45 protein-coding genes, 1 tRNA gene and 1 pseudogene (1 of these 47 running past the window's edge) are annotated in these 57671 nt (G+C 46.2%); 28 read left to right on the top strand and 19 right to left on the bottom strand.

The annotated features are described in order from the left end of the window. On the bottom strand, positions 1 to 1541 hold the 5' portion of the coding sequence (gene topA / locus GO755_RS30940) for a type I DNA topoisomerase (protein ID WP_157589304.1). Its footprint begins 1111 nt before the window's first position; 1541 of the gene's 2652 nt are visible here — the first part of the coding sequence; the start codon lies at positions 1539 to 1541; its stop codon lies beyond the left edge, outside the window. A gap of 253 nt (positions 1542 to 1794) precedes the next feature. Here topA and GO755_RS30935 point away from each other — a divergent pair, with 253 nt between their 5' ends. Next, entirely contained in the window at positions 1795 to 2703 is a 909-nt protein-coding gene (locus GO755_RS30935) for a DUF4349 domain-containing protein (RefSeq protein ID WP_157589303.1), read from the top strand. 150 nt (positions 2704 to 2853) lie between these two features. Here GO755_RS30935 and GO755_RS30930 read toward each other — a convergent pair whose 3' ends face one another. Beyond that, positions 2854 to 3324, bottom strand: coding sequence for an Lrp/AsnC family transcriptional regulator (locus tag GO755_RS30930; protein WP_157589302.1), 471 nt, complete (start codon positions 3322 to 3324; stop codon positions 2854 to 2856). A 108-nt stretch (positions 3325 to 3432) separates the two neighbouring features. On the opposite strand from GO755_RS30930, the gene GO755_RS30925 reads away from it, so the two are divergent. From GO755_RS30925 to GO755_RS30860, 14 genes and pseudogenes are all read left to right on the top strand, one after another. Beyond that, a complete protein-coding gene (locus tag GO755_RS30925) occupies positions 3433 to 4890 on the top strand; it encodes a CoA-acylating methylmalonate-semialdehyde dehydrogenase (RefSeq protein ID WP_157589301.1) in 1458 nt (485 codons plus the stop codon). 115 nt (positions 4891 to 5005) lie between these two features. Next, entirely contained in the window at positions 5006 to 6352 is a 1347-nt protein-coding gene (locus GO755_RS30920) for an aminotransferase class III-fold pyridoxal phosphate-dependent enzyme (RefSeq protein ID WP_157589300.1), read from the top strand. Positions 6353 to 6454: 102 nt separating this feature from the next. Then, positions 6455 to 7531: a nucleoside hydrolase gene (locus tag GO755_RS30915; RefSeq protein ID WP_157589299.1), complete on the top strand. Its 1077-nt coding sequence runs from the start codon at positions 6455 to 6457 to the stop codon at positions 7529 to 7531. 101 nt (positions 7532 to 7632) lie between these two features. Continuing rightward, positions 7633 to 9144, top strand: a complete 1512-nt coding sequence (locus GO755_RS30910) for an NCS1 family nucleobase:cation symporter-1 (RefSeq protein WP_317165989.1) — start codon at positions 7633 to 7635, stop codon at positions 9142 to 9144. An 89-nt stretch (positions 9145 to 9233) separates the two neighbouring features. Further along, a pseudogene (gene tnpA / locus GO755_RS30905) lies at positions 9234 to 9695 on the top strand (IS200/IS605 family transposase). 191 nt (positions 9696 to 9886) lie between these two features. Next, positions 9887 to 11269, top strand: a complete 1383-nt coding sequence (gene hydA, locus GO755_RS30900; protein WP_157589298.1) for a dihydropyrimidinase — start codon at positions 9887 to 9889, stop codon at positions 11267 to 11269. 136 nt (positions 11270 to 11405) lie between these two features. Next, positions 11406 to 12272: a nitrilase-related carbon-nitrogen hydrolase gene (locus tag GO755_RS30895; RefSeq protein WP_227687154.1), complete on the top strand. Its 867-nt coding sequence runs from the start codon at positions 11406 to 11408 to the stop codon at positions 12270 to 12272. Between the two features lie 91 nt (positions 12273 to 12363). After that, entirely contained in the window at positions 12364 to 13719 is a 1356-nt protein-coding gene (locus GO755_RS30890; protein WP_317165986.1) for an NAD(P)-dependent oxidoreductase, read from the top strand. A 76-nt stretch (positions 13720 to 13795) separates the two neighbouring features. Then, on the top strand, positions 13796 to 15064 hold the full coding sequence (gene preA, locus GO755_RS30885; protein ID WP_157589296.1) for an NAD-dependent dihydropyrimidine dehydrogenase subunit PreA: 1269 nt from the start codon (positions 13796 to 13798) through the stop codon (positions 15062 to 15064). A gap of 17 nt (positions 15065 to 15081) precedes the next feature. After that, positions 15082 to 16437, top strand: coding sequence for a uracil-xanthine permease family protein (locus tag GO755_RS30880; RefSeq protein WP_157589295.1), 1356 nt, complete (start codon positions 15082 to 15084; stop codon positions 16435 to 16437). Between the two features lie 47 nt (positions 16438 to 16484). Next, complete coding sequence (locus GO755_RS30875; protein ID WP_157589294.1) at positions 16485 to 17900, top strand: FAD binding domain-containing protein; 1416 nt, start codon at positions 16485 to 16487, stop codon at positions 17898 to 17900. A gap of 78 nt (positions 17901 to 17978) precedes the next feature. Next, positions 17979 to 20294 carry a xanthine dehydrogenase molybdopterin binding subunit gene (locus GO755_RS30870; RefSeq protein ID WP_157589293.1) on the top strand — a complete coding sequence of 772 codons (2316 nt, stop codon included), beginning with the start codon at positions 17979 to 17981 and terminating at the stop codon, positions 20292 to 20294. Further along, complete coding sequence (locus GO755_RS30865; protein ID WP_227687152.1) at positions 20251 to 21246, top strand: XdhC family protein; 996 nt, start codon at positions 20251 to 20253, stop codon at positions 21244 to 21246. The genes GO755_RS30870 and GO755_RS30865 overlap by 44 nt, the downstream gene beginning before the upstream one ends. Positions 21247 to 21292: 46 nt before the next feature. Then, positions 21293 to 21778 carry a GNAT family N-acetyltransferase gene (locus GO755_RS30860; protein WP_157589292.1) on the top strand — a complete coding sequence of 162 codons (486 nt, stop codon included), beginning with the start codon at positions 21293 to 21295 and terminating at the stop codon, positions 21776 to 21778. A 98-nt stretch (positions 21779 to 21876) separates the two neighbouring features. Here GO755_RS30860 and GO755_RS30855 read toward each other — a convergent pair whose 3' ends face one another. Beyond that, positions 21877 to 23748, bottom strand: coding sequence for a M61 family metallopeptidase (locus GO755_RS30855; protein ID WP_157589291.1), 1872 nt, complete (start codon positions 23746 to 23748; stop codon positions 21877 to 21879). Between the two features lie 196 nt (positions 23749 to 23944). Between GO755_RS30855 and GO755_RS30850 the strand changes: the two genes are divergently transcribed. The 3 genes from GO755_RS30850 to GO755_RS30840 all read left to right on the top strand — a co-directional run bounded on the left by GO755_RS30850 (position 23945) and on the right by GO755_RS30840 (position 30026). Then, positions 23945 to 27016 carry a tetratricopeptide repeat protein gene (locus GO755_RS30850; RefSeq protein WP_157589290.1) on the top strand — a complete coding sequence of 1024 codons (3072 nt, stop codon included), beginning with the start codon at positions 23945 to 23947 and terminating at the stop codon, positions 27014 to 27016. 131 nt (positions 27017 to 27147) lie between these two features. Continuing rightward, on the top strand, positions 27148 to 28836 hold the full coding sequence (locus tag GO755_RS30845; protein ID WP_157589289.1) for a TonB-dependent receptor: 1689 nt from the start codon (positions 27148 to 27150) through the stop codon (positions 28834 to 28836). A 20-nt stretch (positions 28837 to 28856) separates the two neighbouring features. Continuing rightward, positions 28857 to 30026, top strand: coding sequence for an HU domain-containing protein (locus GO755_RS30840; protein ID WP_157589288.1), 1170 nt, complete (start codon positions 28857 to 28859; stop codon positions 30024 to 30026). Positions 30027 to 30237: 211 nt separating this feature from the next. Here GO755_RS30840 and GO755_RS30835 read toward each other — a convergent pair whose 3' ends face one another. The 5 genes from GO755_RS30835 to GO755_RS30815 all read right to left on the bottom strand — a co-directional run bounded on the left by GO755_RS30835 (position 30238) and on the right by GO755_RS30815 (position 35903). Then, entirely contained in the window at positions 30238 to 31101 is an 864-nt protein-coding gene (locus GO755_RS30835) for a sigma-70 family RNA polymerase sigma factor (protein ID WP_009282104.1), read from the bottom strand. Between the two features lie 75 nt (positions 31102 to 31176). Continuing rightward, positions 31177 to 33303, bottom strand: coding sequence for a polyribonucleotide nucleotidyltransferase (locus GO755_RS30830; protein WP_157589287.1), 2127 nt, complete (start codon positions 33301 to 33303; stop codon positions 31177 to 31179). 192 nt (positions 33304 to 33495) lie between these two features. Continuing rightward, positions 33496 to 33771 carry a 30S ribosomal protein S15 gene (rpsO, locus tag GO755_RS30825; protein ID WP_157589286.1) on the bottom strand — a complete coding sequence of 92 codons (276 nt, stop codon included), beginning with the start codon at positions 33769 to 33771 and terminating at the stop codon, positions 33496 to 33498. A gap of 106 nt (positions 33772 to 33877) precedes the next feature. Further along, positions 33878 to 35398, bottom strand: a complete 1521-nt coding sequence (locus GO755_RS30820; RefSeq protein WP_157589285.1) for an LptF/LptG family permease — start codon at positions 35396 to 35398, stop codon at positions 33878 to 33880. A 112-nt stretch (positions 35399 to 35510) separates the two neighbouring features. Beyond that, on the bottom strand, positions 35511 to 35903 hold the full coding sequence (locus tag GO755_RS30815; protein WP_157589284.1) for an START-like domain-containing protein: 393 nt from the start codon (positions 35901 to 35903) through the stop codon (positions 35511 to 35513). A gap of 109 nt (positions 35904 to 36012) precedes the next feature. On the opposite strand from GO755_RS30815, the gene GO755_RS30810 reads away from it, so the two are divergent. Beyond that, positions 36013 to 36086 (top strand) — tRNA-Met (locus GO755_RS30810). Positions 36087 to 36413: 327 nt separating this feature from the next. Here the strand turns inward: GO755_RS30810 and GO755_RS30805 are convergent. Next, positions 36414 to 38246, bottom strand: coding sequence for a sensor histidine kinase (locus tag GO755_RS30805; RefSeq protein WP_157589283.1), 1833 nt, complete (start codon positions 38244 to 38246; stop codon positions 36414 to 36416). Positions 38247 to 38337: 91 nt separating this feature from the next. Then, complete coding sequence (locus GO755_RS30800) at positions 38338 to 39093, bottom strand: response regulator transcription factor (protein ID WP_157589282.1); 756 nt, start codon at positions 39091 to 39093, stop codon at positions 38338 to 38340. A 258-nt stretch (positions 39094 to 39351) separates the two neighbouring features. On the opposite strand from GO755_RS30800, the gene GO755_RS30795 reads away from it, so the two are divergent. The 4 genes from GO755_RS30795 to GO755_RS30780 all read left to right on the top strand — a co-directional run bounded on the left by GO755_RS30795 (position 39352) and on the right by GO755_RS30780 (position 44940). Beyond that, positions 39352 to 40869 carry a type IV secretory system conjugative DNA transfer family protein gene (locus GO755_RS30795; RefSeq protein WP_157589281.1) on the top strand — a complete coding sequence of 506 codons (1518 nt, stop codon included), beginning with the start codon at positions 39352 to 39354 and terminating at the stop codon, positions 40867 to 40869. 23 nt (positions 40870 to 40892) lie between these two features. Beyond that, the gene (locus GO755_RS30790; RefSeq protein ID WP_157589280.1) at positions 40893 to 41654 is read left to right on the top strand and encodes a hypothetical protein; all 762 of its coding nucleotides are present in this window, start codon (positions 40893 to 40895) and stop codon (positions 41652 to 41654) included. Between the two features lie 171 nt (positions 41655 to 41825). Then, the gene (gene mobF, locus GO755_RS30785; RefSeq protein WP_227687150.1) at positions 41826 to 44561 is read left to right on the top strand and encodes a MobF family relaxase; all 2736 of its coding nucleotides are present in this window, start codon (positions 41826 to 41828) and stop codon (positions 44559 to 44561) included. Beyond that, on the top strand, positions 44545 to 44940 hold the full coding sequence (locus GO755_RS30780) for a hypothetical protein (RefSeq protein WP_157589279.1): 396 nt from the start codon (positions 44545 to 44547) through the stop codon (positions 44938 to 44940). Before mobF ends, GO755_RS30780 begins: the two co-directional genes overlap by 17 nt. A 63-nt stretch (positions 44941 to 45003) precedes the next feature. On the opposite strand, the gene GO755_RS30775 is transcribed toward GO755_RS30780, so the two are convergent. Then, on the bottom strand, positions 45004 to 45237 hold the full coding sequence (locus tag GO755_RS30775) for a hypothetical protein (protein WP_157589278.1): 234 nt from the start codon (positions 45235 to 45237) through the stop codon (positions 45004 to 45006). Between the two features lie 833 nt (positions 45238 to 46070). Between GO755_RS30775 and GO755_RS30770 the strand changes: the two genes are divergently transcribed. Beyond that, complete coding sequence (locus tag GO755_RS30770; RefSeq protein WP_198174991.1) at positions 46071 to 46511, top strand: hypothetical protein; 441 nt, start codon at positions 46071 to 46073, stop codon at positions 46509 to 46511. A gap of 71 nt (positions 46512 to 46582) precedes the next feature. Next, on the top strand, positions 46583 to 47113 hold the full coding sequence (locus tag GO755_RS30765) for a hypothetical protein (protein ID WP_157589276.1): 531 nt from the start codon (positions 46583 to 46585) through the stop codon (positions 47111 to 47113). 484 nt (positions 47114 to 47597) lie between these two features. On the opposite strand, the gene GO755_RS30760 is transcribed toward GO755_RS30765, so the two are convergent. Next, complete coding sequence (locus GO755_RS30760; protein WP_227687149.1) at positions 47598 to 47948, bottom strand: zincin-like metallopeptidase domain-containing protein; 351 nt, start codon at positions 47946 to 47948, stop codon at positions 47598 to 47600. A gap of 86 nt (positions 47949 to 48034) precedes the next feature. Continuing rightward, complete coding sequence (locus GO755_RS30755) at positions 48035 to 48199, bottom strand: hypothetical protein (protein WP_157589275.1); 165 nt, start codon at positions 48197 to 48199, stop codon at positions 48035 to 48037. Between the two features lie 79 nt (positions 48200 to 48278). On the opposite strand from GO755_RS30755, the gene GO755_RS30750 reads away from it, so the two are divergent. Further along, on the top strand, positions 48279 to 49469 hold the full coding sequence (locus GO755_RS30750) for an alpha/beta hydrolase family protein (protein WP_157589274.1): 1191 nt from the start codon (positions 48279 to 48281) through the stop codon (positions 49467 to 49469). 1 nt (position 49470) lies between these two features. Beyond that, entirely contained in the window at positions 49471 to 50328 is an 858-nt protein-coding gene (locus GO755_RS30745) for a type IX secretion system membrane protein PorP/SprF (protein WP_157589273.1), read from the top strand. A gap of 296 nt (positions 50329 to 50624) precedes the next feature. Here the strand turns inward: GO755_RS30745 and GO755_RS30740 are convergent, their stop codons facing one another. The 4 genes from GO755_RS30740 to GO755_RS30725 all read right to left on the bottom strand — a co-directional run bounded on the left by GO755_RS30740 (position 50625) and on the right by GO755_RS30725 (position 53283). Then, the gene (locus GO755_RS30740) at positions 50625 to 51389 is read right to left on the bottom strand and encodes an ArdC family protein (RefSeq protein WP_227687148.1); all 765 of its coding nucleotides are present in this window, start codon (positions 51387 to 51389) and stop codon (positions 50625 to 50627) included. A 226-nt stretch (positions 51390 to 51615) separates the two neighbouring features. Next, a complete protein-coding gene (locus GO755_RS30735; RefSeq protein WP_157589271.1) occupies positions 51616 to 52089 on the bottom strand; it encodes a JAB domain-containing protein in 474 nt (157 codons plus the stop codon). 11 nt (positions 52090 to 52100) lie between these two features. Next, entirely contained in the window at positions 52101 to 53012 is a 912-nt protein-coding gene (locus GO755_RS30730; protein WP_157589270.1) for a toprim domain-containing protein, read from the bottom strand. Positions 53013 to 53088: 76 nt separating this feature from the next. Beyond that, positions 53089 to 53283 (bottom strand): helix-turn-helix domain-containing protein, encoded by a 195-nt coding sequence (locus GO755_RS30725; protein WP_157589269.1) that lies wholly within the window; start codon positions 53281 to 53283, stop codon positions 53089 to 53091. 423 nt (positions 53284 to 53706) lie between these two features. Between GO755_RS30725 and GO755_RS30720 the strand changes: the two genes are divergently transcribed. Beyond that, a complete protein-coding gene (locus tag GO755_RS30720) occupies positions 53707 to 53946 on the top strand; it encodes a helix-turn-helix transcriptional regulator (RefSeq protein ID WP_227687146.1) in 240 nt (79 codons plus the stop codon). A 5-nt stretch (positions 53947 to 53951) separates the two neighbouring features. Here the strand turns inward: GO755_RS30720 and GO755_RS30715 are convergent, their stop codons facing one another. Then, positions 53952 to 55217 carry a tyrosine-type recombinase/integrase gene (locus GO755_RS30715; protein ID WP_198174990.1) on the bottom strand — a complete coding sequence of 422 codons (1266 nt, stop codon included), beginning with the start codon at positions 55215 to 55217 and terminating at the stop codon, positions 53952 to 53954. A 579-nt stretch (positions 55218 to 55796) separates the two neighbouring features. Then, on the bottom strand, positions 55797 to 57671 hold a 1875-nt coding region (locus GO755_RS30710), incomplete at its 5' end, for a T9SS type A sorting domain-containing protein (RefSeq protein ID WP_227687144.1).

Raw genomic sequence — 57671 nt, 5'->3', positions numbered from 1 at the left:
CCGGGCTTATCCTGCTTGATGACGTAGCCTCGGTTAATAATGGTCGAAATGGTAGGTGCGTACGTCGATGGGCGACCAATGCCCATTTCTTCCAGTTTTTTCACTAGCGAGGCTTCAGCATAGCGAGGCTGCGGACGCGTGAATTTCTCGGTCGCCTTCATCTGACCAAGATTCAGACCTTGCCCAATGGTCAGTGGCGGAAGCATTCCTTTCGCGTCTTCGTCGTCCTCATCATCTTTCGATTCGAGATAAACGCGCAGAAAGCCGTCGAATTTAATCACTTCACCCTGTGCAATGAGTTCATTTGGAAACTGTTGTGCCTGGGTAGCTGGTGGTGTATCGACAAACGGGCTGTCATCAACATGAGCCTGAACGGTGGTTGTAGCCCCATTCGCGAATCGAATTCCAATCGTAACCGTTGTCCGTTCGAGTTGCGCATCGGCCATTTGCGAGGCAATGGCCCGTTTCCAGATCAGCTCGTACAAACGTTTCTGGTCACGATCCGCGCCAGCACTACGATCGTTGAAATTCGTGGGACGGATGGCTTCGTGGGCCTCTTGTGCCGATTCGTTTTTAGTCTTGAATTGCCGCGTCTGTATATATTTCTGGCCAAACTCAGACCCGATTTCGGCAACTGCTTTATCAATCGCTTCGGTCGAAAGATTCGTCGAGTCTGTCCGCATGTACGAAATCTTACCGGCTTCATACAGGTTTTGCGCAATCCGCATGGTACGGTCGACCGAGTAGCTCAATTTGCGCGACGCTTCCTGTTGCAGAGTCGAGGTCGTAAACGGCGGTGCAGGCGATTTCTTGGCGGGCTTAACTTCCAGGTTCTTGATCGTAAACGTCGCCCCGACACAAGCCTCCAGAAACGCTCTCGCCTGACCAGCAGTTGCAAAGTTCTTCGGTAGTTCGGCGTTCAGGATTTTATTACCATCCACAATGAACTGCGCCGTGACCTTAAACGACGATTTGGCCGAGTGTTTGTCAATTTCCCGCTCGCGTTCCACCACAAGTCGCAGGGCAACTGATTGCACGCGCCCTGCCGACAAACCGGTACTCCCACCCTTAATCTTGCGCCAGAGCACCGGTGACAGTTCATAACCAACCAGTCGGTCGAGTACGCGTCGGGCCTGCTGGGCATTTACCAGATCAACGTCAATGGTGCGGGGCGATTTAATGGCATTCTGAATCGCATTCTTGGTAATTTCCCGGAATACAATCCGTTTGGTATTGTCTCGCAGGCCAAGGGCTTCTTTAAGGTGCCACGAAATAGCTTCTCCTTCGCGGTCATCATCCGTTGCCAGCCACACTTCATCAGCGGCCTTCGCAAGCGACTTCAATTCACTGACTAGTTTCTTTTTATCGGGCGAAATTTCGTAAGATGGCTGAAATCCATTGGTCACATCTACGGCTAGCCCATCTTTGGGCAAATCGCGTACATGACCAAAACTTGACTTCACTGTAAAGTCCTTACCAAGATAGCCTTCAATGGTTTTCGCCTTCGCTGGCGACTCCACTATGACTAAGTTTTTCGACATAATCGATGTTCAGGTTGATACTGTCTCCGCTGCCTTTTGACACGAATTGCCTACGTGGCCCGGGCCAAATATAGACGCAAAAGCACTGACTTATGCAAATACATAAGTTATATACGGCAAACGAAAGACCGGAGATTGGTTATATTTAAACAACAACATGTACTAACACATCGTTCGGTTCAGTCCGACGAAATCCCTATAAATGAGCAAATAAGGCGTATTTTGGACCAAATTAAAAAACGGATAAATTCGTGTGCAAATCCGCTTCGACCTGCATCTTATGGGTATGAATTATTTTTTGACGCTCCTAGTGCTCCTGACAGTTACGGGCTGCCAGTCGAAGCCGGAACACAATATGGCCGAGACCGTAGCCCCCCGTAGCATGGCTACATTTAAAGCTCCATCTCCCGAGCAGGATGAGCAGGCAACAGATGAGGAACAGGCGCCAGAGCCACCCACACCGTCTCCCAAAGCACAACCGGAGCCGTCAATGGGAGTCAACCGAAAAATTATCCGAAATGCTCAGGTGCGTATTCGGGTAACTGATTTTAAAGTATCGGGGCAGACCATCGAGCAGGTTGTTCGGCAGTCTGGCGGGCAGGTTACCAGCTCGAACGAAACCAAAACGGATACGGGTATCGAAAATGCCCTCGTCATTCGAGTTCCTGCCGCTCGCTTCGATGCCTTACTGGCGTTGCTTCTGAAAGAGTCGATTTTTACAGACACGAAAACCATAACCTCAGAAGATGTGACACGCCATTATGTCGATGTAGAAGCCCGGATTCGGAGCAAAAAAGCGGTTGAAGAAACCTATCTAAAAATTCTGAAACAGGCTCGTACAGTTGGCGATGTATTAAAGGTAGAAGAACAGTTAGGGCAACTTCGCGAGGAACGTGAAGTACAGGAAGCCGAACTGCGTCAACTTAAAGACGAAGTTGCGCTTAGCACCATTAATCTGAGCTATTACCAGCAAACCGAAGTGGCTCTTAATCCAGAGGAGCCTTTTTATGCTCAAATCTGGCGCAACCTGACCGATGGTTTTCAATTAATAGGCGATGTACTGGTTGGTGTATTTTATTTCCTGCCTATCGGACTTGTTGTAACTGCCGTTGTCTGGCTGTTTTTGCGCTGGCGTCGGAAACGGCGAAACGCGGTGAAATGATTTTTTCTGACAGGATTTACAGGATAAATCAGGATTTATTTCACTTATTGTTTATACCTGCAATCAACTTAAGCCAGCTTCGACAGGATAAAATAGGATACAAGAGAAAGGAAAATCCTGTTTTATCCTGTAAATCCTGTCAGAAAAAATCTATTTCAGTAGGTTCAAATCAGGTTGCGCGTATTTATAGACTTTAAAATATAGTGTCGTTTTGGTTTGGTAGACGCCCTCAATTGTCGATATCTCATTGACGAATTCGACTAAGTGATTGTTACTCTGGCACATCACATCAACTTCCAGGTCGTAGTCTCCCGATGTACTGGCCAAGAAACTGACTTCAGGTTTTCTCGAAATCTCCTGTGCTACAGACTCCTTCAGCGTAGCCGGGCGAATGTATACGGCAATGTGGGCATACGCCCGAAAGCCTACCTTTTCTGGGTCAACCCGACCCACAATGCTAATTATCCCTTCTTCTACTAAGCGGTTCAGCCGGGTTCGGGCGGTGCCAACAGACACGTTCAACTGCTCGGCAATTTCTGTAAAAGACATTCGCCCATCTTTCTGAAGACAAGAGAGGACGGCAAAGTCTAAATCATCCAGCGTAGTCTGGTCCTTTTCCATTACTGTGATTTTGCTGGGTGAAAATACTATAAATAGTTGACTCGTATCTAAATAATTTTTAGTTTGCACTTCTCTTTTCTGCAAAATATGCAGCCCTACAACAAAACCATGAAGTACACCCCAATTCGAAATTATATAAACGGGCAATTTGTCGAGGCATCGACCGATCGAACGCTAGCGGTTATTTCGCCAGTAGATGGCACCTTGCTATCGACCGTGCCCCTATCGACCGCTGCCGATCTGGATACTGCTGTACAAGCTGCCAAAGCCGCCTTTCCAGCCTGGAGCCGAACGACCATCAAAGAAAGGGTTCAAGTCTTTTTTCGCTACAAAGCCCTACTAGAAAAGAACCTTAAAGAACTTGCTTTATTAGTACAGGAAGAAAACGGAAAAACCTACGATGAAGCTGTTGCCGAAATCGAAAAAGGAGCCGAACTAGCTGAATTTGCCTGCTCATTACCCCAAATCGTAACGGGTGAGATACTGGAAGTAAGTCGTGGAGTTGAGTGTCGGACTGAGCATGTTCCTTTGGGAGTGGTCGCCAGTATTGTTCCGTTCAACTTTCCAAGTATGGTACCCAACTGGACAATACCCAATGCGATTGCGCTCGGTAATTGCATGATTATCAAACCATCGGAGAAAGTACCGCTTAGTGTAGGACGGCTAGCAGAGTTGCTACAGGAAGCTGGCTTGCCCGCAGGCGTCTTTAATATCGTTCAGGGTGATCGTGAGGTAGTTGAAGCCATTTGCGACCATCCGGGTATCGAAGCGGTTTCGTTTGTTGGCTCTACGAAGATTGCCAAAGCCGTTTATAAACGAGCAACCAGTAATTACAAACGTTGCCTGGCACTGGGTGGGGCTAAAAATCACCTCATCGTGCTCCCAGACGCCATTCCGGGTATGACTGCCCAAAACATCACGGCCTCTATGGCCGGTTGCGCTGGTCAACGTTGTATGGCCGCTTCGGCAATGGTAGCCGTTGGACCGGTGGATCATATTATTGCAAAACTTTGCGAAGAGGCACAAAAAATGATTCCGGGCAAAAACCTCGGCTCGGTGATCAACCGGGAATCTAAAGATCGGATTGAACGATACATTACTGAAGCGGAAAGTCAGGGAGCAAAAGTGCTGGTCGATGGACGAAATCCGACCGTCTTAGGGAAAGAAAAAGGCACCTATGTTGGCCCAACGGTCATTGATTATGTAACGCCCGATATGGCCATTGCGAAGGAAGAAATTTTCGGTCCGGTTATCAGCATCATGCGCACCAAGACCGTCGATGAAGCGCTGGCGATTGAGAACGCGAATCCCTATGGCAATGCTGCATCTGTATTTACGCAGAATGGTGGCATGGCGCGTTACGTGATCGACAAAGCCAGCGCTGGCATGGTGGGCGTCAATGTGGGCGTTCCCGTTCCGCGAGAACCGTTTTCGTTTGGCGGCTGGAATGATAGCCGCTTTGGCGTGGGCGATATCACTGGAAAAAGCTCCATCGAATTCTGGACAAAACTGAAGAAAAGTACCACAAAGTGGAACCCCGAAGCGGGGATAAATTGGATGAGTTGATTTTATTGTTCAAGGTTTCAGGTTCAAAGTTTCATGTTAGATGGCTCTCGAAACTGGAACATTGAACTTGAAACCTTGAACATGAAACCTTTATAAAAACTTGAAACAATAAGTCATGCTTGACACAGCAACGTTTTCCGAAACGCAGGAAGTCCTTCAGGACAGCTTTGATTACACCGTGTTTGCGTGGAGCAAACAGAAAAACATTTCGCCGATTGCGGTGAAATATGCGAAAGGCGTTTACCTCTACGATTACGATGACAAACGCTACATCGACTTTTCATCGGGGTTGATGAACGTTAACATTGGGCATGGTAATCAGCGCATTACGGAAGCTGTTGTCCGACAAATGCAGGAAGTGAGCTATGTAACGCCCTACTGCGTGACCAAGGTTCGGGGTGAGTTGGGCAAAAAACTGGCCGAAATCTGTCCAGGCGATTTAAACAAAGCTTTCTTTACTCTCTGTGGAGCGACTTCTATTGAAGCAGCTATTAAACTGGCCCGTTTGTATACCGGACGGCATAAAATCCTGAGTCGGTATCAGTCCTATCATGGAGCTACTTATGGTACTCTATCGGCCGGTGGCGATCCTCGTAAACTCCCCGACGATTCGCAGCAGGCCCCCAATTTTATCCATATCGACATCCCTTATCGTTACCGATGGAATCACGACGAGGCAAGTATGTTGACCGATTCCGTAGCGCATTTAGAGCGAATCATTGGCTATGAAGGACCGGGGAATATTGCTGCCATTCTGCTTGAGGGCGAGTCGGGTACGTCGGGATGTTTGCAATATCCAGATGGTTATTTGGGAGCCGTCCGGGAAATCTGTAACAAGCATGGCATCCTGTTAATCATCGACGAGGTAATGAGCGGTTTTGGTCGAACCGGCAAGTGGTTTGGCTTTGAAAATCACGGCATTGTGCCCGATATGGTGACAATGGCCAAAGGCATCACCAGTGGATATATTCCCTTTGGCTGTTTGATGGTTACCGATCAGATTGCTTCCCGCTACGATGACACCGTGCTTGCTACAGGCATGACCTACGCGGCTCACCCGGTTGGTTGTGCAGCTGCGCTGGAGAATCTGAAAATTTACGAGGACGATAACCTTATCGAGAATGCGGCCGAGATGGGCAAATACGTTGAAGCTCAGGCTGAATTAATGAAGCAGAAGCATCCAAGTATCGGCGATTTCAGAACAAGGGGCTTACTAGGGTGCTTTGAGCTGGTCAAAAATCGGACGACGAAAGAGCCGATGGCTCCGTTCAATGCCAAGCCGGAAGAAATGGCTGTTATGAGTAAAGTGGCTGCCAAAATTAAGGAGTTGGGTATGTATACGTTTGTGCGCTGGAGCTACATTTTTGTTGCCCCTCCCTTATGTGTTACGAAGGAGCAAATCGATGAAGGATTAGCGATAATTAGCGAAGCTATAAAAATTGCGGATGAGTATGTAGCATAAAAAAGTGGTTTGGGCACGGTTTTCGCGGCTTTTTTCTACTAGTTACGTGGAGTATCGCCAAGGCGCGGATACATCGTAATTCAACCACTACTCAACAACAGTATGCTCACATCTAGACGAAAGTTTATTCGGGTGCTTTCTTTGGGAACAGCTTCGGCTTTGCATCCTGCTACAGCGTTTTTACCCTTCGGAACAACAGTTTCGCCCTTCGGGAAAAAGCCTCTCAAGGCAGATTCAGCCAAACGAATTATTCTCGACAGTGATACCGCAACCGATGATGCTTTAGCTATTCTGATGGCGGTGACGTCGCCCAAATTAAAGGTTGAAGCCATCACGATTACAGTCGGTAATGTTGGCTTTGAGCAGCAAACGAAAAATGCGCTGTACACGATTCAGGTGGCGGGCAAGAAAGGGCAAATCCCTGTTTATCAAGGTTCTTCCCGACCACTTGTTCGGGAGATTCATGGAAGCGCTACCTATGTACACGGCAGCGATGGCATGAGCGATTCATTTTTCCCCGATCCGGAACAGAAGCCTGAGACAGAACACGCCGTCGATGCCATGATCCGATTGGTCGAGAAGTATCCGAATGAGATAACGATTGTTGCCATTGGACCGCTGACTAACATTGCCTTAGCACTTCTGCGGAAGCCATCCATTGCGAAACAGGTTAAAGAGCTGTATTTCATGGGTGGGTTCTACAAGTTTTATGGCAATGTCAATCCGTTAGCGACCTACAATGCCTGGGTTGATCCCGAAGCAGCCCGGATTGTATTTCAGTCAGGAATTCCGATCAGAACGGTCGGGTTTGATGTGAGCGTGAAGAGTTCGGTATTTACCGATGAAGATTATGATAACGTGGCAAAGCTGGGGACTAAACACTCCGATTTTTTCATGAAGATCAATAAGGTTCGTCGGAAATACTGCAAAGAGCATCAGAAGATGAACGGCTCCAATCACCCGGATGCCATCACCGTTGCCGCTGTCATTGACCCTACCATCATTTCGCAAAGCGTATCGCGTTATGTGGATGTCGAAACGCACGGGGAGCTAACTGTCGGCGCATTGGCCATAGATGAACTTGGCGTTTGGAAAAAAGAACCAAATACAACCATTAGCGTCGAAGCCGACGAAGCAAAGTTCAAGAAAATGGTTTTTGATACCTTGAAATTGAGTTAACTGGTTGTAGCTTGAACCGAGCCGTTGGAGCGGTTTGTAGCAAAATATTATAACTTCGAACTACAAACCGCTCCGGCGGCCCGGCTCAAACAACCAAAAACGTGTCTGTAAAACAACTAGCCCCAGAAGCAATCGTAGATGAGTCATCGTCTCTCTATAGCGAGGATTTAGCCCCTATTCCCGCATCGAAACGAACGTGGAATACCTGGAATTATGCAGCCTTATGGATCAGCATGAGCCTCTGTATTCCTACCTATATGATGGCTAGTTCGCTTATTCAGGGCGGCATGAACTGGTGGCAGGCTATTTTTACCATCTTCCTGGGCAATACTATTGTTCTGATTCCCATGGTATTGAACGGGCATGCCGGTGCTAAATACGGGATTCCCTTCCCGGTTTTGGTACGATCCAGTTTCGGAACCAGCGGAGCGAATATTCCGGCTTTGTTACGCGCTATTGTGGCCTGTGGCTGGTTCGGTATTCAGACCTGGATTGGTGGGTTTTCAATTTACCAGATGCTTCGGTTATGGATTCCATCACTGGAAACGTTGCCGCAGGCTTTCCCGACTTCGTTTGGCTTGCAAACTGGTCCGGCTATCTGCTTCTTTTTGTTCTGGTTGTTGAATATGTACGTCGTATACCTCGGCGTCGAAAGCATCAAAAAGCTACTGGTTTTCAAAGCGTTCTTTTTACCTGTTGCGGCACTTGCATTGCTCTGGTGGGCCATTTCGGCAGGAAACGGCCTCGGTCCTATTCTGGAACAACCCGCCAAATTTGCAGACTCTGCCGCCTTCTTTGCCTTTTTCTTTCCGGCTTTAACGGGCATGGTTGGCTTCTGGGCGACATTATCGCTGAATATTCCCGATTTTACGCGCTATGCTACCAGCCAGCAGGCGCAGGTACGCGGGCAAGTTATCGGGCTTCCGCCGGCCATGACGCTCTTTTCGTTCATTGGCGTTGTCGTTACCTCGGCTACAACTATTATCTACGGTACTACCATTTGGGACCCACTCGTTCTGGCGGGACGATTTGATAGCAAACTTCTGGTCAGCGTTGCGATGATTGCCGTAGCGATTTCGACCCTGGCAACCAACATTGCCGCGAATATTGTTAGTCCTGCTAACGATTTCGCGAACCTGGCTCCTTCAAAAATCGACTTTCGAAAAGGGGGCTACATCACAGGCATCATCGGTATCTTGATTTTCCCCTGGAAGCTAATCGCCGACCCTACGGGATTCATTTTCACCTGGTTAGTTGGCTATTCTAGTTTATTAGGCCCAGTTGGCGGAATCATGATCGCTGACTATTTCTTCCTGCGCAAACAGAAGCTGGTATTGGCCGATCTGTACAGTGAAACGGGTATTTATCGTTTTAAAGGTGGGTTTAATAAAGCAGCGATTATCGCCTTACTCGTCGGTATTCTGCCAAATATACCCGGCTTTCTAACCACCATTCAGGTAATTCCGAGTGATAGCGTTCCTGGCTGGATTTCGCAACTGTACAACTACGCCTGGTTTGTTGGTTTTTTTGTTAGTGGCGTGGTGTATTTGGGATTGATGAGAAGTCAGTACTCGGTTTCGAGTTTTCAGCAGCCAATGACAAAGGCCAGTTGACCGGACTTAAAGCCCAGAGGGCTGCAATCTTTGTAGAAAGTAATTGCCTGAAATTACTATAAAACGCCATAGGCGTGACATCTGCTCGAATGGCAAACACATATTCGCAAATTTATATTCAGATTGTTTTTGCCGTGAAAGGTAGGGAGAACTTAATAAGGGAGTCCTTCAGAGATGAATTGGAAAAATACATTTGCGGAATTGTAACTGGCAAAAATCAAAAAGCTTTAGCCATTTATTGTATGCCTGATCACACACATTTGCTTATTAGTGTAAAGCCTACTATCTCCATATCTGATTTAGTTAGAGATATAAAAGCTAATTCTTCAGGACTCATAAATGACAGAAGATTTGTAAAGAATAAGTTTCATTGGCAGGAAGGGTTTGGCGCTTTTTCATATTCTAAATCTCACCTAGATAATGTTACAAAATACATTCTTTCTCAACCTGACCATCAATGAAAAAGGAGCTTCCAAGAAGAGTATTTAGAATTTTTGAAGAAGTTTGAAGTTGACTACGATGAAAAATATTTATTCGAGTGGATAAATTAGCACATCGTGGTCAGGGTCTGAAAAGAGATAACGCTCCTACGGAGCTTTACCATCCGCAGAGGAACTTACATTCTACAATGATATCGGCCCGATGGGCCTGACTCGACTTTTGAATCTGATTTGTAGTTACAGTTCTCCGTTAAAGGATACCTTAAACGTGTAAATGGAGAGCCATAAACGATAAATTAATTATGTCGCTTTTGATTAAAAACGGTCGGATTATTACATCTGCCGACGATTATGTTGCCGATATTTTCATTGAGGGTGAAACCATTAGCGCTATTGGCAAGAACCTGCCCGTTCAGGCCGATACGGTTATCGACGCTACGGGCAAACTGGTATTTCCGGGTGGTATAGATCCGCACGTGCATTTAGCCATGCCGTTTATGGGCACGTTTTCGAGCGATACGCACGAAACAGGCACTCGCGCGGCCTTATATGGCGGTACGACAACTGTTATTGATTTCGTCCTGCAAAAACAGGGACATTCGCTCAAAGAAGCGCTTGCCGATTGGAATTCCCGCGCCAAAGGAACCACCGTTGGAGATTACAGTTTCCACATGGCCGTAACGGATTTCAACGACAATACGAAGGCAGAAATCCAGGATATGGTTGAAAACGAAGGGATTACCTCGTTTAAAACCTTTATGGCCTACAAAGGTGCGCTGATGATCGATGATCGTCAGATGATTGGTCTGATGCAGGAAGTAAAAAAACAGGGTGGCATGGTCACCGTTCACGCCACCAACGGCGATGTGATTGACTATCTCACGGCCAAACATCGGTCTGAGGGCAAACTTGCTCCACTTTACCACTACCTTTCTCAACCTGAGGTGACCGAAGCGGAGGCCAGCGGTCGTTTTTCTGACATGGCTGACTACACGGGCTGCCCCGGCTACATCGTTCACATGACCTGCGAAGGAGCTCTGAACGCGGTTCGAAATGCAACCCGGCGCAATCAGAAAGTCTTTGTCGAAACCTGTATTCAATACCTTGTTCTCGACGCATCGCTTTATGAGCAGAACTTCGAGGGTGCAAAGTGGGTCATGAGCCCGCCCTTGCGGGAGAAGAAAGACCAGCAATCGCTCTGGTCCGGTATCAATCAGGGCCTGGTGCAAGTTGTCGCTACGGACCACTGCCCGTTTATGTGGGAGCAGAAATTGATGGGGAAAGATGATTTCTCCAAGATTCCTAATGGGCATCCAGCTGTCGAAAATCGCATGGAACTGCTCTACAGTGAAGGTGTACACAAAGGCAAAATCACCTTAAATAAATATGTTGAGGTGGCTTGTACGAATCCTGCCAAAATCTTCGGCATGTTCCCGCGTAAAGGAACGATTGCCGTAGGCAGTGATGCAGATATTGTCATTTTCGACCCCAACGAAACCCATACGCTTTCAGCCAAAACGCACCATATGAACGTGGATTATTCTGGGTACGAAGGCTGGGAACTAACTGGGAAAGTAAAAACTGTCCTGCTTCGCGGCACTGTCGCTATAAATGACGATAAATGCCTGGTTGATAAGGGGTACGGTCAGTTTATCAAGCGAAAGAAAGTAAGCGGGAAGATTTAAACGTAGGAAAAAATTCACCTCACCCCCAGCCCCTCTCCTAAAACAGGAGAGGGGTGAAAGCGCAAATTTTGCTCCCCTCTCCTGCTTTCAGGAGAGAGGCCGGGGGTGAGGTTTTACCAACTAACACAAAACCAACATGCCACGAATTATCAAATCTGGACTGATACAAATGAGTCTGCCGATGACCGAAGGGGAAGGTACGATGGAGGAAATTAAAGAGGCAATGATCCAAAAGCATATTCCACTCATCGAAGAAGCCGGTGAGAAAGGTGTGCAGATTCTTTGCTTACAGGAGATATTTAGTACCCCCTATTTCTGCCCAGGCCAGAACAGTGCCTGGTACGCGTCGGCAGAATCCGTTCCCGGTCCTACCACCGACCGTATGGCCGAATATGCCAAAAAGTATAAAATGGTGATGATTGTGCCCGTCTACGAAAAAGAACAGGCTGGCGTCCTCTACAACACAGCAGCTGTCATCGACGCCGACGGTACGTATCTGGGCAAATACCGTAAAAATCATATTCCGCATACGTCTGGTTTCTGGGAGAAGTTTTTTTTCAAGCCGGGTAATCTAGGCTATCCGGTTTTCCAGACGATGTATGCCAAAGTTGGCGTGTACATATGCTACGATCGCCATTTCCCCGACGGAGCGCGGTGCCTGGGCCTTAACGGTGCCGAAATCGTGTACAATCCATCAGCTACAGTAGCGGGTCTATCGCAATATCTCTGGAAACTGGAGCAACCCGCCCATGCAGCTGCTAATGGCTATTTTATGGGATGTATTAACCGAGTTGGCGAAGAGAAACCCTGGAATCTGGGGCGATTCTACGGCTCTTCGTACTTCGTTGACCCACGCGGGCAGATTTTTGCCACAGCTTCGGAAGACAAAGATGAACTGCTGATTTCCGAATTCGATCTCGATATGATTGACGAAGTTCGCAGCGTCTGGCAATTCTTCCGCGACCGCCGACCAGAGACGTATGGTAAGTTGGTAGAACTTTAAAGGAATGATGAATTATGAATGATAAATGATTTTTCAGCAACTCATCATTCGCAATTCATCATTTATCATTCATAATTCATCATTAATAAACGTGGCAATCCTCAATAACCGTTTAACGACTGAACAATACGAGCAAAACTTCAGCGACATTCACCCGCCGTTTGACTCTCGGGAAGCGGCTTTGGTGGAAGCGAATCGCTGTCTATTTTGTTACGATGCGCCTTGTATAAAAAGCTGCCCGACCAGCATCAACATTCCGAAGTTCATCAAGCAGATCACGACCGATAACGTGAAAGGGTCGGCCTATACGATTTTCGATTCCAATATCATGGGGGGTGGCTGCTCGAAAGTGTGCCCAGTCGAGAAATTGTGCGAAGGCTCCTGCGTCTTTAATCTGCTGGAAGAACCGCCCATTCCAATTGCCAAGCTGCAACGTTACTCGACAGAGAAAGCTATTGAGCAAAAGTGGCCGCTTTTCCAACGCAAACCATCTACGGGCCGGAAAGTCGCGGTTGTGGGCGCTGGCCCAGCGGGCTTAAGTTGCGCCCACGTACTGAGCCGGGAAGGTATTGACGTAACGATCTACGAAAAAGAAGCGAAAGGTGGCGGTCTGATGACTTACGGCATTGCGGCTTATAAAGTGACGCCTGAATTTTGTGAAGACGAAGTCAATTTTATTACCTCGCTAGGCGGTATCGATATTAAGTATGGACAGGAATTGGGCAAGAACGTTTCGTTAGCCGATCTACAAGCCAATTATGATGCTGTCTACATGGGCATCGGGGTTGGTGTGGCCAGGCAACTGGATATTCCCGGCGAAGACCTTATAGGCGTTGAAGATGCTATTCGCTTCATTTACGACATCCGCGAGAAAGGTTATCCATCCATCCCCGTTGGCGATAAAGTAGCGGTAATTGGTCTCGGCATGACGGCCATTGATGCTGCTACGCAAGCGAAACGACTGGGAGCCAAGGAGGTAACTATTGTTTACCGACGCACACAGGCTGAAATGCCCAGCACCGAAGTTGAGCTAAATCTGGCTAAATTAGATGGTTGCAACATCATCTGGCTGGCATCTCCCAAAGAAATCAAGGGCGAAAACGGACAGGTTACCCAACTGATTTGCAACGTAATGGAACTGGGTGTATCCGATACCAGCGGTCGTCGGTCGCCGGTAGAAACGGGCGAGACAATTACCCTAAACGTCGACATGGTCATCAAAGCAGCCGGTCAGGTTCCCTACGAGGAACTGGTTAGTCGTAATCAACTCAATCACTGGAATGGCAAAGTGGCTATCGACAGCAACTGTGCCACCAATATTCCCGGCGTCTTTGCCGGTGGCGACTGCGTAAACGGCGGCAAAGAGGTCGTCGATGCCGTGCAAGCAGGGAAAGATGGGGCAAGGTCGATATTAAACTTCATAAAGAGTAAAAGAGCGAAAGAATGAAAGAGCGGGCTGGCACTCCAATGTGCTGTCTGTCTTTTCACTCATTTACTCTTTCACTCATTCGCTCTTTAAACACATGGCAGATCTACGCGCAAACTTCCTCGGTATTAAATCGCCTAATCCATTCTGGTTGGCGAGCGCTCCGCCGACGGATAAACAATATAACGTACTCCGGGCGTTCGAAGCCGGTTGGGGGGGTGTTGTCTGGAAAACACTTGGCAGTCAGGTCAAGAACGTTTCCTCACGCTATTCGTCCATTGATTATGGTGGCACGAAAATGATGGGTTTCAACAACATCGAACTCATTTCTGACCGCCCGTTAGACATCAATCTCCGCGAAATCGCCGAGTGCGTGCGTCTATTTCCCGACCGGGCCATGATCGTGTCGCTTATGGCCGACAATACCCGTGAGAAATGGCACGAGCTTATCGCTCAGGTCGAAGATACGGGTGCACACGGCCTCGAACTTAACTTCGGCTGTCCGCATGGCATGACCGAACGCGGTATGGGTGCGGCTGTTGGCCAGGACCCTGAAATTGCCAAAATGGTGGTCGAATGGGTCATGGAAAAAGCAACACTTCCGGTCATTACCAAACTGACACCCAACGTCCATTCAGTGGTGCCAACGGGTCGAGCCTCGGTTGAGGGAGGTACCAATGCGCTGTCTTTGATCAATACAATTCAGTCGGTAACAGGTGTTGATCTAGATACGTTTGTTCCCAATCCATACGTAGCGGGCAAATCGGTTTATGGCGGGTATTGTGGTCCGGCCGTTAAACCCATCGCATTGAAAATGCTCACGACCATTGCGCAGGACCCAATGACATCGCATGTGCCCATTTCGGGCATTGGCGGGGTTAGTACCTGGAAAGATGCGGTTGAGTTTATGCTCCTGGGCGCGTCCAATGTGCAGGTATGTACAGCTGTCATGAAGCACGGTTTTCGCATTGTTGACGATATGATTGACGGCATGAATAACTGGATGGACGAGAAAGGCTTTAAAACTCTCGACGATTTCATTGGCAAATCGGTGCCTACGATCACGCATTGGGAAGATCTGGATATCAATTACCATATTGTTGCTAACATCAATCAGGACAAGTGCATTCATTGCGGACTGTGCTATATCGCCTGCGAGGACACTTCTCATCAATCCATTAATCTAACATTTGGCAATCCGTACAACACCTATTCGATTAAAGAAGATGAGTGTGTTGGCTGTAATTTGTGTAAATTAGTATGCCCGGTCGATAGCTGCATCACGATGGTGGAGCAACGCAAGGGCGACGAATACCTGAACTGGAAAGAGTTTCAACGGCGCGGTTTGCCCCTGAATGATCATTGACGAAACTTGCACAACCTATGAGCGAACCCGGTAACGCGCAATCGACCCGTCTCGTTTACGGCCTGGAAGACAAGGTTCCTCTGGTTCCGGCGCTCTTGGTGAGTCTGCAACAGGTTGGTGCTATGGTGGTAGGCACCATTACACCAGCGCTGATTTTGTCGGGTATTTTACACATTAGTCCGCAGGACACCGCCTATTTGGTGAGCATGGCGCTGGTCGCATCAGCGCTGGGTACGTTTCTTCAAACTATGCGACTTGGGTTTATCGGCTCCGGGCTGCTTAGTATCACGGGTACCAGTTTCGCTTTTTTAGCTCCGCTTATTCAGGCGGGCATAGCGGGCGGTTTGCCGCTCATGGTCGGCATGTCGCTGGCCGGAACACCCGTACAGCTTGCCTTAGCTCCTTTTTTGCCCAAACTAAAGCGAGTGTTTACGCCACTGGTTTCGGGAATTGTGGTGTTGCTGATCGGGCTTTCGCTAATTCCAACCGGTATGCGCAGCATTGCCCGATTGCCTGCCGAAGGAGCCCCAGCCTGGAGCGGTGGACTTGTTGCTCTGATTGTCATTGTGGTCATGATTATTGCCCAGTCGATAGGCAAATCGTGGGCACGGATGGCCGCGGTACTCGTTGGCGTGGTTACCGGCTATACAATTTGTGGAGCAATGGGTTGGCTTCAAGCTCCTGCTCCCAGCAATGGCTCATGGATTACTGTTCCTCAATTGTTTCCGCATGGGCTTGCATTTAAATGGGAGTTACTGTTTCCGTTCGCGTTTATTTACCTTGTCTGCGTATTGGAAGCGATGGGCGATATTACAGCTACATCTCAATTGTCAAGTCTACCGACTGATGGGCCTGACCATTGGACTCGAATTCGGGGAGGAATTTTAGCAGACGGACTAACCTGCATCGGGTCAGCGTTAATTGGCGGTTTCCCAAGTGCTACGTATGCTCAGAACAACGGCGTTATTCAGATGACGGGTGTTGCAGCTCGTCGAATTGGCTGGCTCATGGCGATAATTTTGTTGTGTTTGGGTCTCTTTCCACCCGTTGGCCGTTGGATTACGGTTATGCCCCCTTGCGTCCTAGGAGCATTAGCCATCATGCTCTTTGGTTTAGTAGCCGTATCAGGCTTACGCTTAATGGTATCGGGTGGCTTATCGCAACGAGATGCGTTGATTGCGGCCATTTCTTTAGGCGTTGGCATCGGCGTACCATCACAGGAAGAATGGTTAAAAACGCTCCCTGGCGTCGTGCAAACGTTCTTGGAATCAGGTGTTTCAGCAGGCGGATTAGCCGCTTTATTGCTCAATCTGCTTTTGCCGACCGGCGATAAACAGAAGAAGCTGGACGAAGAGCCAGTTGAAGTAGTATAATACATCCTAACAATCATACTGATCATAAGAATCAGCATTCTGTTGTCTTGATAAAGTTCATTCTAAATAATAAAGAAGTCAGTACGGCGATGCCTCCCGGCACGCCAGTGCTCGATTTTGTGCGCTATAATCAGTACTTAACCGGCACAAAAATTGGCTGTCGCGAGGGCGATTGCGGGGCTTGCACAGTACTCGTGGGCGATTTGTCAACTGGCGAATTACGATACCGAACAGCCACATCCTGTCTAATGCCGTTGGGGAATGCACAGGGCAAACACATCGTAACCATCGAAGGCATAAATATGGTCGAGCTGAACCCAATTCAACAAGCAATGGCCGACGAATCAGCGACGCAGTGCGGATTTTGCACACCGGGGTTTGTCGTATCGATGGCGGGATTTTGCCTGAGTAAAAAAGCACCGACTTCCCAAAATGCCATCGCTGCTGTCGATGGGAATATTTGCCGATGTACGGGCTACAAATCCATCGAACGAGCAGCCACTCGAGTAGCCCATTTACTGGAAAAGCGAAAAACAGAAGAGCCGGTAAAATTTGCTGCAAATCAGGCCATTTTGCCCGCCTATTTCACCACTATTCAGGAGCGCCTGCAAGCATTATCGTCAAGCCTGAACGGTGAATTGACCAATGCAAGCCCACATGCTCAGCGCGTTGGTGGTGGAACGGATGTGTATGTGCAGAAACACGATGAAATTAAGGATGCCTCTATTCGCTTTCTATTCGACAATACTGATTTAAAAGGGATTAGACAGGATGGAAATGACTGTGTAATTGGGCCTGCTACGACGGTAACTGATCTAATTGAATCACCGTTGATACAGCAGTATTTCCCTGATTTTAAACACTATACAACGCTGGTATCGTCTACGCCTATCCGAAATATGGCGACCATTGGGGGGAATTTCATCAATGCCTCCCCCATCGGCGATTTCACGATTTTCTTTCTGGCATTGGATGCTACGCTGACGTTTAGCGATGGCAATCTGTCAAGAGAACTACCCCTGCGAAATTTGTATCAAGGCTATAAAATGCTCGACAAGCGGCCTGAAGAATATCTGGAACAAATACGTTTTTCGCTTCCCGCCCAAAACACTCAGTTCAATTTTGAGAAAGTCAGTAAACGGACACATCTCGACATTGCCAGCGTCAATTCCGCCATCAATATCACGGTAGAGGACGACTTGATTACTCACGTCAGGATTTCTGCTGGAGGTGTTGCAGCCATTCCGAAGCAACTGACAAAAACGGCTGAATTTCTGACAGGCAAACTATTGAGTGAAGAATTGATTCAGAAAGCAATCAGCATTGCCCAAACCGAAATCGCGCCCATCAGCGACGCCCGAGGTACCGAAGCTTATAAACGATTGCTACTTGGTCAATTGATCAAAGCGCACTTTATAAAGCTCTTTCCAGCGTTGGAAGTAGAGCAATTACTAAAAACTTAACCGCAGAGAACGCAAAGAGCGCTACGTTTTTCTCGGCGAACTTTGCTTACACTTTGCGCCCTTTGCGTTTAAAACGACATGAAAAATATTGATTCCAGAACACACGTGCGGGGCGAATCAGTTTATCTGGACGATATTCCGACTATTCGCGGTACGTTGTTCGGAGCCGCTTTCGGTTCGCCGGTAGCGCATGGTCTCATTAAGAATTTGGATCTGAAAGCCGCCGAAGCCATGCCCGGTGTGGTGCGTATTTTGACTTATAAAGATGTAACGGGCGAAAACCAGATTGGTGGTATTATTCCTGATGAACCTCTGCTAGCAGAACACCACGTCGATTATTGCGGTATGCCTGTCGCGTTCGTCGTTGCCGAAACCGAGGATATAGCCCGAGCTGCTGTCAAACGCATTACGATAGATATTGAACCGTTACCCGTTATCACCGATCCGCGAGAAGCACAGGCCGCTGGACAATTGATTGTCCCTGCAAGAACATTCCGCTTAGGTAATACATTGACAACCTGGGCAGAGTGTACTTATGTGATTGAAGGAACCACCGATACCAACGGGCAGGAACATTTATACATTGAGACACAGGGGGCCTACGCCATTCCGCAGGAGAATAGCGGAATCAAACTTTACTCGTCTACCCAAGGACCAACAGCGGTGCAGCGGGCCGTAGCCCGATCGTCGGGTTTGCCTATGCACGAGATTGACGTCGATGTTACCCGGTTAGGTGGTGGATTTGGCGGCAAAGAAGATCAGGCCAATATGTGGGCAGCCTTATGTGCACTGGCAGCGCACATATTGAACAAACCTGTCAAATATTCCCTGCATCGGATGGAAGATATGGCGATGACGGGTAAGCGTCACCCCTACTCCTCCGACTTCAAACTGGGCCTCGATAAAGATCTGAAGATGGTTGCCTACGAAGTGACCTTTTACCAGAATGCCGGTGCGGCCGCCGACTTATCTCCGGCGGTGATGGAGCGAACGCTGTTCCACTCCACGAATACCTATTTCATTCCAAACGTAACCGCAACAGCTTACAGTTGTCGAACACACTTACCACCCAATACCGCATTCAGGGGCTTTGGTGGACCGCAGGGCATGTTCGTGATTGAAGCCGCTATTGCTAAAGCAGCCGAAGAGCTTGGTATCAATGCGTCCGTTATTCAGGCGAAAAACCTGCAACAAACGGGCGATGAGTTTCCCTTCGGACAAAAAGCGCAGAGCGAAGCGAATGCCTGTTGGAGCAAAGCAAACGAGTTATACGAAATAGACGAAATTCGCAATAAAGTAGATTCATTTAACACTGTTAACCTACTGTACAAGAAGGGTATAGCACTAATGCCAATTTGTTTCGGAATTTCGTTTACAAACACCCGAATGAATCAGGCACGGGCGCTGGTGCATGTCTATACAGATGGTAGCGTGGGCGTGAGCACGGGGGCTGTAGAAATGGGACAGGGTGTAAATACCAAAATGCTCCAGGTAGCCGCGCATGTATTTTCTATTCAGCCAAAGCGGGTCAAAGTTCTTTCGACCAGCACGTATCGCATCGCGAACACCTCTCCCTCAGCCGCCAGCGCCACCGCCGATTTGAATGGCAAGGCAGTAGAGATAGCTTGTACAGCCATCATGAATCGGCTCAAGGCTGTTGCGGCAGACGAGTTAAACGTTGACGTAAATACCGTTAGTCTGCAAGACGAATGGGTTTATGTGAATGGGGCACAAACGGATTGGGACTGGAACCGACTCCTGATAGCCGCTTACGCGAACCGAGTAAGTCTGTCTGAACATGGTCACTACGCTACGCCAGATATTCACTATGACAAAACACTGGAAAAAGGGCATCCATTCGCGTACCATGTCTACGGAACGGCCATCGTTGAAGTGACTGTAGATTGTTTGCGGGGGACCTACGAAACCGATGCCGTTAAAGTGGTCCATGATTTTGGGACCAGTATGAACCCGCTCATTGACCGGGGACAGATTGAAGGCGGCATTGTACAGGGCATTGGCTGGATGACGATGGAGGAGGTCATATTCGATAAAGCAGGCCGACTACGCTCGAATGCGTTATCCACCTACAAAGTGCCCGATATTTATTCGGTCCCGAAAGAAATCGCGATTGAGCCGCTCCAGACGGAAGCCGAAAACTTAGCTATATTTCGATCAAAAGCCGTTGGCGAACCTCCGTTAATGTACGGCATCGGTGCTTATTTTGCCTTACGGAATGCAGTGCTGGCGTTTAACCCATCCGCTAAAATTCCGTTTGATGCCCCTATGACGCCCGAAAAAGTCCTGCTGGCTTTGTATAACATCAACCCTGCTCAGCACTCAATGCCCCATGCCCATACCCAAACAGCTAACGACCTGGCAGTTAATCCATAAAAGTGGGCAACAAAACCTGCCAGCCATGCTGTTGTATGTGCTTGAAAGTCACGGAAGCAGTCCCGGCAGACAGGGCTTTCTGATGGCAGTTAATGCACAAGGTGCTATGGAAGGCTCCATTGGCGGTGGCATTATGGAGCATAAGTTTGTGGAAATAGCTAAGGAAAAACTGAAACACGGTCCGGCGTTCTGGGCAACCCCTGAGCTTTCTATTCGGACGCAGTATCACGACAAAACCGCAGCCCGAAATCAAAGCGGAATGATCTGCTCTGGCGATCAAACCATTCTTTTGTATCGTGTGCAACCAAGTGATTTATTAGCCATTCAGGCAATTGTCACCTGCCTCGAACAGAATCAAAACGGATACCTCGAATTATCGCCCGCAGGCATTTGTTTCTTCGCTGATCAGATACCCGAAGCTAATTACCTGTTCACGATGCAGTCGGAAGAGAAGTGGGTATATCAGGAGCAATTGGGCTATAAAAATCAGCTTTTCATTATTGGTGGTGGTCATTGCGCGCTGGCTTTATCGCGCATTATGAGCCTAATGGACTTCTATATTCGCGTGTTTGACGACCGTCCTGATCTGCACACAATGGTTCTGAATGACGTAGTCCATGAGAAAATCCTGGTCAGCAGCTACAGTGATTTAGCGGATCAAATACCCTCTGGAGAAAACAATTATGTCGTCGTGATGACCTTTGGCTACCGTACCGATGATCTGGCCATACGGGCTTTAGTGGATAAGCAGCTCGCTTATTTTGGCGTCTTGGGCAGTAAAACAAAGATCGAAAAGCTGTTTGACGAATACCGGGTTGAAGGGTTCGACCAAGAAAAGCTAAATCGAATTCATGCGCCTATTGGCTTGCCCATCAATAGTCGGACACCAGAAGAAATCGCCATTAGCATTGCGGGAGAGATTATTCGGTTGAAGAATGGAGGTTCAGTCTAGAATTTCCTAATTAATAACCCGTGCTGGTACAGGGGCACGCTTACTTATGATTGATATTAGAAAAGCAACTTCGGCTGATAGAGATTCGATTTGGGAAATAATCCAGCCGGTGATCGCCGGTGGCGATACCTACGCTTTTGACCCGAATTCATCGAAAGAAAAAATGCTGGCCTATTGGTATGGCCCAGACAGGCACACATACGTTGCTGAGCTAAACGGCAACCTAGTAGGAACGTTCGTGCTCAGAGACAACCAGCCTGATCTTGGTTCACACATAGCCAATGGTTCATATATGACTAGTCCAGCGGCCTCAGGACAAGGTGTAGGGAAAGCAATGGGAGAATTTTCAATAGTCGAAGCCAGGCGACTTGGCTATAAAGCCATGCAATTCAATATTGTGGTCAAAAGCAACGAACGGGCCGTTCGACTCTGGCAAAAATTAGGCTTTGCAATAATTGGAGAAATTCCGGAGGCATTTAATCACAAACAAAATGGCCTGACAAACGCGTACATTATGTACCGAAAGCTTTGAGGAGAATAGATTTAAACGCAGAGACACGGAGAATACACAGAAGAAGGCTTTTTTATCGCTGTGTTCTCCGTGTCTTTGTGTTTAAAAATCTTACCCATTCACTTGATATACAACCACTTACTATACAATGCTTTTTGCTCTGCCGTTTGATTGGGTAACGGTTCAAGGCGATAGCTAACCAATGGGTTCTGCGTAAGCGTAACGGGAATTTCGCGCACGAAACCAGCCCGGTTTACCAATACTTTCAGGGTCTCGCCAACCCGCCGACCGCTAATGATCCGAAGCAAATCATCACCTACTCGAACTTTGTCGATCGAAATGATTTCGTCACCCACGTTCAGGCCATCATTGTAAGCTGCCGAACCACGTCGAACACTCGAAATCGTTGATTTACCATTGGCTATCGTCGTAGCGGCTCCCAGAAAACCATCCTGTGTTTTACTAGCCAGATTCACTAACTGCAAGCCAACCGGTTCAAAATAGGCGTCGTAGTTAATTGGCTCGGCGGTATTGACACCGATATTGAAAAAGTCGTCAAGTTTACGGCCCGCAACTTGTTCAGCGGCCTGCCGGAATTCGTTGTCGGTAAAGCCACGCTTCTGTTTTTTGTAATATTCATTGTACAGGAGCCGCAACAGATCGTCCATGTTACGTTGGCCATTGCTGCCTGCCAGAATCGCCAGATTCAACAACGTCCCCAAAACGCTACCCTTGCTGTAATACGAAATCTGCGTATTCGCCGAATTTTCGTTTGGCCGATATCCTTTAATCCAGGCATCCCAACTCGATTCTGCCGCAGACTGTATACGTGTGCCTGGCTGATTTTCAATCTCTGTAATCCCACTGGCAACCAGTGTAAGGTAAGCATCCGGAGTGTGGAATCCGGCCCGTCGGAGAATATATTCCTGATAGAACGACGTGCAACCTTCTGATAACCAGAGCATATGCGTATAATTCTCGTTCTCATAATCGAACGGTCCCAACGCAATAGGCCGAATGCGTTTAACATTCCAAAGGTGGAAATATTCGTGCGCCACCAGCGACAGGAACCGCTTGTAGTTTGCTTCGGTGGCGTAGGCGTTGCGCGTCGTTTCGAGTGTTGTCGAGTTCAGATGTTCCAGTCCACCCCCACCCGGCGGAATGTGATGAACGATAAAAGTGTAGTGCTTGCAAGGATGCTCACCCACCACAGTAGCTGCGGCCTCACAAACCCGTTTGTAATCTTCGGCTAACTTCTTTTCGTTATACTCGACATCGCCAAACATCGACACCGTATGCGGTATATCGGAAGCTGTGAAACTAAACGTTTTGTGATTGCCAATTTCGATAGGAGAATCAATCAGTAAATCAAAATCAGCCGCTTCGTAGGTGAAATTCTGACCAGCCACCGGTTCCAGCGCAGTAGCGACGCTTTTCCAGGCCTTGTACGGTTGCACGACCACACGCAACGGGATGGTTTTTAGTGCGTCGTGATACATAAACATTCCGGCAGGCGTCACATACCCGTGCTCAATATCCACGAAACTCGTTCGAACGGTTAGCTCATTGGCATACACCTTATAGCGGACGGTCAGATTATCGTCGATGGTATATACCCGCCAGGCATTTTTACGGATCTTCTCGCTCAGAACTTTCTTTTCCGATCCGGCATCACGACCAGCAGAAGCGGTAAACCCATCTACGTTCTTGGCATACTCCCGAATCAGATAGGAACCCGGTGTCCAGACAGGCATTTTGATATCGATATACCCGTTTTTCTTGGCGTTTGTAGCAGCCGCAACGTTCTTTAGCTGCATTTCAACCTCAAAATAGTGCGTCTGCGGTTCGGGCATCGAAAGCACATACGTTACACTGGGAGAGGCCGCTGGGAGCGTTTCGTCATCGACTAATAAGTCGGTCGCAGTTGATAAAAATGGAATAAAAAATGTCCAGACAGTAAGTAAATACAGAAGCCGGGCGTTTTTTTTCATACGGAAACAGGAATACCTTCGTTTTTTGTCCAGAATTGACCTGATATTTGTCAATTTCCAGCGAAACTACGACGCAATCTTCTCATATGGTAGTTTTAGGTTCAAAGTTTCAGGTTTCAACCGGACCGCCGGAGCGGTTTTCATCAACGGTAAACTTGAAACGTTAAACTTAAAACTTGAAACTTTTATTTTACTTATGCCCTATTCAACCACCCAATCAGGTCACCACCAGTCACACCGCAGGATTTCGTTTCGGTTGCTGTTTTTTCTGACCATTGGGTTATTTACCTCATTATCGACATGGGCTCAGCGAACCCAGAGCAATGCCGAACCCGACTATCATTACCGAAATGGGCTTGAACTCTTTGAGAAAGCCAATTATGCCGCTTCCCGTTATGAATTCCGCCAATATCTAGAACCCCGACGGGGTGATGGTTCCCAAACCTTACTCAATACCGGCGACCAAAACGCTGTTGAAGCAGAATACTATATTGCTCTGACTAGCCTCTACATCGACGAGCCAGGTGCTGAACTCCTTGTCGATCGATTCGTTCAAAATCATAGTCAGCACCCGAAAGCCGGCCAGTTATATGGCGATTTAGGAACGTATTATTACAATCGTCAGGATTATACAAAAGCCATTAATTTCCTGGAAAAAGCTGTGGGCCAGGGTGGTAATAGCGCTCAGCAGATTGCCTACAAATACCAACTGGCCCTCTCCTATTACAATACGCAGGATTTGCAGCATGCGTTGCCTCTTCTAAACGAAGTTAAACTCGATCCTAGCTCACCCGATGCACCCGCTGCATCTTACTATGCTGGAGTGATCAATTTTCGCAACCGGAATTACAACGAAGCCGTTGCTGATTTTAAGCGGATTGAAACCAATCCAACCTATCAAAACCAGGTACCTAACTGGATTGCTCAGGCCCTCTACAAGCAGCGCCGATTCGACGATTTGCTGGCCTATACCGAACCGCTGCTCAAGCGGAATAATGGCGGTAGTCTGAACGAAGTAGCTTTATTTACAGCCGAAGTTTTTTATCAGCAAAACCAGTTTGCCAGAGCAGTTCCGTATTATAAACAGTACATCAATGCTGCGGGCGCCAAAGCGCCCGGTGCGGTTAAGTTCCGTTATGGCCAGTCATTGTTCCGTACCGGAGCGTATAACGACGCCATCGCCCAGCTCAAAACCTTATCTGGCGGGAAAGACACAACCGCCCAATATGCCGCGTATACACTAGGAGTCAGTTATTTACAAACACAAAACCCAACTTACGCGCTGACAGCCTTCGATCAGGCCGGGCGTTTGTCGTTCAACCGCGAGATTCAGGAAGAAGCCCGGTTCACCCACGCGAAACTGCAACTGGACCAAAATAACGGGGCCGACGCCGTGAAAGAACTGACCGCTTTTTTGAAGCAATACCCTGATAGTAAGTTTGAAAACGAAGCCAACGAATTGGTCGGTGAAGCGTATTATGCGTCCAATAACTACCCAGCGGCTATTGCTTATATTGAGGGACTGAAACGTCGAACATCCAAAATCAACGCAACATACCAGCGGCTGACCTACAATCAGGGTGTGAACGATTTCAACGCCGAACGCTATCCTCAGGCAGTTGCGAATCTGGACAAATCCTTGAAATTTCCGGTCGACAACAGCCTGCAACAGGCCGCGCAATTCTGGAAAGCGGAATCCTATTCGGCAGGAAAACAATATGATACAGCCATTCCCTTATACGCCAGCATTTCTAAATCGGGTTCAGGTGATTACGCTACCAGGAGCCTATATGCACTCGGTTATGCGTATTACAATAAAAAAGATTATGCTCATGCGCTCCCCTACTTCCGCGATTTCGTGAGTCGTGGTGCTGGTTCCGACGACAGAGCCCAGGTGCAGGACGCGACGATACGCTTAGCCGATACCTATTTTGCATCGAAGCAATATGAAAACGCGATGCGTTACTACGACCAGGCCATTGCTCAGAATGCAGCCGATAAAGATTATGCGGCTTACCAGAAAGCCATGATCTTAAGCTACGTTGGTCGCGATACGGAGGCCAAAGCCCAATTCGATCAGGTACAACGGCAGTTTCCGAACTCTCGCTTTGTCGACGAAGCTCTTCTTCAAAAAGCGAATGTTGATTTTGAGAAAGGCTCCTATCAGGTGGCCATTCAGGGGTATACAAAGTTGATTCAGGACAAGCCCAATAGTGCACTCGTTCCTGCGGCCCTTCTAAAGCGTGCTATTGCTTATGGCAATATTCAACAATACGACCCCGCCGTCGCCGATTACAAACGTATTTTAGATAATTATGGCGATTCGGAACAGGCGCAAAGTGCTCTGCTGGGTATTCAAAACACATTGAATGATGCCGGTCGACCCGAAGAATTTTCACAAGTATTGGGTCAGTATAAGAAAAGCAATCCGGGTAGCACAGATGTAGAGCGGGTACAGTTCGAAAACGCCAAGAATATTTACGCCAACGAAAAATATCCGCAGGCCATCCAGTCGCTACTCTCGTTTATGCAGGAATATCCGAACAGCCCTAATACGAATGAAGCCAGGTATTATCTGGCTGAATCCTATCGACAGACCAATGATCCAGCCAGCGCGCTACGTTACTACAACTTAGTGATCGCCGATAACAAATCGGATTATCTGGTCCGAGCGGCCACACGGGCAGCTGAGTTAGAAGCTAAACAGAAAAACTATCCTCGTGCCATTCGAAATTACCAGATCATTCTGAGTAGAGCCAATGGCAAAGCCGAACAGGTAGCGGCCCAATTAGGCTTGATGGACACCTATTTTGCTTATCCAAAACCTGACTCAGCTGCTGCTATTGCGCGTGATGTTATCGCTGCAGGTAACGTGGTGTCGGGGGCTCAGAACCGGGCTCAATTGATGCTTGGTAAAGTAGCTCTTGGAAAAAGTGATTACAAAACTGCTCAGGCTGATTTCGAGAAAACGATTGCACTCGCCAAAGACATAAACGGAGCTGAAGCTCAATATCACCTCGGCGAAATTCTGTACAAGCAGAAAAAATACAAGGAGTCGGTAGCAACGCTGTTAAAGTTCAATGAGCAGTTCAGCGATTTTGAATACTGGAAAGGCAAAGCGTTCATTCTGGTATCCGACAATAACGTTGCTCTTGACGAGCCCGCCCAGGCCAAGGCCGTTCTGAATTCAATCATTGAAAACTCATCCGACGAAACCATCGTTGCCGAAGCCAAACAAAAACTGGCCACGCTGGAGTCTAAAAATTAGATAGATGTATGCTGTATGATATATGATATATGATGTGTGGTATATGAGGTACGAATGCAAAGAGCAATTGTACCTCATATACCACACATCATATATCATATATCACACATCATATATCATACATCAACCGTATGATTCACCCAAACCGCCCCTTACTCTCCCTTACCTTACTTTCTCTGTCGGCTGCGCTTTACGCCCAACAGCCAAAGCCGACGCGCCCTGTGAAAGAAGGCGAAGTCGATAATCAGGAAATTACTGTCGAAAAAAGCAGGAAGATTGAACTGCCTCCCGCCAACCGGATTTTCAACAAGATTCCATCGATAAAACCGTCGGCCGAGCAACGAAAGCTGACGTATGAATTCGAAGATCGAAAATTAACAATCGGCGACCCCAAAATTACACCCGGTGTGTTAGACCCAGCCTTGGGCAAGGCCGATGACACCCCTGCCTATAGTAACTATGTTAAGTTAGGAGCTGGAAATTACAGCTCATTTTTAGGCGAAGGATTCGTGGGTATCAATGCCCTGTCGAACCTAGCGTTAGAAGGATCAGTTCGGCATTTGTCATCGGCGCTTGGCCCCGTCGACGGTAAGAATTCAGCGCAAAGCGATACGCGGGTCCGAGTGACGGGTAAATACCTGACCGATGCATTCAAACTACAAGCCGACCTCGGTTTCGACCGAAACACCTATAATTTTTACGGATATAGTCGGGAATACGCAGCTTCACCCACTTTCAATCCTGACCTGATTAAACAGCGACTCAATACGCTCAATTTCAAACTTGGCATTGAAAATGTAAATTCGGACAATGCAATCGACTATTCACTGCGCACGGGAATCACCACCTTAAGTGATCGATTCAATGCGTCAGAAACTGACTGGGGCACAAATCTGAATGCCTCGCTTGGAATTACCGACAATGTATACGCACTTATAGCTGCCGATGCCTACGTAACTCAACGGAGTGACGGCTCGATTGTCGATAACCGTAACCTGTTTCGGGTAAAACCAACGTTTAAATATGCCTCTTCTCTATTCACAATAACCGCTGGTATCAATGCAGTGAATCAAACCGACCAGCGACAGGGTATAAACGATACGCGCGCGTTCCCGGTTATTGATATTGATGTGGCTCCTGTTGGCAATATTCACATTTTTGCGGGTGTCGACGGAGACATTAACCGAAATACGCTTCGCTCGTTACTGGGTGAGAATAAGTGGCTTGCCCCGCAAGTTCTACTAGCTAACACTGTTAAGTCGCTCGACATTTACGGAGGTACGAAAGGGGATTTGGGCGGAGGTTTTTCGTATGAAGGAAAAGTATCCTATGCCCGTTACCGAAACTTTTCGACCTTCAACAACAGCCTTCCTGACACAACTAAATTCTTTGTTCTCTACGATGGGGGCATCACAAATGTGTTGACCGTATCGGGTCAGCTAGCCTATGCCCAGAAAGACAAGTTTCGTTCCACCCTTAAAGCTAACTTTTTCAACTACGGCCTCGACCGGCTCGAAGCTGCCTGGGGTCGCCCTCGTACAACGGCTACTTGGACCAACTCATATATCCTGAATAAAAAATTATTCGTCACTGCTGATTTGTATTTTTATGAGGGTATTCAAAACAAGAACTTTACATCTGGAATCACCTACACGCTGAAACCCATTTACGATGCCAACCTAAAAATTGACTATTTCCTAGGAAAACAGATCTCTGCCTTTGTCGCATTAAATAATATCTTTAGCCAGAATTACCAGCGTTATTTGTATTATCAAACTCAAGGGCTTAACTTTCTCGGAGGAATCAGTTATTCGTTCTAATCGCTCCATCGATGCACACTATGGCTTCCGTCAATGACTACCTTAAAAAGTTGCTGTATCAGTACGACTGTGTGGTTGTACCTGAGTTAGGTGCCTTCCTGACGCATTATCAATCGGCAAGTTTTACGGAAACCTCTGGTCTGTATCTTCCCCCTCGCAAACGAGTTGCCTTCAACGAAGCACTGCGCTTCGATGACGGTATTCTGGCCAATTATATCATGCTCCATGAGCCCGTCACTCGCGAAGGTGCGCAGCGTCATGTTAGCGTGTTTGTAGCTGAATTGCGGCAGCAAGTAGAATCAACGGGGCGATTTGAACTCGAAGGCATAGGCACCTTCACGCACAATGAAGAAAGCCGATTACAGTTTTCTCCAAGTCTGCGACATAATTTTTTTGGCGAAGCTTATGGCATGAGCGCTCTGTCAGTTCAAGCCATCAATCGTCAACCCCAACTAGAACCTGCTTTCGAAGCTGTTCCAGTTACTGACCTCGGCCCCTTACTGGTTCGGGAAGATGATGTACAGTTGATACCTTACCGACCAGCTCGTCCTTACTGGCGTGTCGCAGCTATCGCGTTACTGGTTAGTTCAATCGGTGCTGTTAGCTATTTCTCAGTTATCAAACCAGATCAACCCTTTCAGAGTAGCCTTGACCCAGCCAGCCTGTTCCGAAGTGTTACAACTTCCTTCTTCGAGCGTTTTACAGGCGTAAAAGAACCAGCGAAGACAACTGTCATCTCTAAAGTTACCTATACTCCTGTTTCAGAAATTAAGCCAGTCATCGAAGAACCTACTGAGTTAGCTGTAGCTGCGCCTACTCCTACTCCATCTGAGGTTACTGCAAAGACAGAACTCACATCTGCTGACGTTAAAGCGAAACTTGAAGCACCAGCGGCAGTTAAATCAGAAGTTGTAGAAAAAGCCGCTGCTCCCGTTGCCAAACCTGTTCGTACCGGTCCTCATTTCACGGTGATTGCAGGTGTGTTTTTGAGCAAGCACAATGCCCTTAAATTAAGACGCCAATTACGGAAGGCGGGTTATGAAGATGCGTTTGTCATTATGCCTGCGCCTAACGAGAAAGAAATGTATAAAGTGGCAGCAGCTGGCTCGTCCATTCGCAATGAGGCTGTCGCCAAAATGGCAGCTATCGATGAATTGGCAGGTACAGAATCCTGGATTTTAAAGAATTAGACTAGCACATATTCACAACAAAAAAAGACAGCTCGTTTGGGTTGTCTTTTTTTGTTGGTTCAGCATTAGTTATGCAATCCCAAAGCCATTTTTAAGTATTTGATTTCTGTCAAAATGATCTATGTTTTTCACCCTTTCATGGCCAAGTGCTTGTAAAACAAAAACGGCTCCCACTTTCGCAGGAACCGCTTTGCATAAGCAAACAGGGTGTTTAGCCTAAATACGTCTTCAATGCCTTTGACCGTGAGGTGTGGCGCAGACGACGAATGGCTTTTTCTTTTATCTGCCGAACCCGTTCGCGGGTCAGGTTGAATTTCTCACCGATTTCTTCAAGCGTCATAGCGTGTTCACCATTCAAGCCGAAATAAAGTGTGATTACGTCGGCTTCACGCTGAGTCAGTGTCGAAAGTGCACGCTGTACTTCTTTCCGCAGTGAGTCATTGATCAGGCCCGAATCAGGTTTATCTTCACCATCGTTTTCAAGTACGTCGAGCAGGCTATTTTCTTCACCTTGCACAAACGGTGCATCCATTGATACGTGACGACCCGAAATTTTGAGTGTATCAACAACTTCAGCAGCCGAAATCTCCAGAACAGCAGCTAACTCTTCGGGCGATGGTTCGCGTTCGAATTTTTGCTCCAGATCTGAGAACGTCTTGGAAATCTTGTTCAGTGAACCTACCCGGTTCAATGGCAGACGTACAATACGAGACTGTTCGGCCAGAGCCTGCAGAATAGATTGACGAATCCACCAAACAGCGTAGGAAATGAATTTAAATCCACGCGTTTCGTCGAATCGTTGAGCGGCTTTGATCAGACCGAGGTTACCTTCGTTGATCAAGTCACCCAGCGAGAGACCCTGGTTTTGATATTGTTTGGCAACCGAGACCACAAAGCGGAGGTTTGCCTTCGTTAAGCGTTCCAGCGATAGTTGATCGCCTTCACGGATTTTCTGGGCCAGAGTTACTTCCTCATCGGGCGTAAGCAGGTCCACTTTACCAATCTCCTGTAAGTACTTGTCTAACGACTGACTTTCACGGTTGGTAATCTGTTTTGATATTTTTAGCTGTCTCATATTACGTTGCCTCCGGTGGAGTGACTATATAACGCTAACTTTTGACGTTGCATTACACAAAAAAGTAACAATGACTTACGCATTTTTGTTCTCTGGCTTCGGTAACAAAACTTTACGTGACAAACGATACTTTCCTGTCTTTTTATCCACGTCAATCAATTTTACCGTTACTTCCTCACCTACCTGCAAGACGCCATCCATCGTTTCTAAGCGTTCCCACTTAATCTCGGAAATGTGCAATAACCCATCTTTACCGGGCATGAACTCCACAAAGGCACCAAAGGGCTGAATCGTTTTAACCTTACCTACATACGTTTCACCAACTTCTGGCACAGCTACTATGCCTTTCACACGCGAAACGGCTTTATCCATACTCTCTTTGCTGGTCGCGAAAATGCTAACCCAACCGGCGTTGTCGTGTTCATCAATGTTCACAACGGCACCTGAATCCTTCTGGATATCCTGAACAACTTTACCACCGGGCCCGATAACAGCTCCAATCTGGTTGGTATCGATTTTGATGACAACGGCACGGGGCGCATGTGGTTTTAGGTCAGCACGTACTTCGGCAATACCTTTCTTCATCTCGCCAAGAATGTGAAGTCGCCCTAAACGAGCTTGTTCTAATGCCTGAGCAAGTACTTCGTATGAAAGACCATCGACTTTCAAGTCCATCTGGCAGGCCACGATCCCTTTTTCGGTACCGGTTACTTTGAAGTCCATATCGCCAAGATGATCTTCGTCGCCAAGGATATCCGACAATACAGCGTATTTATCGCCGTCCGAAATCAGTCCCATGGCAATACCTGCTACAGGTGCCTTGATTTTTATGCCAGCATCCATCAGTGCCATCGTTCCGGCGCAAACCGTCGCCATCGACGACGAACCGTTCGACTCCAGAATATCGGATACAATTCGAATGGTATATGGGTTCTCGGCCTCTGGCGGCAATACTTTCTTCAGTGATCGATGAGCCAGGTTACCATGGCCTATTTCACGTCGACCAGCCCCCCGGTTAGGCTTCACTTCGCCCGTAGAGAATCCAGGGAAGTTATAATGTAACAGGAATTTGGCATATCCCTGGTACATGGTCTGATCAACAATCTGCTCATCCGTTTTAGTACCAAGCGTTGCCGTCGTTAATGACTGCGTTTCACCACGAGTAAACAGGGCTGATCCGTGTGGGCCAGGCAAAATACCTGCTTCTGCCATGATCGGACGAATTTCATCCAGTTTACGACCATCCAAACGGATACGCTCATCGAGTACTAATCGCCGTGACGCTTCCCATTCCAGGTCATGGAAATAGGTTTTTATTAAACCTACATTCACTTCCGAACCTTCTGGAAATGACGCTATATATTCATCACGAATAGCTTTTGCCGCTTCAGAACGCCCTTTTTTACTTGGATTCTGCTGGCTGACAGCCGCATAAATTTTATCATACGTAGCAGCCCGAACAGCCGCACGAAGTTCTTCGTCGTGCGTTTCGTGATTGTATTGACGTTTTTCGGTCTTCCCTACTTTAATCGTCAATTCTTTCTGTGCCTGACACTGAACCTTGATGGCATCATGAGCGACTTTGAGAGCCTCTACGACTTCGGCTTCCGAACATTCGTTCATTTCGCCTTCTACCATACAAATATCCTTCTCGGTAGCGGCTACGATCAAATCGATGGTAGCACGTTCAATTTCCGACGTTTTAGGATTGATCTTATACTGACCGTCGATTTTAGCAACACGTACTTCAGAAATAGGACCATTGAACGGAATATCTGATACCGCCAGAGCTGACGAAGCGGCCAAAGCGGCCAAAGCATCAGGCTGTACTTCAGGATCAGCCGAGATCAGGGTAATTATTACCTGTGTATCGGCATGATAATTATCCGGGAAGATAGGCCGCAGAGCGCGGTCAACTAATCGGCTAATCAGGATTTCGTGGTCGCCCAGGCGGCCTTCACGGCGTTGGAAACTACCAGGAATTCGGCCAGCCGAAGCAAATTTTTCTTGATAATCAACAGATAAAGGAAGGAAATCAACGCCTTCTTTGGCTTCTTTACTCGATACGACAGTAGCCAGCAGCATCGTGTCGCCTAATCGTACAACCACCGCACCGTCGGCCTGACGGGCCATTTTTCCGGTTTCGATGGTAATTTCCCGCCCGTCGGGCAGCGCAACGGATTGCGTGGTGATTTGAAACATACAACAGATTTTGAATACGTCCTCTTACAGCTTTAAACCGCTTCGGTGGTCTGATGCCTCAATAACCACCAACCGTTTCCGGATTTTTTAACTTTAATTTGTTTCTTAACGGGTTTTCACCACATTCTTATAGAAACTACAAAAATGAGGGAATCTACTATGTGCAGATTCCCTTTTTTGTGAAGTAGCCGATTACTTCCGCAATCCCAGCGAGGCCAGTATAGCCCGGTATCGCGTGATGTCTTTCTTCAGGAGGTAATTCAGCAGCCGCCGACGCTTACCTACTAATTTTAAAAGACCCAGTTGGGTGCCGTAATCGTGCTTGTGAACTTTCAGGTGCTCAGTTAAATGACTGATCCGGTAAGTGAACAGCGCGATCTGGGATTCGGCCGACCCGGTGTCCGCTGCGCTTTTGGCATGGCCCGAGGTGGAGAATATCTCCTGTTTTTTTTCGGTCGTTAGATACATCTTCAGACAGCTAATAAAATGAAAAGTTGAATTTGGGTGCAAAGTTAGCAAAAATAGTCGATAGTCACTAGTGATCAATCAATAGTTTCTGTATATGGTGCCCCTTTTAAGTCTGATGGCTAATAATTGATGAACGACGATTTTTAAAGTCTACAAATTTTCGTTTCATTCGTTCCCAGGCTATTACATAAACATCTTTATCGAACAAGCGTGAATCGTGCCGGGCACGTTGCATCAGTAATAACCCAATTGGAAGTAAGACAATATTAGCCATCCAGGCACCCAAGGGTACCCAAAGTAATCCGTCTTTAGCATATTTATCACCTGCAATGGTCAATACATACAGGAAAATAAAGAAGACAATAGCAATGAGTACGGGTACCCCAAATCCTCCTTTCTTAATAATAGCCCCCATCGACGCACCAATCAGAAACATGACGAAAATGGAAATCGACTGCGTGAATTTGTGATGAGTTTCTAATTGATACTTCCAGACACCCTTTTCCTTTTCGGTCAGATAAGTTACATTAGATGTTGAATAGGATAAAATATTTTGCGCCTGACTCAGGGCAGCCTGCGCCAAATCTGGGGTCGGAATGGCTCGTTTTTTCAAAAGTGAGTCAACCCATTTCCCATCTTTCACTGCCTTTTGTCGAAGAGCCGCGTCTGCTTTAAATTGATAATTATAATATTGCCGCGACGTACTAGCCACATTCAGACTTGTCTTGGTGTAATCTTTTCGCAGTGAGTCCGTTAGAGTCGAAAGTTCATTCAGATTTTTCATATACTCATGGTACTCAAACTGATTTTCATCGGTACGTTTAATACCAAACGACTCCATGCTGATTACGAGCCGATAATCTTTAAAGCCGTTCCGCATGAACTGCGCTCCTCTAGTACTATTAGTCATACCACCACTGGCAAAACTGACGGTATTATTATCTGAATACTCTTGATAATCATTGCCATTGAAGAGTTGAAAAACAAGATAAGAGCGGTCTTTATCTATATACATCCGCCCCGAATCGGCCAAAATAATTTCGCGGTTACCCGATTCAAGTCCGCTTGTTGAGTGCTTATAAATAACTAACCCTTTCAGCAAATCACCGTTTTTACTGTCTTTTGGTCCCTTAATTTTGTGATCTACTTTAATGCTGTAGCCCGGCAAATCGTTGTAAAATATCCCCTCCTTGAGATTCAGAGTAGCTTTGGCAGTTTTTATGTCGTAGAGTAGGCTATAACCTTTCAGATTTGCCCAGGGCGAAACCGAATTATTGAACCAGAATGAAAAAGCGCTTATACCGATAGCAACGATTAGCAAGGGCTGCATAGCCCTTGTAAGCGAAATCCCGGCACTTTTGAGGGCAGTCAATTCAAAAAATTCGCCGAGGTTTCCAAAAGTCATCAGCGACGAAAGCAAGACAGCCAGTGGTAAGGCGGTTGGTATAGTTAGGAGGGCAAAGTAGAAGAGCAATCGGCCGAAGGTGGCCAGATCGAGGTCTTTCGTAACAAAATCATCAATATAAAACATGAGCAGTCGCATCAGAAAAATAAAGATGACAACGCCAAGTGTCAAAAAAAACGGCCCCCAAAACGAGCCGAGTATTAATTTATCTATTTTTTTCATGTACGCTATACGATCCTTCTTTAGCTGCTATACCGCATCACCGGAGCATACGAATTACGATTTAATAACAGATATAAGGCCGTAAACCGTTTATCGCAGTTCGTAAATAATGTTAACTGCCAACAATTTCTTTCAGCTTATCCATTAAACCATCCCAAAGATCTTTGAGTTCTTCTTCGTCGGTGGTACTGGAGTAGTCGGTAATGCGAAGAAACGTCGATTGGGTCAATTCGCTTTGATCGACCCGAAAGTCAACATAGTTATTGTCAGACTCATTATCGTCCGTATTTAAAAACTCAAAGCGAACCCCTTTATTTTGTCTCATCGATACCTGCCGGGCAATGTGACTTTCGTTATCCCATTGAAAATCGAACCGTTGCTCAGGCATTGTATTGACTTTGCTGGCAAACCATTGCGACAGGCCTGATGCCGTGCTAATGTAAGGGAACAGCATTTTGGGAGAGGCCCGAAGTTCATATTCGGTGATAAATTTCAATTTCTCCATAACTTATTATACAAAAGGGGTCATTGGCAAAGGTAAACGATTTTTTTTGCGAAAGTCAACGCTGTTTTTTGTCAAAAGCCGATTTTTCCTTACTTTTGTGGAATCAAACGGCGGGGTAGCTCAGATGGTTAGAGCGTAGGATTCATAACCCTAAGGTCGGCAGTTCGATCCTGCTCCCCGCTACTCTGATAATCAGGCCATTACGAATAAAAATTCGTGATGGCCTTTTTGCTTGGTACAACATAGGTACAACATTTTTTCCTTCAGAAGTTCCGTGAGAGGGCCTATTCATCACTTCAGTTGGCCCAAATCAACACTATTTGTCTCCTTTTCGCTGGTCTCTTATCCGAAATAGGGATAAATTTTAATCTAAAATCGTCTTTGAAGAGCTATAAGATCGTACGAAATTCATTCGGTTAGGCATTCTTCGAATTTTAGCACGGCATCGCTGCAAACATAAACGTTAGCCTATTGCTCTTACTGATCTAGATACGGCTCATTGCCCATCAATCAAAGTTTAGGTAACGAGAACGTTAGCTTAAACTGAGTGCCATTCTGATTGATAATTGTATAATATCCTTTGAGTTGCTGCACTTGCATCTTCACGAGTTTCAATCCGTAAGTGGTGAGTTCATCGTCAGATAGCAAAAATCCAGGGCCATTATCATGCACGACCAGTTGTATCGTAGTGCCGACACATTCCAGTCGTATAATTAATTGAGGGGCAGAATGTCCGACAAAGGCATATTTACAGGCATTGGTAACAATTTCGGACAGAATTAGCCCAAAGGGCAACGTCTGATCGGCTGACAACCAGACATCGTTAATTGTATATATAGGCTCAATGGTCTCTAAGCCGTATGTCTCTAGAATACGAATGACGAGTTCAGAAATATAGACATTGAGTTTTACCGCGAGTGCTTGTTGGGGGTTATCGTAAAGTCTTTTGTGAAGCAATTCGATGGATTGTATTCTATGCTGTATGCCTGAAATTACTTTTTTAGTCGTCACATCCGTTAGCTGGAAAGATTGAAGTGTCAGCAGATCGGAAATAGCCTGAAGATTGTTTTTAACCCGGTGGTTTTGCTCTGTCACGAGCTGAGCATTCTGGCGACTAATACGCCGATTGATTTGATAAAGTCGATAAAGGGCAACCCCTACTCCGACTGCAATTCCTAGTCCACCTAATAAGGCATTCCTTAGGTTCTGTTCAGCGCTTAGTTTTTCAGTGCTCAGGATTAAAGCCTGTTGCTGACTTTTTAGCTTCGCTTCTCGTTTTTCGGTTTCGTATTCCAACCCTAGTCGCGTAATGGCGCCATTTCGATCTGTATTTAAGGCTGCGAGCTTCCATTCATAAACTTGCTTCTGATAAGTATAGGCTTTTTGATAATCACCTGTTTGCCGGTAAAATTCATCATATCCGCTGGCTAGTCTCCTTTCTAGGGTTGGACTATTCAGGTGTGCTGTCTGATAGCCCTGCTTAGCGTCTTCTAAGAAACGTCGGGCTAGTAATGGTTTATGCAGGGTGAGATAGCAGTCGGCCAGTAATAGACGCGTTGAGACGGTCTGCGTGGGACGTTGAGAAGAGATGTAATTGGCCAAAGCCGCTTGATAATAAGGAATGGCACGCTGAATATTAATTCGGGCCCATAAAGCTCCCAAATCAACCGTTATCCCCGATACTTCATCTGGTTCATTTAATAACCGGGCCTGTTGTAGCGCTAATTTGTAATAGTAGAATGCACTGTCACAGGGAATCCGGTCAATCACAACTTTTTGCAGAACGACAGATGCGTTATTGCTATTCAATGGATGCAGAACAGGTGCACGACTTGCCTTGGTATGTCCTTGCTGACAGGCTGAGGCATGCAAATTCCCCATGACCATATAGGCGCTCATTCGACTATGAGTTGAGTCAGGGGCACGCATCAGCCTGGCGGTTTTTAAGGCTTGCTGTGCATACCAAAGACTTCGTGTTTGCATCGATACGATCCCATAGTTGCTACTTAATTGGATATACAGTTTTACCAGGTCCGCTGAAGGACCGAGCGGCTCTCGTATACGTACCGATTGCAGGAACCAATATCTGGCTGGTAGATACTGACTTACCCCTTGATAAAATTTACCGAGCCGATAGCTGATTTCACCTATTTCAATCTTATTATGCTGTAATTGTGCGCTCCATAAATCATCCTTCAATTGTTGCAATTTGGCCTTTGGCTCAATATCAGGCAAATAGGTGTTTATTGAGTCTGGAAATCCAGCGGTTTTCACTGGCTGAGCTAATCCAGACCTAAAAAGGAGCGATATAAGAAATAGAAAGGTTAAATAGACGCGATCCATAGGCAGCTTAAATCAGTAGTATAAAAAGCCATAAAGAAGAAAGGTGAGTCGGTTTTAGCTCAATGTGCGATCCACCCCAGGGATCTTTCCATTACCGACTCTTAATCGTGTTGAGCCGCTCAAGCAATAATTTATACTTCCCTTCGGGGATGGGTAACAAATCGCCTTCCAGGTGAATCATATCTGATTCAACACGATCAACGTAGTTCAGATTAATAATGATTGAACGTGACAATTGGAAAAAATTTGCCGGGAGGTGTTTGAATAAATATCCGGCATTAAGAGTTAAAAGGACTGGCGAATAGCTATTCTTGTCAGGGAAAATTTTTTTATATCGATCGCGCGTTAAAAATACGTCAGAGTAGTTTCGCTGGGCTTTTATGTAGCATATATCCTCCTTTGGGACTCGAATGTGAGCCTTATCAAAGGGGAGAAATAAATGATCTGTTTGGCGGATATTATAGGGCACCGAACTGGTATAAAAATTATGAATAGCAAGCTCAATTTGAAGGAGCAGTTCTTTTATTCGAAAAGGCTTTTCTAAAAAAGCAGTTGGATTTGTATCTTTTGCTCGGTTGAAAACATCTGTATTTGCGGTCAAATAAATAATGGGCATTTCTTTATAACGCAACAGAGCAAGTGCAGTTGCTATGCCATCTAAAGAGCCCTCTTCCAGTTGAATATCAATTAAAGCAAAATCTGGGTTATGAGTTCTTACAATCTCCATAGCCTCCTCATAATTCTGAGCGATCCCACTAATTTCATAGCCTGCTTTTAATAAGCCTTCTTTCAAGACATTGGCCGTAAGTAACTGATCCTCGATAATCAAAACTCTCGCAGGGTCCATCTCAGTTTATAGTTATAAAGTCGTAGGCTACTTACAAAATTAAGGTGAGCCTGTTTCATAATTCTCTTCTTTTGATTAGTGAAAACCCGTGTTGGGGAAGAAAATAAGGCATTTGGGCAACTTCAGAGACTAGTCATAGCCAAGATGATTAGTTTAAAGGTGCCATTCCGATTTCATTCTGAATCAGCCTTCGTAAGGTTAATAAAAAACGTTTAACTCTTGCTCATATACTGCCAAGCAACATTCTCTGCCACACGCATGCATGACTATGATCTTGACCAACCACTAATTGATTTGATTTCTGCTGTTGAACGAACGAGTTGGACAGCACGGCATGCAGTTGAAGGCGTGCAAATTTTCGGGGGAATTGGGTCTGGCAAAACATCAGGCTCTGGCCGTTTATTTGCCCACAAATACCTGATTAATGGATTTGGTGGACTGGTATTAACCGTAAAACCCGATGAAAAATTGATCTGGCAAGAGTATTGCCAGCAGACGGGGCGTGAAGACGATCTGTTAATACTCGAACCAGGCGGACAGCATAGTTTTAATTTCCTAAATTATGTGTCAGCTGTAGAAGATGGAGAAGGATCGTTAACCGACAATATCGTTCAAGTCCTTAAAACGGTCATTCGTTCGGGTCAAGAACAAAATAGTGGCAGATCTGACGATGCGTTTTGGGAGTCCGCATTGGATATGCTAATTTTCAATATCCTGGATCTTTGTAAACTGGCTTATGGGCAAGTAACAGTGTCTCAAATGTTCGACATTGTGCAGACCATTCCTAAACCTGATGAACATCTGCAATTAAATCCCGCAACCTATGTAGGGAAAGCCTTTGATCAGGCGTTTGAAAAGGCTCGACATGTCGTTGCAGAACAAGTCGCTCATTGGAGCGCTTCCCGTCCTGAAAAAGAACGCCAACTGTTTAAGGATGATGCCATATTTCATACAGAACTACTCGAAGTCTTACCCGAAGCTCGTCTGATAAAAGCTCTAGATCATTTTTTCTTTGACAATTTCATTTACATGTCAGATAAAACAAGGTCGATTATCGAGTTTTCTTTTACTGCTTTCCTCTTTCGATTATCGCGTGAGCCTATCTATTCATTGTTCTGCCATCGCCCCTCGTCTTTCACGCCAGAGGATAGTTTGAATGGTAAAATCATCCTGATTAACCTACCGGTCAAGCTTTATCACAAAGTCGGTCGTGATGTGCAGGTTTTGTTCAAATATATCTGGCAACGGGCCATGGAAAAACGTAATATAGTTGAAAATGGAAGGCCGGTTTTTCTATGGGCAGATGAAGCGCAAACCTTCTTGCATGAGCATGATGCCGAGTTTCAGGCAACAGCTCGAAGCAGCCGAGTGGCCACTGTCTATATCTCCCAAAATTTGCCTAATTATTATGCCTCCATGGGGGGCCATAAAAGTGAATACCGAGTGAAAAGCTTCCTCGGAACATTGGCGACCAAGGTATTTCATGCCAATGCCGATATCGAAACCAACCGTTACGCATCAGAACTCATTGGAGAGATTTATTTCGAAGAAGAAACACAAAGTACGACCGTAGCAGAAAATTTTTCTCAGACCAAAGCCCGCTCCCTTAAGCTGGAGCGGATAGCTCGACCAGAAGAATTCATGCGCCTAAAAACCGGTGGGCCACTGAACAATTATCTTGTGGAAGGCTATCTCCACCGCCAAGGGGATCGCGTGATGAAAGGCTTCAATCACGTCAAGATGATATTTTCCCAACGCTATCAACGGCAATCATAATCACCCTCTATCTTCTAATATCCATGACAAAGAACATGTACTACCGCACAGTCTTTAAGCGAACCAACACGATTAAAGAAATTACGTTGAGTTTTTTTATTGTGTTTTGCTCCTGGCCTCGCCTGTTATTGGAGGTCTTTATCCGCAAGAATTTTGGCGAGCGTTATTATTCTTTTTCAGGCGCAATGACAATTCTCGTTATTCTAGCCTTTCTTCCTCTTTATTTTATCGACTCGGCGGGTCGCTTGCATGGCTCAGGTATCATGGGGTTTCTCCGGTATTTTTTGAGCTGGTATATCTTTTTAGTCGGCTTTTTCTTAATGGCTGTTCAGCGTCGTAAAGAGATAAAGCTCTTACCATCCGTTTATGATTTTGCCCGGTTTAGTTTGTCAACGGGGAACATTCATCATCAATTTTATGAGACTAATTTCATGGGCAAACCCGCCAATGTACGCACGATTGAAACGGTATTGGAACCAGGCTTCTTTCTTATAATTGGAATTATTCATTGGATGTTCGGCCAACCTCTTGGCCTCTTACTTGTCATTTGCAGTATCTTTTATTCGCTCAGTTATCGGGCCGCTTATTACCAAGGCGATCAGTTTGTTATGGATAAAATCGATGAAATGATCTGCAACGAAGAACTAGTCAATGCATTTTTGGAAGGGCGTACATCCGATGAAACACGTGGTTTTAATTTTTACGGTCACCGTCCGGCAGATCCTGAGGTTAGACGTCGGGTTGCCGATACCTTCATAGAAGACGAAATCGTGGTGGCGATGTAAGTCCTAAGCTGTGCTTAGGGAAGAAGTCTGATGCCATTTGTTTAACCGGTTCAGCTCCTCCCCTCAGCACAGCTCAGCCAATATCTATATGCATATTATTATTGGCCCATCACGTTTAAGCAAACGCGAAACACCGATGTCGATCACCTTCCATGCTGTACCCTGATCCTCATGATACGGATGATCCAAAGCAGTTCTGCCGCTCACGCCAAAGACTATTTTACTGGTGCATTGGTAAAGGCGGACTATTACCTGTCCGATCAGGATCAGGAATATAGTGGACGGCTACAAGGCAAGCTTGCTGAACGTATAGGGATTACCGGTTCAGTCACTCAAGATACGTTCTTTGCGCTTTGTGAGAACGTCAATCCTGTGACCGGCGGGACTTTGACACCCCGCACCAAAGAAGAGCGAACGACAGGCTACGATATTAATTTTCATTGTCCCAAATCGGTGAGTATCCTGCATGTGCTGTCGAACGACACCCATATACGCGATGCGTTTGAAGAGGCTGTCAGGCTGACCATGCTTGACATGGAAGCCGACAGCCGAACGCGGGTACGCAAGAAAGGCGCAAATAATGAGCGCGATACGAGCGAATTAATATGGGCTGACTTTATCCATCAAACGGCAAGGCCGGTTGGGGATCATTTACCCGACCCACATTTGCACGCCCACTGTTTTGTTTTTAATGCGACCTGGGACAAGGACGAAAAACAGATGAAGGCCGTTCAGTTTCGCGACATCAAACGGGATATGCCATATTATCAGGCCCGGTTTCACAAACGTCTATCGGATCAATTGATCGAGCAAGGTTATCAGATTAGGCGTACGGGAAAATCCTTCGAGATCGAAGGCGTCCCGGAGCCGGTCATCGATTTGTTTTCCAAGCGGACGGATGAGATTGGCAGAGTCGCCAAAGAAAAAGGCATCACCGATGCCAAAGAGTTAAGTGAGCTGGGTGCCCGTACCCGCGCAAAGAAACAGAAAGGCCATAGCATGGCCGACCTCAAAGCCGACTGGCGTCGGCAAATCGAGGAACTGGGATCAACTGGAAAAGGAAAGCGGATTATCCGCTTTGCACCAGCAAAAGAAAAACAGGACTTCACGCCGGAGCATTGTGTCGATCATGCGATTCAACATGATTTCGAGCGGGCTTCGGTTATGCACGATCGTCGTCTGCTGGCCACCGCTTATCGGCATAGCATCGGTCATGTGGACGTGTCGTTAGACACGATCACGGACCGGCTTGAGGCCGATGAACGGCTGATACAAGTCGAAGAAAAAGGGCGTATGTTATGCACCACCCGGCAGGTGCTGGCCGAAGAACAGCAGATGGTACGTCTGGCCCGGCTTGGTCAAGGGAAACTCAAGCCACTCTATACGAAAGCGCCTGCGCTTAAACTAGATGGTCAGCAAGCCGACGCTGTCCGGCATGTGCTGACCAGTCCGCATCGGGTGTCGATTATTCGGGGAGCTGCCGGTTCTGGCAAAACCACTTTGATGCACGAAGCCATTGAAAAGATTAAACAAGCCGGTAAGCGCGTGACGGTGGTCGCACCGTCCTCGCAGGCGTCGCGCGGGGTTTTACGTGAGGAAGGATTTGAGAACGCGCAAACTGTTGCGCAATTACTCGCTGATGAAACGATGCAACAGAATTTGGCAGGCCAAGTGTTGTGGGTTGATGAAGCAGGACTGCTCGGTACCCAAGATATGACATGCTTGCTTGCTCTTGCCAACCAGAAAAACGCGCGCCTGATTTTAGGGGGCGACACACGCCAACACGCCAGTGTTGTGCGGGGAGACGCCTTACGGATCATCAACACTGTGGGCGGTATCCAAACCGCCGAAGTGAGTAAAATCTATCGCCAGAAAGATGAAGCCTATCGCCACGCGGTCGAAGACCTGGCCAAAGGCGATATGAAGAATGCCTTTGGCAAACTGGACATGATGGGTTCGATCCAAGAGATTGACCCGTTGCAGCCGAATGACACATTAGTCGAAGACTATGTGGCTGCGGTGCGGCAAGGGAAATCGGCGCTGGTGATTTCGCCAACCCATCAGCAAAGCGAGGTCGTGACCGAGGCTATTCGTGAAAAATTAAAAACCAGTGGCTTGTTAGGAAAGAAAGAAATTAAAGCTTCACGATTAGCCAATATGAATTTGACGGAAGCGCAGAAATGTGACTGGCGCAACTTTCAGTCCGGGCAGATTATCCAGTTCAATCAAAACCTGCCCGGCATCAAGCGGGGCAGTGTTTGGATTGTAGAAAGCAGTTCAGAAAACGGAATTTTTATTCAAAATGATGAGCAGCAATCTATAGCTCTGCCGCTCCATAAAAGCCGCGATTATGACGTGTATCAGAAGCGTGACATTCATCTATCCAAAGGCGATCAGGTTCGGATTACCCGCAACGGGTTTGATCAGGACAAAAAACGTCTTAACAACGGCCAATTATTGGACGTGGTTAAAGTCAGCAAACACGGAGAGATCGTGTTGCGCAATAGTCAGAGCAAAGCGGCCTATAGACTAAGCCAGGACTATGGTCATCTGGTTCATGCGTACTGCCTCACGTCGCACGCGTCGCAGGGTAAAACCGTCGACGAGGTGTTTATTTCCCAACCTGCGTCAACGTTTCCAGGAACGGATGCCAAGCAGTTTTACGTGTCGGTATCGCGGGGGCGATACCAAGCGCGTATTTACACCGACGATAAAGCCCAATTATTGGACTTTGCGTTACGCGACGGAGATCGTAAATCAGCCCTGGAACTGGTGGGCCAAACCGAAGAGCTAGTTCACCAACATATCCGAAACACTTTGAGCCGCACATCGGCCAGCAAAGCGGTGCCGAATGTGCGACCAAAAGCATCCCCGACTAAAGACCGAGACTATGGACCAAGGCTTTAAGCTTCGCTATGATCAGATGCGCGAAAGCAATCCAACCGGTTCTGAAGCACTATCAGGATCGGTGGAGGTCCAGCAATATCAGCAGTCGGGCTATGCACGAAATATTTGTTTCGCCTGGCCTGGCGGAAGGCGGATGTTTTTCAATTATGCGTATTTGGTAGCGGCTGAGTTTGATCCTGGTCATGAGACGAATATGGTCAAACTGTTTTTTTCGTCGCATACTGTTTTAGTGAAGGGCTATAGTTTGGACAGTCTCTTTATGGCCTTACTCGATCATTTTCCTCGGCTAGTTAAAGCCACTGACCTACGCTATGTGCTGGCTGAGGATAAAACAGAGGCCGTGGTCATCGAGATACACGTCGAAAAAAAAGAAGTCTAGATGGATATGAAACAAAATGAGATTGAGAAAAGCCGGGCAGAGATGTCTACCCGGCTTCGTTGGTTACTCCTGCGGTTTATTACGCCGGACGACTAAATTGGCGTCTTGGCCTTTGTCCTTCAGGTAAGAGATGCCCAAGGAATTGATGGACAGGCTTAAGCCTTCTCCACCGTTGTGCTCCCAAGCAGCACCTACTGGGAGCCAATTGGATTTGGCATTGCCCTCTTTGGCTTCGACCACATAGATCGTATGGGTTGGTAGTTTGGCATTGGTTTCAGCTTGGGTAGTCATCATCATATCTCCTTTTCTGTTTGGTTGATGATGGGAGCGGCCATAGGTCAAGCGAGGGGGCCAGCTCCCCGAAGGTCAAAAATCGATACGTAGTGTCTATTTTTGACCGAAGTCGTCAGAGCTTTTTTGACGTGTCAAAAAAGAGGGATAAGCGTCAGCCCCCTCGCTTGACCTACGCTGCCATCACCATTCAACCAAGACAGCAAAGGAGTTTTGATGAATTTGGCCAAACGATCCATTGCCAATCAACCGGTCTGTGCATATGTGGTCCCTCTCAGGGGCATTGTAAATTGTGAATGTACTAAGCGGTTTTTGTGCCTGGGATACTGCTGATGAAATAAAATGTTTGATTTCTTGAAAGTGTTAGATGTTAGAGCCACTGGATGAGATCAAGCATAGGCCAAAAAGACCAAGTTAGAACGTTATTAATGGATAGTGCGCTCCGTTTTGATTAATTTTTATTCGAGCGTTTATGGGAGTTTACATATTACTAATCAGCGATCTCAATATGAAGGTATTCTTTAACAATCTTTTTGGCCTGTCTAGTTTCGTAGTTAGTAAAATAAATTCTCCTGGATTATGGATTAGTCATAAACAAATCTGTAGGAGTTTTCATATTAATTGAAAATTCTTACTATTAATATCAACAAATCAATGCATTTTTTATTTTCCTAACAATAAAATAAAAAAATGCTTGTTATATAAATTTTAATTATGTAATTTTCGATACTAATAACCAGCATCCTCTAGTAAGAGATATTTAAAATATGGTCTATTCTAAATTACCAAGGCACGCATTAGGGCGTAAAAAGCCAACTCGTTTCAAATCCCACCCCTCAATGCCTTCCGAGCGAACAGTGTTACGCTATATTAAGAACTTTACTACATTAATAAAAACCAAGCCATATATTCTTAACTATGATATTGGCGACATGGATCTTAGCGGTTCTGGTCTTATTCGAACATTAAAAAGATTGCAACAGTATATACGTGTTGACAAAGATCTTGCTGTGAATTATCCTAATGTTACAGTAAAAAAAGAACTCTATGATGATGGATATTTAAAAGTGAAAGATAATTTACCTAAAAAAAGATCTTATATTAAAGTGACTAAAGATGATATCATTAGAGCTATTGAAAAAGTAAGGAATAGCCCTGACGTCAGTATTGAGGAAATATATGAAAGGAACAAGTTCACTTTTATGGGCAAAGAATATAATTTAATGCCTTCACAAGAAGAGATAAGAAAATATTTTAGTAGTCCTGGTCCTAAAAAATAACAAATACAAAAGTGGATTATCCTAACGATGTATATCGGAAACTCGTCGAGCATGATAACGATCTTTTAGGCATGATCGCCTATTCTGCTTATAAGCAAAACAAATTAGAATTTTATGATAAAATATTAAAGCAAAAAGGCAAAATAACTGAAGATGATATGAGAAATTTTAAAGACACTCTTACCCCCCAATCATATCGTAATTTTAGGAATACAGCTAATAAAAGATTGGCAATAATAACCGAAAAGATGGTGAATGAAAAAAAAGAGAATTTATTTAATGGCTTTCATAAAGACCTTATTGTAACTCTTAAAAATCACCTTGTAGTTACTAATATTATGGCAAATCAACAAAAAGGCACATTAATTAATTTCGAAAATTCAATAAACACTTTAATCTCGGATTACAATATGAAAAGTAACTCTTTTAATGGAAAACAATTTTTTATAGGGTTGGCCCAAAATATAATTGCTAATTTGATTTGGTTACTTATTGTTTTTCTTATCTGGTTTTCATTAACAGCTAATACAAGGGAAGATGTTTATAAACAAGCACAAAAGATTTTTTTAAATAAAGAACTGCCTGATAGCACCAAGAAGTAAAATTTTTCGATTTTAAATTAAGCTTTTAAACAAAAAATTTTGCAAAAAACATTGCAAATGATGGGAGGAAGGCTAAACAGATTATTTCGATCTAGCCTCCTTCTTTTTAGGCAATTTTGGGTTTATGTTTGCGGACGGCAAGTTTGATATCTTGGCAGAGAATATATAATAATAGAATGAAGCCCTTTTTGTCGGGATGCTCCTAAAGAGCACCGACTTTAATCCATTCCAGCTTTTCAGACTCCTTCTTCGGTTTAACTAAGCATGCGATATGAATTGGTGCTTTGGAATTGGTTTCGGTCATCATCTTCATAATTCCTTTTCTGTTTAGTTGATGGTGAGAGCGTAGGTCAAGCTCCCCGAAGAGCAAAAATCGATGCTTAGTGTCTAGTTTTGACTGAAGTCGTCAGAGTTTTTTTGCGTGTCAAATAAGAGGGCCAAACGATCCATTGCTAATCATTAGTTTTATATGTATGTGGGCCTCTTAGGGGCATTGTAAGTTGTGGATGTATTCAACGGCTTTTTGCGCATGAGACGCAGCTGAAAAAATAAAGCGCTTATCGTCTTTCAAGACTTGCAGCCAGGATTGGATATAAGCGGCATGTTTGGTTTCAGGCATGGGTTCAAAGCCTAGATCAGCCGCTAAGAAGCAGGCACCGAGTTCGGCCACCAATTCCTCTTTAGCGTACCCTTCGTCGCCATACTGTTTGCGGCCTAAATCACGATCCAATCGCTTCGGATGTTTTGTCCAATGAATCTTATGCCGATATCGGCATAAGACGCATAATGCCGCATGGAAGATTATGCCGCACCGGATGGGTTTACCGATGATCAAAGCCCATTTCCAGTGCAGTCATGCGGCATAAGTTTCTACTGGTTTGGGATTTCATCCAGGTTGCGCGCTTAGAGTACGAGTGTGAATTATACAATCACCCGGCAGCCCGTAGCCATATCCGTTTCACCAAACAGAAATAAGGAGGATGGATCAATAAAGTAGTAGCAAAAGTGCAAACCCACGCCACTTACCTGAATGCCAATAGGAAAGCTTATCTCCGAGCGGTGACAGATCATTATAAAAAACAGCATGGCTCTACGAATTGAACGTAGAGATAACTTGACTAGATTTGGGCTTGAGTGTTGGCCTATTTCTATGTAACCAATCGAGATGAAAACACTTAAATCCATTTTCCTCGCACTGCTGCTAGGGCTACTGAGCGGCTGCGCAAAACAGCAAAACGACAATCCTTCACCTAGGGGAGTAAGAGGGAGTTTGCTCGAAGTCAGTACCGGCCAATCGCTGACGAAAACCCAGGTCGTGGCCAATGTTTCAGAGTTTTCCATTCAGGATGTCGCTCTCTATGATGTGACGTATTACGTACTAACTTACCAAACCGAATACAAGGGTCAGCCGATCGCCACCCGAGGTTTGCTTATGCTACCCAACGGCGTGCCCGCTCCCCGGCTGCTAGCCTATTTCCACGGTACCCAGCCTACAATTTCCATCGTCGATAAAACGACCATTCCCTCTCACTACAAAGGAGAAGCCAAGGACTTTTATGAAGTACGGGCGATGGCGCTGACTTGGGCCTCGGCGGGGTATGCGGTGTTTCTACCCGATTACATTGGCTACGGCTCAACTACCGACCAAGAGCATCCCTATATGTGCTTCGGGGAAATGTTCAAATCCAATGTCGATGGCTTGTTGGCTGCCAAAGCCTTCTTAACCAGCAAAGGCTATCCGGCCGATAAACGACTACTCCTAACGGGTTGGTCACAGGGGGGTGGAGCGATGCTGTCAGCCCATCGGTTTCTCCAAGAGCAGTACGCGGACGACTTTACCGTACTGGCCAGTTCGGGTCTAGCGGGTCCTTATCATTTTTCGGAATATGTGGACTACGTACTCCGGCAACGTACCCAACACCAGCCAGTTGTACTGATCACCTCCTGGTCGCTCTACGCCCTAAACCGATTTACGGGGCTGAAACGACCCACTGACCAGATTTGGTCCTATCCGGTGTATGATCAAATCTCGGCAGCGCTGCCTCCGTCGACCGTACCCGATCAAATCTTCAACCATCGGTTTTTAGCGGGTTTGCTAGAAGGGTCCGATCAGGCTTTCAGCCAGATTTTACAGGCTAATTCATTTCATGAAAACTGGCGTCCGGTGGGCAAGGTGTTTCTGCATCATGGTGATGCAGATGATGTCGTCCCGTATTTCAATTCACTGGATGCGTATACGGGCTTAAAAGCGCGGGGAGCCGATGTGAAACTCTACACCTATCCCGGCGGAAAGCACGACACCGAGGTAAGCAAGTTCGTGCTGACGACGCTTTCCGATTTTAACCAGCTTCTCTGATATGGCCCGATGGATACTACTGATGATCGGTTGCAGCTATGGCCTGTTGGTACAGGGGCAGCAGACGCTTCGGCCCAACCTGTATGGTCCTGGTCAGGCACTCAATTATTACAATACGGCTGCGGGTTTACCCGACACCACAACTCGACATTCGCTGCTGTTGTATGGCCAATACAAGTCGGTCGATAGTGATGTGTGGAGCAAACCGGTTACGGTCTTTGCCAATTACATCGGTCAATTGAAAAACCAGGCTGGGTTCTATTCCGTCGGCTATCTCAACGATTCCTACTCGTTTTACACCCGACAAACACTTTATACTGGCTACACCCAGCAAGTTAGGGTATTGGGCCGTCGAACGCTTTCGGTTGGCGTGCGGGCCGTCTTCAATCTGGACCGTATTCGCTGGAAGGACTGGCAACTGCCCGGTCGAAGCGGAACTGATAGCCATTTTGGGCCAGATCTGGATGTGGGTGTGGCTTATCAGGGAAACCATCTGGCGCTGGGGCTATCGGCCAAAAATTTGCTGGGCAATACGGTTCATTATGATGGAGAGGTCTTACTCACTAATCAGCGCGAGTTATATCTCTCCCTGTCGTATGGCTTTCTCCTGGGCCGCCAAGTAACGATTGCGCCCTTCGCCCTGATCCGTCTGGAACGAAATCTGGATGCTGATCTAGGGGCTTATGTAGAGTTATTCCGCCGGGTTTCGGTGGGCTATCAGTTTCGGGTGTGGGAGCTTCGCAGTATCTATAGGCTGGCTGTCAATCCGTATAAAGGATTTCGGTTAGGGATTTCGTATGATCAATCGCTGGTTCACCGGGATCACAACCTTGATGCCCTGATAGGCTATGGCTTTTAGTGGCCCCCGCCTTTGGTCCAACAGCCATAGCGACCGTTACTAGGTCGTACCATTCGTTAATCTGATTACGTACTCGCAATTGCCTTGGCTCGTCATACCCTATAAGCCATTTAGAGGTTTATGCGGGTTACCCTCTAGATTGACATCTGCTTGCGCTTAAACGGATTATAGTCAAACCAATTTATTTAGTAGCTTATTTTGGTGAAACGGAATTGGCTGGGCCCGCCCTGCGATTGTATAACTTACACTCGTACTCTAAGCGCGCAACCTGGATGAAATCCCAAACCAGTAGAAACTTATGCCGCATGGCTGTAGCGGAACTGGGCTTTGATCATCGGTAAGCCTGTCCGGTGCGGCATAATCTTCCATGCGGCATTATGTGTTACTTCATGGGCTAAAACAGCGTAAAAACTGGCGGCATTGTCAAAGCATTCAAATGGTGGCATTTGAATGCGATCTGATGATTGGATATAGTTCGCTTGATGGCCGGTGTAAATGTCAGCCCTCGTCTGAGCGAAGAAGGTCTCTAATTCGGAATTGCGTTGCTGCGGATTGGTGCTAACGCGTTCCGGGACTTGGTAAAATGCATCAGATAAGCCTTCGATTTGAGACGCATTGAAAACGGTGTAAGATTTGAGAAAAGGCACCTGACGGGTGCTTAATGCGCCATCACTCCCCTGCTCTTCTTTGGTGAATGTATCGGCATAAACCACTTGAGTGCCTTTTTCGCCTTTGCGAACATTGGCCTTTAAATCGGTTGCCTGTTTAAAGGTCATCCAGTAGCGAGAGCTGTAGCCGTTCTCGGCTGCGGTTGACCAGAGCATCAGCGTATTGATACCGGTATAAGGGATATTATTCCAGCGTAAAGGACGCATCACTTGGCCAGCAAAATTGTCGGAATTCCAGGGCTTGCGCCAGGTCAAATCGCCGTTTTCCAAATCGCCCAGAATTTTATTAGTAATGCGGGTATAGATATCCTCCTTTGGAAATGTGGGTTGAGCGACTGTCTTATTGTCCTTGTTATGATCAGTTGTTGATTTGCGGTTAATAGGTTTGTTCAAGTTGTCTTCTCCATGGTTAGGGTTACGGGGATGGAAAAACCCGGCGTTCCAGCGAGTGAACCAGCAAGAATTTTGTTGCGCGAGGAAGGAAGAATGGGCAGGGAAAATTGTCGTTGGTGAGCGAGTGACACCAGGTACATCACAGGATGTAAACCATAACACGTGGATCAGGTAGCATGGCCCGGCTACCAAAACGATTGGATTACAACCAGCAAACACAATTTTACTAAAACGGCATACAGCCTTCATCGGCAAAAGAGTAATAATTCCGCGGTGTTACAATCAGGTGATCAAGAACGGTAATATCCAGTAGCTTGCCGCCCTCCTTGATTTTACGCGTCAGAATTTTGTTGACTTCGCTGGGCTGCAGATTACCGGATGGATTATTGTGAGCCAGAATGATACCCGTTGCTCTAGTTTTCAACGCTGTGACAAAGATGAGTTTGGGATCAGCGATACACACACTCATGCCGCCCGAAGCAATGTCTGAAACTGCCAGACAGTTGTTCTTCTGGTCGAGGAGCAGGATTTTGAACTGTTCGACCAGTTCCATACGATTTTCGTCCCACGACTGGCGGAGGATTTCATAGGCAGTTGCAGATTTTGTTATCTGAAGCCGGTGCTGATACGGGATTTTATTGCGATAGATAATTTCAACTTCACTGACGTTGAATAAAGATTGGAGATTGTGTTGTACCATGCTCCCCTCCTCTACACAATCAGATTGAGTTGATGCCTGTGCCACGTACTCACATCCTTATGCGGAGCATAGAGCTTATTCATCTGTTTGTGGCTTAAATCGGCCTGCGTTTTGACGAATTCGCCTATCGCTTCGGTAGCCTTGTCTCCGGCCTGATCATTATCCATCCAGCTATGGATGGTGCCATACCCATAATGCTGTATATAAGGAACGATCTGTTTCAAACAGGCCATTGAGTTTAGAACAATTGTATCGCCCTTGAATCTTAGGCCGTTTAACTGGCTGATGGCGGACAAGTAGTCCATCACGTTTTTGAATAGATGAATGGCATTCGGTTTAGTGGTCGTACCTCGGATGAACGAAATCGCCAGTGCACCAATGTGTCTTTCCAGGTAAGCCGTTTTTAAGGCGAAACCCCCATCTATCGTTTGAAAGCCGAGTGCTATAAAATCCTTGCCCGTCTGCCGATTTCGGGCATGAATTTCCTTGAGATATTGTCGGGCCAGAGCCAAGGAAATACCCTGCCTTTCCAGATAGTGAATAAGACCCGCATATTGGATCGTCTTTTTGTGTCTCAGCTCCAAGGCTGACCAGTTATCAGCCAGGCTATTCATATCTATGAAGTCCGGCAGTTGGTCAGAGATTGATACCACCATGTTTTCGAGCCAGCGTAAGGCATCGGCTTGGGTGTACTCCTCCCGCCTGGATTTGAGATAGTGGCAGACCAAATCCACGACAGTTCCGTCCTGATGATGGGCATCCGACCAGCGGTTGGTTAACGTGTTGACCGATAAGATGGCTTTTCGCCTGCGATCCAGCGGAGACTGGTAACGGGCGATATGCGCATCGGCCCCCAGAGGCTGAAGATGCAGCTTGCCTAGAATTTCGGAAATAGGTATCGTATTGGCATGTTCTTTGTCCATTGCGCTCACCACTGAAACGGATGTGATAGGGAACTAGGAAAGGGAAAGTTTTTGCCGAACTTTCTCTTTCCGTTTTTTAATCTGACAAACGTTGATCTAGAAACTGATCCAGATCTGACAGACGATAATGGACGAGTTTGCCAATTTTGACCGGATTGAGTTGACGACGTTTCGTACAATCCCAGACGGCCAGTGTGCCGAGCGTAACACCAAGGTAATCAGCCGCTTCTTTCCGTTTCAGCAATCGTGTGGACGTGTTTTTGTGGGGCATTTATGAAAGCTCCTAGTTGCAGTTGAAAAACTGTAAGTCGGATATATCCGTAGACATTCCGTTACGGGACATTACCTAAATACTTTTGCCGGAGTCTGTCAATTCAATTGCCGTTTCATTAAAGAATGAGCAACACGCATCTTTGATCATTGTGCCTAATTGACATGTAAAGCTTATTGTTTGCATTTTTTTAGTGCGATATGATACTAACCGCTCACTATTCAGTCTTTGATTGCTGCCGATCCATTAGCATCTTTAATGAACCAATTTTTTCGCGCTTAGCTGAACGGTACGCTTCTATAGAGTAAGACGTGATGTGTCTATTAGAGAAATTCTGTTTATATTGTAAATGCTTTTTCAGGGTGACTATCCCCGAACAGTCAGAGCATCTCATTTAGTCAGTACCCTAAAACATACATCTATATGAGAGGATGCTACATGGACGATTTATCAATCTCCCCAACCCGCCTTTCAGGCTTTCTCCGACTGGATCAGGTTTTACAACTTATACCCGTCAGCAAAGCCACCTGGTGGAACGGATGTCGGACAGGGCAATTTCCAAAGCCTTATAAACTGGCTCCGCGTATCACCGCCTGGAAAGTTAGCGATATCCAACAATGGTTAGAGCATTTTGATCGTACTTATTACGCAACAAAAGGGTAGGCCGTTTAGCGGGAAACGTACAGTAATTCACTAACCTGAGCTGTCTTCGGCGAAACAGCAATCGAATCAATATAATCAGCCCAATCCTGCATCATTCTCGTGCGCTCGGCCAGAAATTGCGCTCGATCATATGCTTTGTCTACTTTGCTTTTGGGTTGGTGGGCCAACTGACGATCAACGACCTCATGACGGTAATCCAATTTTTCCTTGATCGTACTCATTGCTAGTGCCCGAAAGCCATGTCCGGTCATTAGCTTGCCGTATTTTAATCGATCTAAGGCTTTTAAAATCGTGTTGTTGCTAATAGGCTTATTTTTTTGAAAAGCACTAGGCAGGATATAGCCTTGCTGACCAAACAATTCACTGAGTTCCTCCAGGATCAAAACGACCTGATTGGACAAGGGAACAATGTGCGCTTTACGCATTTTCATTCGCTCAGCAGGAATGCTCCACACTTTATTCTTCAGATCTATCTCACTCCAGGTGGCCTGAATCAGTTCGCTGGTTCGAACGAAGGTTAATAGAATCAGTTTGAGAGCCAGGATCGTTTGCTTGAAAAGCCGTGCTTCATTGCGCTCGATTGCTTTTAATAATTTAGGCAACTCTTCGATCTCAATAGAAGCAAAATGGCCCTTGACGTATTTTTTCAACGCCCCTTTCATATCCGATGTAATATCGCGGTCAGCTCGCTCAGTAATGACCGCGTAGCGCATGATTTGCCCCATCATCTGTAGAACACGATGGGCCAGGTCATAGCGGTTCCGATCTTCGACCTTTTGCAGACAAACCAACAACTGTTGAACGGTCAGGCTGGCAACCGACTGCTGGCCGATAAAAGGAAATATATTTTGTTGAAGGCGACTGAGCACATTTTTGGCGTAACTAGGAGACCAAGTTGGCAGATTGCGATTATACCACTCGGTTGCGACCAATTGGACAGTTTGTGCTTGTTTGAACTGAGCCAGTGCTTTTTCGTCTTTCTTTTGTTGCCCAGGATCGATGCCCGTTTCTAGGGTTTGTTTGGCAATATCTCTTTTTTCGCGGGCCTTGATGAGCGTTACCCCAGGATATGCACCCAATGTCAGGAGTTTTTCTTTGCCCTGAAACCGGTATTTCAAGCGCCAGACCCGCTTGCCGGTGGGCATCACGTGTAAATACAGTCCTGCCGAATCAAACAGTCGATAAGCTGACGTAGCCGGTTTGGCATGGCGACAGTCCAAATCAGATAGCGACATCGCTCCCCCTTTTTGCTTGGGGGTATGGTTTTTCATTACCCCAATTATACCCCAGATTTTACCCCCAAATTTGTTAGATTTGGTTATTTTTAGTTGGGCTTATTTATACGATTATAACACTAAAAATGCCTGTATTTCAAGGGTTTTATAGATTTAGCTAGATTGTATTGGAGGGTTAAATGGCTGGGGTGCTAGGATTCAAATTTGTCAATTTAACACTTGATAATACAAAAATTTCAATAAGGAGATTTGAAATTTACCCCCAAATTTACCCACTGCGTTTCTAGATTTCTTTAGACAATCGGATTACTTGGGTCGCTTGTAGTCACCAAAACTTTCAAGTTTTTTGACCAAGAAACTTGAAAGTTTTTAAGCGCTGACACTGAATATATAAATGACCTTGTTGAGATTGGGGCTCCAAGGAATGCGAATTCAGGTTCAATTTTCAATTACGGCTCACCCAAAGACCAGTTGAAAACTCACCAAAAGTGGACCAATCTATAATTTATCTACGACAGCCCTAATGCTATATTAATTGAGACCACTCCCTAATTGCTTGCTCAGGAAGTGGTCTCAAAATGGAGTTTTTACAATCTGCTATTAATTAAACCAACTTTATTGCTTAACTACTTTCTGTATAATGCGCTGATTTCCCAATGTTACTTCCAAGGCATATATTCCGGTTGCAATCGATGAGATGCTTATGGTTTGCTCATTGGTTCCAGCAATCCCTTTAAAGGCTTGTTTATGTTGGACTCGTCCTTGCAGATCTATCAATCGTACGACTATATCGCCCGCTTCTTTTAGTTGAACCATTAGCGTTAGCTCCTCCTGGACCGGGTTCGGATGGAATTTTACCAAGGCTACCGACTCTTCAATTGCTTCGGTCGCTGCAACACGAAGGCCATTTGTCGAAAAATAGATAGCTCCATCCGGTGAAGTTCCCTGCTGATAGCCCGCTGGAGGATAAATTCCTCCGGGAAAAGTTAGGCCAAACCAATCAGTAATCCCAGCATTTAGACAATCATGATACTGGTCAACTCCGGCATCTTTGGTAAAGTTATCCCAGAAATTATCGCCACGAACATAGTATTTATCATTAGAGGAGCCGGGAACAGCTGTAACTAATGCGTGCTTACCATTGGGGAACGTTCGTATTTCAACATTTAGGCCATTCCAGGTCCCAACATGGCGAGGACTTACATCACATGGGTTCTGTGGGTTAGTACCATTTTGGGAATAAAAAACAGCACCATCTTGTTCAGTTCCCTGGTAGTAGCCAGAAGGTGGTGAAATAGTCGTCGGGAACGTAAAACCATACCAATCGGTATTGCCAGCATTGAGGCAACTTTGGAGACCAACGGCGCCTGGGTCTGGCGTAAAATTACCCCAAAAATTATCTCCCCTTGGATAATACTTATCTGTTGGAGAATTAGGAATTGCCGTAACAAGTACATTACGACCCGAAATCTGGCGAATCTGAACAATCAATCCGTTCCAGGTACCAACATAGCGAGGGCCATTACTGAAATCACAATTACCTCCTCCAGAACAGTTAACACTTACATTAAAATTGTAGGTGCGGGCATAACAACCTGAGTTTGGCTTGGACAGAGTAAGACTATATTGATAGCTGCCAGGATTTGAAGGAGCGGTAATGTTAATACTCGTACTTGTGCCAGTATTATAGGGTACATTCGGTCCCGAAAAGGAATAAGTAACATTCTGGCACGTCCATACATTATTATTTGCAGTTGCTCCAGTACAGTTAGCACTTAGAGTTATACCTTGGTTACAGTTAACACTAGAGGGTGAAATATTAACTGCTGCATAATTGCAATCGGGCGTACATTGGCCAACTGACAGGTTTACGGCATTTAAAGCAGCAATGACTGCATTTTGCTCAGGGGAACATTGACCAAAAAGTGATCCTGCAGCTGCCCGAAGTGCCTGGGCCGTATTGGGATAGTTGTAATCCCCGTATATGTAATAGTCGAGCCCCCAATACACAATCTGCATGGCAACATCAAAATTGATGGAGGCAGTGTTGTTTCCATTTGGTCCCGATCCCGTAGTTAGGGTATGAAACCATTTAGAAATTACAGAGCTATTATGGTGTGGTTCTCCGTTGTTGTCCCAAAAACCAGACTCTAGATACGTTTGAGGATAACTTTTTGTTGGATTTACGTTAAAATCAAGAACACTATGAGGATCGGCCATATTTCGTAGAAGCCAAACATCCTCTCCTATTTGATAATTCCAAATTTGGTTAGTGCCCCCAGTTGGATAAAGTTCTCTTTCTATAGTAGTAGCAATAATGTCGGAAAAACCTTCGTTTAAGGCTCTTGTTTCTGATTGTAAATTGGCAGGTGTCCAACCCCCAACTAAATAATTAGATACGCCATGGCCATACTCATGAGCGACAATATCGACAGACGACAAAATGGTGCCATTATGAGATCCTAAGTACATTGTACCATTATCCCAAGC

Origin of the sequence: Spirosoma arboris, from assembly GCF_009754945.1 — a bacterium.
Taxonomy (GTDB): domain Bacteria; phylum Bacteroidota; class Bacteroidia; order Cytophagales; family Spirosomataceae; genus Spirosoma; species Spirosoma arboris.
Note: the sequence above shows the minus strand (reverse complement) of the source record. Positions and strands in the feature narration are given on the sequence as shown.

Excerpts from the sequence above, each read along its gene's own strand:
- GO755_RS30930 (WP_157589302.1), bottom strand. The coding sequence starts at position 3,324 with ATGGAAAAGGACCAGACTACGCTGGATGATTTAGACTTTGCCGTCCTC.
- GO755_RS30925 (WP_157589301.1), top strand. The coding sequence starts at position 3,433 with ATGAAGTACACCCCAATTCGAAATTATATAAACGGGCAATTTGTCGAG.
- GO755_RS30920 (WP_157589300.1), top strand. The coding sequence starts at position 5,006 with ATGCTTGACACAGCAACGTTTTCCGAAACGCAGGAAGTCCTTCAGGAC.
- GO755_RS30915 (WP_157589299.1), top strand. The coding sequence starts at position 6,455 with ATGCTCACATCTAGACGAAAGTTTATTCGGGTGCTTTCTTTGGGAACA.
- hydA (WP_157589298.1), top strand. The coding sequence starts at position 9,887 with ATGTCGCTTTTGATTAAAAACGGTCGGATTATTACATCTGCCGACGAT.
- GO755_RS30895 (WP_227687154.1), top strand. The coding sequence starts at position 11,406 with ATGCCACGAATTATCAAATCTGGACTGATACAAATGAGTCTGCCGATG.
- preA (WP_157589296.1), top strand. The coding sequence starts at position 13,796 with ATGGCAGATCTACGCGCAAACTTCCTCGGTATTAAATCGCCTAATCCA.
- GO755_RS30880 (WP_157589295.1), top strand. The coding sequence starts at position 15,082 with ATGAGCGAACCCGGTAACGCGCAATCGACCCGTCTCGTTTACGGCCTG.
- GO755_RS30870 (WP_157589293.1), top strand. The coding sequence starts at position 17,979 with ATGAAAAATATTGATTCCAGAACACACGTGCGGGGCGAATCAGTTTAT.
- GO755_RS30865 (WP_227687152.1), top strand. The coding sequence starts at position 20,251 with ATGCCCATACCCAAACAGCTAACGACCTGGCAGTTAATCCATAAAAGT.
- GO755_RS30860 (WP_157589292.1), top strand. The coding sequence starts at position 21,293 with ATGATTGATATTAGAAAAGCAACTTCGGCTGATAGAGATTCGATTTGG.
- GO755_RS30855 (WP_157589291.1), bottom strand. The coding sequence starts at position 23,748 with ATGAAAAAAAACGCCCGGCTTCTGTATTTACTTACTGTCTGGACATTT.
- GO755_RS30850 (WP_157589290.1), top strand. The coding sequence starts at position 23,945 with ATGCCCTATTCAACCACCCAATCAGGTCACCACCAGTCACACCGCAGG.
- GO755_RS30845 (WP_157589289.1), top strand. The coding sequence starts at position 27,148 with ATGATTCACCCAAACCGCCCCTTACTCTCCCTTACCTTACTTTCTCTG.
- GO755_RS30840 (WP_157589288.1), top strand. The coding sequence starts at position 28,857 with ATGGCTTCCGTCAATGACTACCTTAAAAAGTTGCTGTATCAGTACGAC.
- GO755_RS30835 (WP_009282104.1), bottom strand. The coding sequence starts at position 31,101 with ATGAGACAGCTAAAAATATCAAAACAGATTACCAACCGTGAAAGTCAG.
- GO755_RS30830 (WP_157589287.1), bottom strand. The coding sequence starts at position 33,303 with ATGTTTCAAATCACCACGCAATCCGTTGCGCTGCCCGACGGGCGGGAA.
- rpsO (WP_157589286.1), bottom strand. The coding sequence starts at position 33,771 with ATGTATCTAACGACCGAAAAAAAACAGGAGATATTCTCCACCTCGGGC.
- GO755_RS30820 (WP_157589285.1), bottom strand. The coding sequence starts at position 35,398 with ATGAAAAAAATAGATAAATTAATACTCGGCTCGTTTTGGGGGCCGTTT.
- GO755_RS30815 (WP_157589284.1), bottom strand. The coding sequence starts at position 35,903 with ATGGAGAAATTGAAATTTATCACCGAATATGAACTTCGGGCCTCTCCC.
- GO755_RS30805 (WP_157589283.1), bottom strand. The coding sequence starts at position 38,246 with ATGGATCGCGTCTATTTAACCTTTCTATTTCTTATATCGCTCCTTTTT.
- GO755_RS30800 (WP_157589282.1), bottom strand. The coding sequence starts at position 39,093 with ATGGACCCTGCGAGAGTTTTGATTATCGAGGATCAGTTACTTACGGCC.
- GO755_RS30795 (WP_157589281.1), top strand. The coding sequence starts at position 39,352 with ATGCATGACTATGATCTTGACCAACCACTAATTGATTTGATTTCTGCT.
- GO755_RS30790 (WP_157589280.1), top strand. The coding sequence starts at position 40,893 with ATGACAAAGAACATGTACTACCGCACAGTCTTTAAGCGAACCAACACG.
- mobF (WP_227687150.1), top strand. The coding sequence starts at position 41,826 with ATGATACGGATGATCCAAAGCAGTTCTGCCGCTCACGCCAAAGACTAT.
- GO755_RS30780 (WP_157589279.1), top strand. The coding sequence starts at position 44,545 with ATGGACCAAGGCTTTAAGCTTCGCTATGATCAGATGCGCGAAAGCAAT.
- GO755_RS30775 (WP_157589278.1), bottom strand. The coding sequence starts at position 45,237 with ATGATGATGACTACCCAAGCTGAAACCAATGCCAAACTACCAACCCAT.
- GO755_RS30770 (WP_198174991.1), top strand. The coding sequence starts at position 46,071 with ATGCCTTCCGAGCGAACAGTGTTACGCTATATTAAGAACTTTACTACA.
- GO755_RS30765 (WP_157589276.1), top strand. The coding sequence starts at position 46,583 with ATGATCGCCTATTCTGCTTATAAGCAAAACAAATTAGAATTTTATGAT.
- GO755_RS30755 (WP_157589275.1), bottom strand. The coding sequence starts at position 48,199 with ATGCTGTTTTTTATAATGATCTGTCACCGCTCGGAGATAAGCTTTCCT.
- GO755_RS30750 (WP_157589274.1), top strand. The coding sequence starts at position 48,279 with ATGAAAACACTTAAATCCATTTTCCTCGCACTGCTGCTAGGGCTACTG.
- GO755_RS30745 (WP_157589273.1), top strand. The coding sequence starts at position 49,471 with ATGGCCCGATGGATACTACTGATGATCGGTTGCAGCTATGGCCTGTTG.
- GO755_RS30735 (WP_157589271.1), bottom strand. The coding sequence starts at position 52,089 with ATGGTACAACACAATCTCCAATCTTTATTCAACGTCAGTGAAGTTGAA.
- GO755_RS30730 (WP_157589270.1), bottom strand. The coding sequence starts at position 53,012 with ATGGACAAAGAACATGCCAATACGATACCTATTTCCGAAATTCTAGGC.
- GO755_RS30725 (WP_157589269.1), bottom strand. The coding sequence starts at position 53,283 with ATGCCCCACAAAAACACGTCCACACGATTGCTGAAACGGAAAGAAGCG.
- GO755_RS30720 (WP_227687146.1), top strand. The coding sequence starts at position 53,707 with ATGAGAGGATGCTACATGGACGATTTATCAATCTCCCCAACCCGCCTT.
- GO755_RS30715 (WP_198174990.1), bottom strand. The coding sequence starts at position 55,217 with ATGAAAAACCATACCCCCAAGCAAAAAGGGGGAGCGATGTCGCTATCT.